Source organism: Streptomyces sp. NPDC057253, from assembly GCF_042669125.1.
GTDB lineage: Bacteria > Actinomycetota > Actinomycetes > Streptomycetales > Streptomycetaceae > Streptomyces.
On sequence record NZ_JBHUXV010000046.1, the window covers coordinates 1 to 56,801 of the forward strand.

Sequence of the window (56,801 nt, forward strand, 5' to 3'; positions counted from 1 at the left end):
ACGGGGGAGTGCTCGGCCGCCCGGGGAGGGTGAGCCGGGCCCGGGTTCAGGTCGGGCCCGGCCCTGCTCTGCGGGCCGCTCAGGCCTTGGCCAGCTCCTTCTCGCCGCCCTGCTCGGGGATCTCGGCCACGCTGTCGTCGTCGGCGTGGTCCAGGAGCGTCTTCTCGTCGAAGGGCAGGTGCCCCGCGAGCACCTGGTCGACCCGCTCGCGGTCGATCTCCTTGGTCCAGGTGCCGATCAGGACGGTGGCGACGGCGTTGCCCGCGAAGTTGGTCAGGGCGCGTGCCTCGCTCATGAAGCGGTCGATGCCGACGATCAGGCCGATGCCGTCCACCAGGGCGGGCTTGTGCGACTGGAGGCCGCCCGCCAGGGTCGCGAGACCGGCGCCGGTGACACCGGCGGCGCCCTTCGAGGCGACGAACAGGAACAGCAGCAGCGGGATCTGCTCGCTGACGGCCATCGGGGTGCCCATGGCGTCGGCGACGAACAGCGAGGCCATGGTCATGTAGATCATGGTGCCGTCGAGGTTGAAGGAGTAGCCGGTCGGGATGGTGATGCCGACCACCGGCTTGCTGACACCCAGGTGCTCCATCTTCGCGATGACCCGCGGCAGCGCGGACTCGGAGGAGGAGGTCGACAGGATCAGCAGGAACTCACGGCTGAGGTACTTGAACAGGGTGAGGATGTTCAGGCCGGCGACGATCCGCAGCAGCGTGCCGAGCACGATGAAGACGAACAGCAGACAGGTGACGTAGAAGCCGAGCATCAGCACGGCGAGGCTCTTCAGGGCGTCGACACCGGCGGAGCCGACGACGGCGGCCATCGCGCCGAAGGCGCCGATCGGGGCGGCCCACATCACCATGGCGAGGACCCGGAAGACGAGCCGCTGGATGTGCTCGACACCGCGCAGGATCGGCTGGCCCGCGGAGCCCATGGCCTGGAGCGCGAAGCCGCACAGGAGCGCGATGAGCAGGGTCTGGAGGACCTCGCCCTCGGTGAAGGCGGAGACGAAGGTCGTCGGGATGATGCCGAGCAGGAACTCGGTGGTGTCCTTGGCCTCGGCGTCGACCTGGGCGTGACCGGCGTCCTTGATGGCGTCGGTGACGGCGAGACCGGTGCCCGGCTCCAGGATGTTGCCGACCACCAGGCCGATGCCCAGCGCGACCAGCGACATGATCATGAAGTAGACGAGGGCGATACCGCCGACGGCACCGACCTTGGCGGCCTTCCGTACCGAGCCGATACCGAGCACGATCGTGCAGAAGATGATCGGCGAGATCATCATCTTGATCAGGTTCACGAACCCGGTGCCGATCGGCTTGAGCTCGACCGCGAAGTCGGGCGCGACCAGACCCACGGTGATACCGAGGGCGACCGCGACGATCACCGCGATGTACAGGTAGTGGGTGCGGTCCTTCTTGACTGCGGGTGCCGTATCGGGGGTGCTGGCGGCCACGGCTGCCCTCCTTGACGTCGTCGTCGGCATGACCGGCGTGCGGCTCACGTCCGGGCTTTTAGAGGAATGCCGTGACTATGTCGCGCCCTGTGAGGGCGGTCACCCTTCCGTTCATTTAGTTCACAATCAGCCAGGGAGGCAGACTGACGACATGCGTATCCCCGCCGTACCCAGACCCCGCAGCCTCGCCGCTCAGCTCTTCGCCATGCAGGCCGTGCTGATCGCCGTGCTCGTGGCGGGATACGCGCTGTTCACGTACGTCAGCGACCGGGGCCAGGCCGAGGACGCGGCACGGGATCAGGCCAGGGCGGTGGCGCGGGCGGTCGCGGACTCGCCGTCCGTGCGGGAGGCGATCGGGACGGCGAAACCGTCGGCCGAACTCCAGCCCTACGCGCTGCGGGTCATGGCCGACACCGAGGTCGACTTCGTCACGATCATGAGCCCGCAGGGCATCCGGTGGACCCACCCCGACAAGAACCAGATCGGCAAGCACTTCCTCGGCAACACCGAGCGCGCGCTCAACGGCGAGACCTTCACCGAGACCTACAAGGGCACCCTCGGCTACTCCGTGCGCGCCGTGACCCCGGTCAAGGACGACAAAGATCGGGTGATCGGCCTGGTCAGCGCCGGTATACAGGTCGAGAGGATCAGCAAGCGGGTGCAGGGCCAGCTGACCGCCCTGCTGGTCGTCGCGGGCGGCGCGCTCGCGCTCGGGGCCATCGGGACGTACGTCATCAACGCCCGGCTGCGCCGGCACACCCACGGCATGAACGCGGCCGAGCTCAGCCGTATGCACGACTACCACCAGGCCGCCCTGCACGCCGTGCGCGAGGGGCTGCTGATGCTGGACGGGCAGTACCGGGTGGCGCTGATCAACGACGGCGGTCGGGAGCTGCTCGACGTCGGTGACGTGGTGGGCCGTTCGGTGGCGGACCTCGGGCTGCCGGTGCCGCTGACGGGGGCGCTGCTGGCGTCGGAGCCGCGGGTGGACGAGGTGCATCTGACGGCGTCGCGGGTGCTGGTCGTCAACACCTCGCCGGTCTCCGGCGGGGAGCAGCGCGGGACCGTGGTCACCCTGCGCGATGTCACCGAACTCCAGTCACTGATGGGCGAGTTGGACTCGGAGCGCGGCTTCACGCAGGCGCTGCGCTCGCAGGCCCACGAGGCGGCGAACCGGCTGCACACCGTGGTCTCCCTGATCGAACTGGGCCGCTCCGAACAGGCGGTGGACTTCGCGACCGCCGAACTGGAGCTGGCGCAGACGCTGACGGACCAGGTGGTGGCGGCGGTGGGTGAACCCGTCCTCGCCGCCCTTCTGCTGGGCAAGACCGCGCAGGCGAACGAGCGGGGTGTGGAGCTGGTGGTGTCCGAGGACAGCCGGCTCGACGACGGCCTGCTGCCGGACTCGCTCCCGGCCCGGGACCTGGTGACGATCCTCGGCAACCTCATCGACAACGCGGTGGACGCCGCGCAGGGGAGCGTGCGGGCGCGGGTGACGGTGACGGCCTACACGGAAGGGCACGGGCTGGTCCTGCGGGTCTCCGACAGCGGGTCGGGCGTCGACCCCGCCCACGCCGAGGCGGTCTTCCAGCGCGGCTTCTCCACGAAGCCGGCGGGCCCGGGCGGCCGCGGCCTGGGCCTCGCCCTGGTCCGCCAGGCAGTCACCCGCCGCAAGGGCACGCTGACGGTGGCGGAGGCGGCGGAGGGCGGCGCCGAGTTCGAGGTCCGACTCCCCTTGGGCACCGACCCGGGGGACTCCGAACACGCTACGACCCCGGCCGACGCGCCCGTTTCCGACGGTGCGGCGGCCTCGGAGCACCCCGCGGTCCCCCGCACCTCCCCCACCCCCCAGGACCCCCCACCCCCCGACACCGCTACCGTCCCCGGCAGTTCCACGGTTTCCGGAGGTGATGTGTGACCGGTCAGCAGGCCATCCGTGTCCTGGTCGTCGAGGACGATCCGGTTGCCGCCGATGCGCATGTCATGTACGTCAACCGGGTCCCCGGCTTCGTGGCCGTCGGCAAGGCCCACACCGGCGCCGAGGCCCGGCGGCTCCTGGACCGTACCGCCGTCGACCTGCTGCTTCTCGATCTGCACCTGCCGGACGGGCACGGGTTGCAGCTGGCCCGGCAGTTGCGCGCGGCCGGGCATCAGGCGGACGTGATAGCGGTGACGTCGGCCCGGGACCTGACGGTCGTCAGGGAGGGCGTCTCGCTCGGTGTCGTGCAGTACGTGCTGAAGCCGTTCACCTTCGCGACCCTGCGCGACCGCCTCGTCCGCTACGCCGAGTTCCACGCGGCGGCCGGCGAGGCGAGCGGTCAGGACGAGGTCGACCGCGCGCTGGCCACGCTCCGCGCACCGGGCCCGGCCGCCCTGCCCAAGGGCCTCAGCGCGCCCACCCTGGAGCGCGTGACGCTCGCCCTGCGGGACCGCGCGGAGGGCCTGACGGCGACCGGCCTCGCCGAGGTGGTCGGCATCTCCCGGATCACCGCCCGCCGTTATCTGGAGCATCTGGTCGACGCGGGCCGGGCGGCCCGCAGTCCGCAGTACGGCACGGTCGGCCGGCCGGAGCTCCAGTACCGGTGGGTCAAGGGCCAGTGAGACCTGACCGTGCACGGCGTCCCGTTCATCCCGCTGCTCACCCCGGACCGGATGCCGGCCTCCGTCAGCATCAGTCGATGGTCCGGCGAGGCCCGGTGAAAGGGGCGACCCCCGACGCCCCGCCCCGGATCCCCGCCACCCCACCGCCAGGCCCGCTCACCCCTCCGGCAGCACCCCGGGACGGAACGGCTCCACGGCCCGCCCGCCCTGGCCGGCACATCACGGCGGCCCCTGCGCCCGCTCTCGGCCGTCGCACCCGATGGGATCGCGGACGCCCCTCCCCAGGAGCCCCGCCTCACACTCACTCCTCCGGCAGCACCCCAGGGCGGAACGGCTCCACTCCCACCACCCTCCGTACCCGCACCGGCTCGATCAGCAGCATTACCCGGCGTTCGCCCGGTAGGAGCCACGGGTACCGGTCCTCGCCGATGTACTTGCGGGTGAGGCGGTCCATGGAGTGGGCCGCCTCCTCGCCCTCCACGAAGCGGACCACCCGGCCCCGGATCTCGACGCGGTCGTAGGGGTTGTCGGGGTCGTGGTGGGAGAGGGAAACGTTCGGATTGCGCCGCAGGTTTTCCTCCTTCACCCGCCCGATCGCCGTGTTGACCATGACGTACTCACCTTCGAGATCCGCCCACATGGGCGAGACCTGCGGCGCCCCGTCCGGACCGACCGTCGCGAGATGCCAGAAGTTCGGCGCCAGCAACCGCTCGCGAATATGCCCCTCTACCTTGCCATTCACTTCGTACACGAAGATCACGCCTCTTTCCGGCCACCCGCACGGACCCCCGGCGCCATCCTCGCCACCACCCCCGCGCCACCGACAGACGATCTTCAGCCAGCCCGAACCCACGGTCGAAACCGTAGATTCCTACAATCCGTGTTCCTGGCCGAACAGACCGTAGTCACCGGCCGCGCACTTCCCTAGCTTGTGGGCCGTGCGCCGACCCCCAGCTCTCCCGAACCAGCCCGGACCCCCCTTCGACCACCTCACCGCCCGCAGACTCCGTGTCGCCCTCGACATGGGCCCCGAGCACGTGGCCTACGGGCTGCGCGTCTCGTACGGACTCCCCTACGTCACCCCGGATCTCGTCCTCGCCTGGGAGCGCGGGATCGTGTGCCCCACCAGTCCGGAACTCACCGCTCTCGCGGGCGTGTTGTGGTGCTCCCCCGGCGAACTCATCGGCCGCCCCCGCACCCTGCGCGAACACCGCGTCGCCCGCGGCATCGCCCCCGAGGACGTGGCCCGTGCCGTCGGCCTCGAACTGCTCGCCTACCTGAGCATGGAGGAGCACGACGAGTGGCGCGGCACCGACCGCCAGTCCACCGCACTCGCCGAGCTGCTGGAGCTGACCCTGCCGGACTTCGTCACCGTCACCGGACGGGAGAAGCGGCTCGCCGAATGTCTGCGCGGCGCAGTCAACACGCGCTGGCAGGCCTACGTCCGGCAGGTCGCCAAGATCGTGCCCCTGGACCGGCACCTGGTGGAGGACACCCTCCAGGAGCTGCACCGGCAGTACCAGGGGCAGATGGTGTCCACCCTGAGCTGGGGCGGCGGCGGGGAGCACTCCGGCGAGGCCGGCCAGGAGTTCCTGGACGAGATCGTGGAGCGCTTCTGGGAGGCGGTCGAGGGACGGCCGTAGAAGCCCCTCGACGGCCTCGATCCGAAGACCGGCAACCGGCAACCGGCAACCGGCAACCGGCGACCCACGACGCGGGACCGCCTAGAAGACCGACTCCGCCTCGTCCATCCGGTCCTTCGGGACCGTCTTCAGCTCGGTGACCGCCTGCGCGAGCGGCACCATCACGATGTCGGTGCCCTTGAGCGCGGTCATCCGCCCGAACTCGCCCCGGTGCGCGGCCTCCACCGCGTACCAGCCGAAGCGGGTGGCGAGGACACGGTCGTAGGCGGTCGGGACGCCACCGCGCTGCACATGGCCGAGGATGACCGGCTTGGCCTCCTTGCCGAGCCGGCGCTCCAGCTCGTACGCCAGCGCCGTGCCGATGCCCTGGAAGCGCTCGTGGCCGAACTTGTCGATCTCGCCCGTGCCGTAGTCCATGGTGCCCTCGGCGGGGTGGGCGCCCTCGGCGACGCAGACCACGGCGAACTTCTTGCCGCGGGCGAAGCGCTCCTCGACCATCTTGACCAGGTCGGCCGGATCGAAGGGGCGCTCGGGCAGGCAGATGCCGTGGGCGCCGGCGGCCATGCCGGACTCCAGGGCGATCCAGCCCGCGTGCCGGCCCATGACCTCGACGACCATCACGCGCTGGTGGGACTCGGCGGTGGTCTTGAGGCGGTCCATGGCCTCGGTGGCGACACCGACCGCGGTGTCGAAGCCGAAGGTGCGGTCGGTGGAGGAGATGTCGTTGTCGATCGTCTTCGGCACGCCGACGACCGGGAGCCCGGCGTCGAACAGCATGCGGGCGGCGGTGAGCGTGCCCTCGCCGCCGATCGGGATCAGCGCGTCGATGCCGAACTCGTGGATCATGTCGGAGGCGCTCTCGCAGGCCTCGCGCAGCCGGTTGCGCTCCAGGCGGGAGGAGCCGAGGATGGTGCCGCCCCGGGCCAGGATGCCGCTGACGCTGTCCAGGTCGAGGGCGCGGTAGCGGCCGTCGAGCAGGCCGGAGTAGCCGTCCTCGAAGCCGATCACCTCGTCGCCGTAGTGGTCGACCGCTCGGTGCACGACCGACCGGATCACTGCGTTCAGACCCGGGCAGTCGCCGCCTGCGGTGAGAACTCCGATGCGCATCGTGCTGTGTCTCCTGCTCGCTGTGGATACCGGTGAGCCAGGTCCGATTGTTTCACGTCCCCGAGAGCACCGTCGCATCCCGTACTGACGGGCGCCTTATCCATCGACCGGGGTACTGTCAAGAGGGTTTCCGCTCACCTCGGTGGGCGATTTTCATGTCCTGTTTTCCTGCCTGTGCGAGAGAGGGAGATCACGCGTGACCCGCAGCGTGTACGTGACCGGGATCGACCGCGGTGACGGCCGCCAGGTCGTCGAGCTGGGGGTCATGGAGCTGCTGACCCGCCAGGTCGACCGGGTGGGGGTGTTCCGGCCGCTGGTGCACCACAGCCCCGACCGGCTCTTCGAACTGCTGCGCGCCCGCTACCGGCTCTCCCAGGACCCGGCCACCGTCTACGGCCTCGACTACCACGAGGCCTCCGCGCTCCAGGCCGAGCGCGGCACCGACGAGCTGGTCTCCACCCTGGTCGAGCGCTTCCACCTGGTGGCCCGCGAGTACGACGTCGTCCTGGTCCTCGGCACCGACTTCGCCGACACCCAGCTCCCGGACGAGCTCTCCCTCAACGCCCGGCTCGCCAACGAGTTCGGCGCCTCGGTGATCCCGGTCGTGGGCGGCCGCAAGCAGCCCGCCGAGTCGGTGCTCGCGGAGACCCGCAACGCCTACCGGGCCTACGACGGCCTCGGCTGTGACGTGCTCGCCATGGTCACCAACCGGGTGGTCCGCGAGGACCGGGACGAGATCGCCGAGCGGCTTTCCGGCCGGCTACCGGTGCCCTGTTACGTCGTACCGGACGAACCCGCGCTCGCCGCGCCCACCGTCGCCCAGATCGGACAGGCCCTCGGCGCCAGGGTGATCCTGGGCGACGACTCCGGGCTCGCCCGGGACGCGCTGGACTTCGTCTTCGGCGGCGCGATGCTGCCGAACGTCCTGAACGCGCTGACCCCGGGCTGCCTGGTGGTCACCCCGGGCGACCGCGCGGACCTGGTGGTCGGCTCGCTCGCCGCGCACAGCGCCGGGACCCCGCCGATAGCCGGTGTGCTGCTCACCCTGAACGAGGTGCCGGGCGACGAGATCCTCACCCTCGCCGCGCGCCTGGCCCCCGGCACCCCGGTGCTCTCGGTGGCGGGCAACAGCTTCCCCACCGCCGCCGAACTCTCCGCGCTGGAGGGGAAGCTGAGCGCGGCCACCCCGCGCAAGGCGGAGACCGCGCTCGGGCTCTTCGAGCGGTACGCCGACACCGCCGAGCTCGCCCGCCGGGTCTCCGCGCCGAGCAGCGACCGCCTCACCCCGATGATGTTCGAGCACCAGCTCCTGGAGACGGCCCGCTCCGACAGGCGCAGGGTCGTGCTGCCCGAGGGCACCGAGCCGCGCGTCCTGCACGCCGCCGAGGTGCTGCTGCGCCGCGGGGTCTGCGACCTCACCCTGCTCGGCCCGGTCGACCAGATCCGCAAGAAGGCCGCCGACCTCGGCATCGACCTCGGCGACTGCCAACTGATCGACCCGGCGACCAGCGAGCTGCGCGACTCCTTCGCCGAGAAGTACGCGGCGCTTCGGGCCCACAAGGGCGTCACGGTCGAGCTGGCCTACGATGTCGTCTCGGACGTGAACTACTTCGGCACGCTGATGGTCCAGGAGGGGCTCGCCGACGGCATGGTGTCGGGTTCCGTGCACTCCACGGCGGCCACCATCCGTCCGGCCTTCGAGATCATCAAGACCAAGCCGGACGCCTCGATCGTGAGCAGCGTCTTCTTCATGTGCCTCGCCGACAAGGTGCTGGTCTACGGCGACTGCGCGGTCAACCCCGACCCGGACGCCGTGCAGCTCGCCGACATCGCCGTCCAGTCGGCGGCGACCGCCGAGCAGTTCGGGGTGGAGCCGCGGATCGCGATGCTGTCGTACTCCACCGGTACGTCGGGCTCCGGCGCCGACGTCGACAAGGTGCGCGAGGCCACCGAGCTGGTGCGCTCCCACCGGCCCGACCTCAAGATCGAGGGGCCGATCCAGTACGACGCCGCGGTCGAGCCGACCGTCGCGGAGACCAAGCTGCCGGAGTCGGACGTGGCCGGGCAGGCCACGGTGCTGATCTTCCCGGACCTCAACACCGGCAACAACACCTACAAGGCCGTGCAGCGTTCGGCCGGCGCGATCGCCGTCGGTCCGGTGCTCCAGGGCCTGCGCAAGCCCGTCAACGACCTGTCCCGGGGCGCCCTGGTCTCGGACATCGTCAACACCGTCGCCATCACGGCGATCCAGGCCCAGAACCCTACTGAGAAGGCATCCCGGCTGTGAGCGCCTCCCGCGTCCTCGTCCTCAACTCCGGCTCCTCGTCGGTGAAGTACCAGCTGCTCGACATGCGGGACAGTGGCAGGCTCGCGCAGGGGCTGGTCGAGCGGATCGGGGAGCAGTCCTCCCGGCTCAGGCACAGCCCCCGGGGCGGCGGGTCCCGGGAGTGGACCGGACCGATCCCGGATCACGACGCCGCGCTGAAGGCCGTGGCGGAGGAGCTGGCGAAGGACGGGCTGGGGCTGGACTCCCCCGAGCTGGCCGCCATCGGCCACCGCGTGGTGCACGGCGGGAAGTTCTTCACCGAGCCGACCGTGATCGACGAGACCGTGCTCGCCGAGATCGAGCGGCTCATCCCGGTCGCCCCGCTGCACAATCCGGCCAACCTCACCGGCATCCGCACCGCGCGGGCGCTGCGCCCGGACCTGCCCCAGGTCGCCGTGTTCGACACCGCGTTCCACACCACGATGCCGGAGTCGGCCGCGCGGTACGCGATCGACGTGGAGACCGCCGACGCCCACCGCATCCGGCGCTACGGCTTCCACGGCACCTCGCACGCGTACGTGTCCCGGGCGACGGCGAAGCTGCTCGGCAGAGCGCCCGAGGACGTGAACGTGATCGTGCTGCACCTCGGCAACGGCGCGTCCGCCTCGGCCGTGCGGGGTGGGCGGTGCGTGGACACCTCCATGGGACTGACCCCTTTGGAGGGGCTCGTGATGGGTACGCGCTCCGGTGACATGGACCCGGCCGTCATCTTCCATTTGATGCGTGTTGGCAAAATGTCCACGGACGAGATCGACACTCTTCTCAACAAGAAGAGCGGGTTGATCGGGTTGTGCGGGGACAACGACATGCGGGAGATCGGCCGCCGGATCGACGAGGGCGATGAACAGGCGAAGCTCGCTTTCGACATCTACATTCATCGCTTGAAGAAGTACATCGGCGCCTATTACGCGGTGCTCGGCCGGGTGGACGCGATCGCGTTCACGGCGGGCGTCGGGGAGAACGCGGCGCCGGTGCGGGAGGCCGCCGTGGCGGGCCTGGAGGAGCTGGGACTGCTTCTCGACCCGGAGCTGAACGCCGTACGCGCGGACGGACCGCGGGTGATCTCGCGGGCGAACTCGCGAGTAACCATCGCGGTGGTCCCGACCGACGAAGAATTGGAAATCGCGACTCAGACTTACGCACTGGTCGGAGACAACTGAGCACCCCTCCCCTCATATGCGTCTTCCGCAAGACGGAATATTCCGAGGCGAAACAAACCGATAGGATCGCCCCATGCGCCGTTCGAAAATCGTCTGTACTCTCGGCCCCGCGGTCGACTCCCACGAGATGCTGGTCTCGCTGATCGAAGCCGGCATGAACGTGGCCCGCTTCAACTTCAGCCACGGCTCGCACGCCGAGCACCAGGGGCGGTACGACCGCGTCCGTGCCGCCGCCAAGGAGACCGGCCGGGCCATCGGTGTCCTCGCCGACCTCCAGGGCCCGAAGATCCGCCTGGAGACCTTCGCCGAGGGGCCGGTCGAGCTGGAGCGCGGTGACGAGTTCGTCATCACCACCGAGGACGTCCCCGGTGACAAGCACATCTGCGGGACGACCTACAAGGGCCTGCCCGGTGACGTCGCCAAGGGCGACCCGATCCTCATCAACGACGGCAATGTCGAGCTGAAGGTCACCTCGGTCGAGGGCCCCAAGGTCAAGACGATCGTCATCGAGGGCGGTGTCGTCTCCGACCACAAGGGCATCAACCTCCCCGGCGCGGCGGTCAACGTCCCCGCGCTGAGCGAGAAGGACGTCGAGGACCTCCGCTTCGCGCTGCGCATGGGCTGCGACATGGTCGCGCTGTCCTTCGTGCGGGACGCCAAGGACGTCTACGACGTCCACAAGGTGATGGACGAGGAGGGCCGCCGGGTCCCCGTCATCGCCAAGGTGGAGAAGCCGCAGGCGGTGGACAACATGGAGGGTGTCGTGATGGCGTTCGACGCCGTCATGGTGGCCCGCGGCGACCTCGCCGTCGAGTACCCGCTCGAGAAGGTCCCGATGGTGCAGAAGCGCCTCATCGAACTGTGCCGCCGCAACGCCAAGCCGGTGATCGTGGCGACCCAGATGATGGAGTCGATGATCACCAACTCCCGTCCCACGCGCGCCGAGGCCTCCGACGTGGCCAACGCGATCCTGGACGGCGCGGACGCGGTGATGCTGTCCGCGGAGTCCTCGGTCGGCGCCTACCCGATCGAGACCGTCAAGACGATGTCGAAGATCGTCTCCGCGGCCGAGGAGGAGCTGCTCAGCAAGGGCCTCCAGCCCCTCGTGCCCGGCAAGAAGCCGCGTACGCAGGGTGGTTCGGTGGCCCGTGCGGCCTGCGAGATCGCCGACTTCCTCGGCGGCCGCGGCCTGGTGGCCTTCACCCAGTCCGGCGACACCGCCCGCCGGCTGTCGCGCTACCGCGCGCAGCAGCCGATCATCGCCTTCACCACGGACGAGAACACCCGCAACCAACTGGCGCTCAGCTGGGGCGTGGAGTCCCACGTGGTGCCGTTCGTGAACACCACGGACGAGATGGTCGACATGGTCGACCAGGAGATCGCCAAGATCAACCGCTTCAACCCGGGCGAGATCGTCATCATCACCGCGGGCTCGCCCCCCGGCGTCCCGGGCACGACGAACATGCTGCGGGTGCACCACATCGGCGGCGCGACGCAGTAGCACCTTCCCGCCTTTCCCGTACGGCACCGAGGGCGCCCCCTGTGGCAGGGGGCGCCCTCAGCCTGTGCGGCTCCCGGACGGGTCGTGGGAGTGTCGGTCAGCCGTCGGTGTACTGGTGCATCCCGGGGACGTGCAGGGTGCCGCCGTACTGCCCGGCCTGCTGGACCGTCACGTTGGTGAAGTAGATCAGGGGGATGTTCAGCGGGGGCGGGTTGTCCGGGCTGAACGTGATCGGGATCAGCCCGAGCAGGTTGCCGGAGATGCTCTCGGTGTACATCGTCGTCTTGCCGTCGGTGATCGTGGACGTCGTGCCCTTGCCGGCCTGCACGTGGTACGTCTTGCCGTGCTCGGTGACGATCTGGTGGAGGTCACCGATGTCGGTGCCGCCGGAGATGACGTACTTCAGGACCTTCTTGGTCTTGCCGCTCGCGGTCTTGACCTTGACGATGCCCTGGTAGTCGGCGCCCTTGAGGAGCAGCGAACTGGCCTTCAGGGTCCAGGCGTTGTCCGCCACGGTCACACCGGGCTCGGTGTCGCCCACCTCGTCCGTGGCGACCGGGCAGTCCTCGGGGTCGGTGGAGGAGCTCGCCGAGGGGCTCGGGGAAGCCGTCGCGTCGGCCGCCGCCTTGGTGGTGTCCTCGACGGCCTTGCCGGTGTCCTCAGCCGCCTTGGACGCCGTGTCGGTGGTGTCCTTCACGGTGTCCTCGACCGTGTCGGTGACCTTGTCGGTGGTCTCCTTGACGGGGTCCGAGGCGCCCTGCGAGGCGGATGCGGACGGGGTCGGCGTCGGGGTGGCGCTCGGCTCCCCGGTGGCCGCGTCCGACGAGGTCTTGCCGCCGGTGAAGATCCCGGTGATCGCGTCGCCGATGTCCGTCAGGAGGTTGCCGTCGTCGCTCGCGGAGGCGGAGGGGGACGGCGTCGCGGTGGCGGAGCCCGAGTCCGTGCCGGCGGAGCCGCTCTCCTCCTTGCTCGTCTCCTTGCTCGCGGAGGCGGAGGGGGACGGCGTCGGCGTGGCCTTGTCGTCGGAACCTGAATCCGACGAAGAGGACCCGCCCGAGCCGGAGCCCGATCCCGAGTCGGCGGAGGCCGAGGGGGACGGAGTCGCGGTGGAGTCGTCCGAGGGGCTCGCCGACGCGGACGGGGAGGCGCTGTCGTCCAGGGCCGCGATGCAGTCCTTGTACTCGTCCGCCGTCAGGCTCTTGGCGGTCGGCGTGTCGTCGGCCAGGGCGAGCGTCGGCGTGAACCCGATGCCCATGAGTACGGCGGTGGGCATGGCCGCCATGGCTATCGCCTTGCCGGCCGGCATGTGGAACCTGTTGAACAGCGGCTTCTTGGGCGCCGCGTGCCGAGGCCCGGTTCTGACCTCCGCGGCGGCCGCGGAGCCCTCGCCCTGAAGGTTCTCAGCCGACACGGGACCCCCCGCTCGCGTCCTCGCCACCGGCCCAGGCGTTCTCGGGCGTACGCTCCGCCGACGCGTCACGGTCGGACTCCGGCGCCTCGTAGGGCGCGGGCTCGTCCGTCACCGGCCGGAGGAGGGCGGTGTCGGAGTCGGCGGCCTGGGGGGCGTCGCCCTGCGTCCCGTGCTCGTCCAGCGGCTGCCGCCGGGGCGGCTCTCCGGGCGCCCAGGAGACCGCCAGCGCGCCACCGATCAGGGCGAACAGGAAGCCGAGGATGAAGCCGCCGATGTTGGAGACCACGAGGGACACCAGGGCGAGGACGATGGCGGCGACACCGGCGAAGACGCGGGTGGCCTGCTGGAACCACATCGTCAGGCCCAGCGTGACCAGGAGTACGCCGATGATGAGGGAGCCGGCACCCGCCGTCGTCGCCATGGCGATCGACATGGTGCCCAACTTGAGTGTGGCGTAAGGGAAGTAGGCGATCGGCACCCCGCCGAGCAGGGTGAACAGACCTGCCCAGAACGGCCGGCGGCCCCGCCAGTCACGGAAGCGCAGACGCAGCCGGGTGAAGGTCCCGACGCTCTGGTCCGGAGTCTCGGCACTCATGGAAAAAGCTCCCTGGGTCCGGTGGAAGTTCGTACCGGCTCGGCCGTAGGCGGGTGAAGCCGGAAGTTCTGAGTCTGTACGGGTGCCCGTGGCACCGTCGGCCCGGGCGGGGGCGGAGGAGCGAACGCTCCACCGCCCCCTGAGGACGGCTCAGCCGCCCTCAGGACACCCCGGTGACCGGAGCCGTCAGTAGCACTCCATGTCGGCGTCCGTGCCGAGCTTCATCGACAGACCGCTCAGCTTGAACGTGCCGGCCGTGGTCGCCCAGGCCGTCTGCTTGACGTCGTAGAGGTCGGCCTTCTCCGCCTGCTGGGCGAAGCCGCCCGGCAGCACGTTCTCGCCGGCCTTCACGTCGGGACCGCGGGTCTTGTCCTTGACCGCGACGCCGATGTCGATGTTCGTGAACTCCGCATTGGCCTGGAGGTCAGCGACGTCGATGTAGAGGTTGTGGGCCGAGACCGGCGTCTTGCCACCACCCGCGTCAAGACGCAGGTAGAACGTCTTGTTGATGAGGGGGATGGTGGTCTTGACCGACTGGCACATCTTGCTGATGGTCGCGTCGTCGAACGACGAGATCGCGACCGGCACCTGGGTCTTTTCCTTGCCGTCGACCTGCTTGTAGACGGTGTCTATACCGCCGTACTGAGCGAAGCCCGTGCCGTGCAGCTCAGCCGCCGACACCTTGAACTGCTGGCCGGAGACGCTGAACGACGCGGCGAGCGCACCCTGCGCAAGCCCGACGCCCACCGCCGCGGCCGCGGCGACGCTGGGCACCATGACCACAGCGAACCGCTTCCATCTGGTCCCGCCACGCACCTGGGACTCCATATTTCCTCCTTCTCGGACGTACATCTCCTGGCCCTGACTGCCCTCTCGAAAGGACGGCTCAGCCGGGCAGGGATGGGAGAAGTGCTACGTCCTCGGGAAGGAGAGCGCCTGCCTTCGGAGGCGCGAACCGCGCACCGATCACCGGCGATCACCCCCGAGCGACAACCACTGGTCGCGCCTGACACGCATCACGCACAACCTTGCTGGACAGGCTCCGCCCGGTTGGGCGAAGACCCCCCTGTCCAAGAACCGGCGCACCTGCCGCCGGTTCTGCTCGGTGGGGACCCAGGGAACCCCTGCGCCCGACCGGCTGTCGGGGTACGGGAAAGGACCGAGCGTCGCCGATCGTGGTGCATTCTCGCCGCCCGCACAAGGGGCTTCGTTACTCGGTAGTAACGGCCGGATAACCGAACAACGACCCACTGGTCTCGGTCGGCGACGCTGGGTGGCAGAGAAGGGGAGGACAAAGCAGTTGATCGATGGACAGAATCCGACAGATCAACGGCCCTGACTTACTGGAAGTAACAGCGGCCGCGATTACCAAGTTTTGGTAAAGCGCGGCCGCAGTGACCATCTGGCGGCAAATCTTTCACTCCGGCATCACATGCCGGGGTGTTTAGCGACTGGTCAGAACCGGGCTCGCGCCCCGCTCGGACCGGCCCTCAGAACAGCGCGCGGGACAGGGCCCGGCGGGCCGCCGACACCCGCGGGTCGTCGGCGCCGACGACCTCGAAGAGCTCAAGTAGCCGAATTCGTACGGTGTCCCGCTCGTCACCCGCGGTGCGCCGCACGGTGTCGATGAGCCGCCCGAACGCGTCCTCGACATGACCGCCCACCAGATCCAGGTCGGCGGCGGCGATCTGCGCCGGCACGTCGCCCGGCTTCTCGGCCGCGTCCTTGCGGGTCTGCTGCGGGTCCAGGCTCTGCACCCGCTGGAGCAACTCGGCCTGCGCGAGCCCCAGTTTGGCCTCCGAGTTGCCCGGGTCGTCGCTCAGCACGTTCTTGTAGGCCTGGACGGCACCGCCGAAGTCCCCTGCGTCCAGGGCGCGTACGGCGGCTTCGAGGAGCGCGTCGTACGGCCCGGCCGGCACCGCGGCGGCCGGCTGGGCCCCGGCGCCGCCGCCCGGCACGGCGTCCGGGTCGACCGTGAGACCGGTGAGCCCGAAGCGCTGTTCGGCGACCTGCACCAGCTGGTCCAGGGTCTGCTGGATCTGCTCCTTGCCGGCCGCGCCCTGGAAGAGCGGCAGGGCCTGCCCGGCGACGACGGCGAAGACGGCCGGGATGCCCTGCACCCCGAACTGCTGCATCAGCATCTGGTTGGCGTCGACGTCGATCTTGGCGAGGAGCAGGCGGCCGCCGTACTCGACGACGAGCTGCTCGAGGACCGGGCTCAGCTGCTTGCAGGGCTCGCACCACTCGGCCCAGAAGTCGATGACGACCGGGACCTCGGTGGACCGCTGGAGGACATCGCGCTCGAACCCGGCCTCGTCGACGTCGATGACGAGATCGGCCGGGGAGACGGCCCCCGTACCGCCGCCCTGCCGGGCGGCTTCGGCGCGCGCCTGCTCCGCCTTCGCCTTGGCCTCCTGGGCCGCCTTCACCGCGGCGAGGTCGACGACTCCGCTCATGGACATGTTCCGTGGCTGCATGCGCCTATCCTCCCCCGTACACGCGCGTGTGTGAAAAGCGAAGTGAAAGCCGGTCGTGCAGCGCGGCCCGAGCGCCGGGTCCCCACCCCACGCCGTGCGTGCCGTCACTCGCGTACGTCCGCCGCGAGCTTTCGCTACGAGTCGTAGCGTAATGGCACTGGGTGCCTACCCGGTACCCCATCCCGGTGATCTCCCTCACTGCGACACAGGAACCGCCCGTTATGGTCGGGGGATGCAGAGCCGCACCCCCGCCCCCCGCGCCACAGGACGCCCGCGCAGCGCCGCCGCGGACACCGCGATCCTCGACGCGACGCGCGACGCGCTGGTGGAGCTGGGCTGGTCGAAGCTGACGCTGGGAGACGTGGCTACCCGTGCCGGCGTCGCCAAAACCACCCTCTACCGCCGCTGGGCCGGCAAGAACGAACTCGTCGTCGACGCGGTGGCCGAACTCTTCGACGAACTGGAACTCCCCGACTGCGGCACCCTGGCCGACGACATCGAGGGCGTGGTCCTCCAGTTCGCGGCGATCCTGGCGCGCCCCGAGGCCAAGAACGGGCTGATGGCGGTGGTCGCGGAGTCCTGCCGCGACGACGCGCTGCGCGAGCGCATCCGCTCGTCGATCGTCGACCGCCAGAAACGACTGGTCCTGGAGGGCCGCGAACGCGCCCAGGCCCGCGGTGAGCTGCCGCCGGAGAAGGACCCCGGGGAGGCGGCCCGCACGGTCGACCTGATCTTCGACATGGTCGCGGGTGCGGTGGTCCACCGCACCCTGGTCAGCGCGGAACCGGCGGACCAGGCATGGGTGCACGGCTTCACCCAGGTGCTGCTGACGGGCCTGGCGGGGGCGTCCTCGGAGTAGGTCCGGCGCCGTCGCCCTCAGAACCCCGGCGGCTCCGTGTACCCGCCCCACTCCTCCCGCAGCGCCCCGCAGATCTCCCCCAGGGTGGCCTCCGCGCGGACGGCGGTCAGCATCGGCTCGATCATGTTGGACCCGTCACGGGCGGCGACGAGCATGCCGTCCAGGGCCGTTCGTACGGCGGTCTCGTCCCGCTCCGCCCGCCGCCCGGTGAGCACCCGCACCTGCTCGCGCTCCACCTCGTGGCTCACCCGCAGGATCTCCAGGTCGCCGGTGACCGAACCGTGGTGGACGTTGACACCGACGACCCTCTTCTCGCCCTTCTCCAGGGCCTGTTGATAGCGGAAGGCCGCCTCAGCGATCTCGCCGGTGAACCAGCCGTCCTCGATGCCCCGCAGGATCCCGGACGTGACGGGTCCGACCGGGTGCCGGCCGTCGGGGTGCGCCCTCAGGCCCCGCTCCTTGATCTGCTCGAAGATCTTCTCGGCGTCCGCCTCGATCCGGTCCGTCAGCTGCTCGACGAGCCAGGAACCGCCCAGCGGATCCGCCACGTTGGCCACCCCGGTCTCCTCCATGAGCACCTGCTGGGTGCGCAGCGCGATCTCCGCGGCCTGCTCGGAGGGGAGCGCGAGGGTCTCGTCCAGGGCGTTGGTGTGCAGGGAGTTGGTGCCGCCCAGGACGGCCGCCAGCGCCTCGACGGCCGTACGGACGACGTTGTTGTACGGCTGCTGCGCGGTCAGCGAGACCCCGGCGGTCTGGGTGTGGAAGCGCAGCCACTGGGCCTTCTCGGAGCGGGCCCCGTACACGTCCCGCATCCAGCGGGCCCAAATGCGCCGCGCCGCGCGGAACTTGGCGATCTCCTCGAAGAAGTCGACGTGGGCGTCGAAGAAGAAGGAGAGGCCGGGGGCGAAGACGTCCACGTCCAGGCCGCGCGAGAGCCCCAGCTCCACGTAGGCGAAGCCGTCCGCGAGCGTGTACGCCAGCTCCTGCGCCGCCGTCGAACCGGCCTCGCGGATGTGGTACCCGGAGACGGACAGGGGTTTGTAGGCGGGGATGCCCGCCGCGCAGTACTCCATCAGGTCGCCGATGAGGCGCAGGTGCGGCTCCGGCTGGAAGAGCCACTCCTTCTGCGCGATGTACTCCTTGAAGATGTCCGTCTGGAGCGTGCCGTTGAGGACGGCGGGGTCGACGCCCTGGCGTTCGGCGGCGACGAGGTACATGCAGAAGACGGGGACGGCGGGCCCGCTGATGGTCATGGACGTCGTCACGTCACCGAGCGGGATGTCCCGGAACAGGACCTCCATGTCGGCGGCCGAGTCGATCGCGACCCCGCAGTGGCCGACCTCGCCGAGTGAGCGGGGGTCGTCGGAGTCGCGGCCCATGAGGGTCGGCATGTCGAAGGCGACGGAGAGCCCGCCGCCGCCCGCGGCCAGGATCTTCCGGTACCGCTCGTTGGTCTGCCGGGCGTTCCCGAACCCGGCGAACTGCCGGATGGTCCAGGTCCGCCCGCGGTAGCCGGTCGCGTACAGCCCCCGCGTGAACGGAAACTCCCCCGGCCACCCGATCCGCTCGAACCCCTCGTAGACGTCCCCCGGCCGAGGCCCGTACACCGCGTCCAAGGCCTCCCCGGACAGCGTGCCGAAGTCCCCCTCCCGCTTCCGCGAGGAGTCGTACCGAGCCTGCCAGCGCCGGCGGCCGTCTTCGATGGCGTCAGGGTTCATACCCTCGCAGTTTACTAGGACGTCCAAGTAAATACCGAAGGGCAACCGCCGCACGCATGCCGTACGACGGTGAGGGTTACGCCTTGACGGGCGCCGGAGCCCCGTCCGTGACACGGGCCTCCAGCTCGCGGCTGACCTTGCGCTCCACGAAGAAGGCGGCCGTGGGGATCGTCCCGGCGAGCAGGACCCACAGCTGCTTGGCGACCGGCCACTTGGCCTTGGAGCCCAGGTCGAAGGCGAAGACCAGGTAGACCACGTACAGCCAGCCGTGTGCGATACCCACGGCCGTCGTGAAGCTGTCGGCGCCGTCGATCTTGAGCAGGTACTTCGCGATCACGCCGAGGGTCAGCAGGACCAGCAGCACACCGGTGACGTAGGCCATGACGCGGTAGCGGGTCAGCACGCTCTTTTTCATGCCTATGAGCGTAACCACGCGTTCCGGGCGATCTTCCTTCGGGTCACTCCTCGTCGAAGTCCCGCGCCGCCACCCTCAGCGGGCGCAGCATCGCGAAGATCTCCGCGCACTCCTCCGCGTCGTAGACGCCGAGGCCGAAGTCCATCGCCATGAGGTCGCGGGTGGCGGCCTCGACGACCTCGCGGCCCTTGTCCGTGATGGAGGCGAGGGTGCCGCGGCCGTCGTTGGGGTTGGGGCGCTTGTCGACCAGGCCGGACCTGACCAGGCGGTCCACGGTGTTGGTGACCGACGTGGGGTGGACCATGAGCCGCTCGCCGATCTTCGACATCGGCAGCTCGCCCGCCTTGGCGAAGTTGAGCAGCACCAGCGCCTCGTACCGCGCGAACGTCAGCCCGTACGGCTTGACCACCGCGTCGACCTCGCCGAGCAGGATCTGCTGTGCGCGCATGATCGAGGTGATCGCGGCCATGGACGGCACGTTTCCCCAGCGCTGCTTCCAGAGTTCGTCGGCGCGGGCGATGGGGTCGAAGGGAAGACTGAGCGGCTTCGGCACGGCATCGACCTTACCGGCCGGTCACATCGTGGTCAGCACCGTCTCGCCTTTCGGGCGGGCGCGGGTGCGGGTTCGGTGGGGGCGGGCGTTTTTGCGCAGTTCCCCGCGCCCCTGAGATGCCTGCGGCGGCCCGTTGCGGTCCGGTGGGGGCGGGGTAGCGCGGTGGCGCGGTTTGGGGTCGGTGCCGGGGTGGGGGGTATCCGTCCTCGGTCCGGCGGCTCGGTCCATCGAGTGGTGCTCGGTTCCGGACGCCGGCCGCTGCGGGCGGACACCCCCCACCCCGTCCCCTTCACGCCGTCCGCGGCCAACGGTCCGGTGGGGGCGGGCGCGCGCGGCTGACGGGTTCGTTGTGGCGCGCGTGACTGCAACCCCCTAGGGGCGCGGGGAACTGCGCGACCAGCCCCCAGTCACCCGCACCCGCCCCACAACCGCACCCGGCACCCCCCTAGGCGCCCGGGACGGAGTCAGCGGCGGCCGGTCCTTCTGAGGTGGTGCCGTACTGCTCGCTGGGCAACCGGACCCAGGTCCTCCAGCGCAGCGACCAGCGTGCCGAGTTGTTCCAGGGCGTCCAGGGCCGCCGTGGCGCCGATTGCGTCGACCCCTTCGTACAGCTCGATGCCCACGAAGGACGCGGCCACGGCCCGCGCCAGCCCCGCCGGGTCGGCGAACTCGCCGAAGGGCGTGGCCGCGAGGACCCTGGTGAGGACCTGCTCGATCTCGGCGATCCACAGTTCCAGGCCGGCCGCGGTGGCCGGGCCGAGGGTGGGGTGGGTCTGGGCGCCGGCCAGGAGCTGGCCGAGGAGGGCCACATGTCCTCCGGCCCGTTCCTCCTCGTGCACCTGTCGTCCCACCGCGAGGAGTTCGGACAGCGAGGTCACCGCGGCGAGACGGGCGCGGTAGCGGGCCACCGCGCGTTCGGCGCCGTAGCGGCAGGCGGCCGCGAGGAGTTCGTCCACCGAGCCGAAGTGGTAGAAGACCAGGGCCTGGTTGACCCCGGCGGCCGCGGCCACCGTACGGGCGGACGTCTTGGCGATGCCCTGCTCGGTGAGGGTCCGCAGGGCGCCGTCGAGGAGCTTGGTCTTCGTCTCCAGGGCCTTGGCGCTCTCCGGGCTCACGCGCGGGCCTCCTCACGCACGGGGCGCAGGCCGGGGCGGACCCCGCAGGCCGCGATGTCGGTGTACGTCGCCTCGAAGGAGCCCTCGTAGCCGAAGAGCGGGCCGAAGTGGCGGTTGACGACCTGGACCCGGATGCGGAAACGGCCCGCCTCGTCGTCGTACGACTCCCTCACCTCCGCCGTCGCGCCGATCAGCTCGGGCACCCGCACGTCCACCACGCCCTCCCGGAACCGGTGTTCCCCGGAACGGATCAGCAGCGAGCCGTCGGGCTCGGCGTGGAAGTGGAGCTCGCTGGCGAGGTGCTGGTGGGTGCCGAGGTAGTCGAGGATGCGGTCGCCCTTGGGGCTGAGCACCATCTGGGCGTCGAAGCGGCGGGGGCGTCCGGGCAGGTGGAAGGTGCGCACGAAGCTCACCGTCTCACGGCCGTAGGTGTCCACGTAGGGCACGTTCTCGATCACGAAGGGCACGTTCCGGCCCGGTCGCGGCACGAGGATGTTGCGGGTCGCGCCAAGGGCGAGGAAGGGCTTCACGAAGGCCCCGCCGTGCCAGACACGGTCCATCACGCCATGGCCAGTACAGGCCTCACCACTCGTCAGACCCACCGAGAAGCGGCGCTGGAGCCGGGGGTGGAGACGGTCGAAGTCGGCGCCCATCACCGTGCGGAAGATCGAGGTCATCGCGGGGTCTCCAGGGTGCGCAGGACACGCGGGGCACGCACGCGTGCGGGCGGCTGACGCAGACAGCGGCGGGCCGCGGGGGTGCCCGGCAGGGGCGCCATGAACAGGGCCAGCGAGATCACGACGGCGAGCAGCAGCGGCCACACGTACGCCATGGACGCGGCCAGCGGGCCGAAGAGCCGCAGGAACCGTTCCTGGCCGAGGCCGGTGCAGCCGAGGGTGACGACGAGGGCGCGCACCAGCAGTTCGGCCAGCCAGTTGCGGAGCGCCCGCTCGGGGGTGATGCCGCGTTCGAGCCACAGGCGCAGACGGTCGAAGGACCAGGCCGTCGCCCAGCCCATCAGGGGGCGGAAGAGCAGCCGGTCGGCGACCGCGCCGAGGCGTCCCCAGCGGGGGCGGTAGTCGTAGCCGGTGAGGAAGGTGACGCCCTCGGCGTCCGGGAGGTAGCGCCAGTAGCCGCTGCCCTCCGCGAGGAGCGAGAGCGGGTGCGGGGAGGAGAAGCGCAGGGCGGAGGTGCGGGTGCCGTCGGGGCGTTCGCGCTCGCCCGCGGAGACGCCGGTGCCGGCGACGGTGAGACCGGGCAGCACGCGCGTGGCGTACCGGAAGCGCTGCGGTTCGCCCTCCGCGCGCGGGAGGTAGTGGATCCGGGTGAAGCGGAGGTCCCAGCGCTGGTGCTGGGACGGGTCCTGTGTCCGGGTCCAGAGGTCGTCGAGATCGGCACGGATGCGTGCCTCGATATAGAGCCCCATTTCATTCCCCCAGGTGAGCCCGGTGTTTGAGCGACTGCTCAAATCCTCGGAACAGGAACGTACACCCTTTTGAGCGATCGCTCAATCACGAGGCACGAGAAAACCCCGGCCCGCGCGGGCCGGGGTTCACGTGTGCGGCACGTCAATCGGCGAGATGCCGCTCCACCGTCTCGACCTTGGACGTCAGACCGTCCGTCACGCCGGGACGGATGTCCGCCTTGAGGACGAGGGACACCCGCGGCGCCCGTGCCTCCACGGCGGCGACGGCACGCCTGACGACGTCCATGACCTCGTCCCAGTCCCCCTCGATCGAGGTGAACATGGCGTCGGTCCGGTTCGGCAGACCCGACTCACGGACGACCCGCACCGCGTCGGCGACGTACTCCCCCACGTCCTCGCCGACCCCCAACGGAGTCACGGAGAAGGCGACGATCATGCGTTCACGATTCCTTCCTGGCGGGCACGGGAGGCGATGACCGCGTCCTCGGACTCGCGCTTGAGCTTGCGCTCGGCGAAGAAGCCGCCCGTGGGCAGCACGGAGAGGACGAAGTACCAGATACCGGTCTTCGCGGACCACTTGGTGCGGAACCAGGCATCGAGCCAGAAGATGAGATAGATGATGAACAGGACGCCGTGGACCATGCCCATCACCGGCACGGCGTTGAAGTCCGTGGTCCGCTTCAGCACCGAGCAGACGAGCAGGAGCAGGAACGAGATCGCCTCGGGAGCGGAGACCAGGCGGAGGCGTCGGATGGCGGAAGCTGTCTTGAGGTCCACGGGTCACCTTCGGTGGGAGTACGTCGACGGTCTGGCCGTTTGTGAACGAACGCACAAGCGTCCCGCCATTGTGACAAACGGTTCGGCACGGGCAGGGTGGGGGGTCGATGGTCCACACCCCCGGGGAGCGCCTGTGCAGTTCGTTTTCTTCATGACCCTGCCGGGTCTGGTGGTGCTTCTCACACTCCTGGCCTTCCTCGACCAACTCCTCCTGCGCGCGGGCCGGGCCGGCGTACTCCCCTGGCGCAACGCGGCCCGCGGAGGCCAGATCTCCTCGACCGGCTTCGAAGAGCTCCACGCGGCCCTGTCCCCCGGCAAGCAGAACGAACTCAAGGAACGCCAGAGCGCGCTGGTGCTCCGCGACGACGAGGAGGACGGAGCGCCTCCCAGGTCCACGGTGGACCTGACCTCCGGCAAGGCGGTCATCCGCATACCGGGGCGGGGAGCCGGCGAGCGTGCGGATCGATGACGCGCGGCGCAAGCTGATCGTGGGGGCAGAGCGCCGACGCATCGAGGCAGACGAGGACGGACCGGAGGGTGAACGCGCGCAAAGGCCGCCGAAGCGACCCGGACCACGACGTGGAGCACGACGTGGAAGCCGTCCTCGACGAGCTGTACGTCACGCCGCCGACCGATTTCGTCGCCCGACGGGAGACGCTGGCCGCGGCCGCGAGGACGGCCGGCCGAGCGGATGACGCCCGCCGGATCCACGCGGCCCGCCGCCCGACGCTCGCGGCCTGGGCCGCCAATCTCCTGCTGCGTTCCCAGCCGGAGGAGAGCAGACAGTTCCTGGAACTGGGACAGACACTGCGCGAGGCCTTCCAGGCCTTGGACGCCGACGGACTCAAAGACCTCTCCGCGCAACGCCGCCGTGTCGTCTCCGCGCTGTCCCGCCAGGCCGCCCAGCTCGCCCGCGACGCCGGGCACGGGCTCTCGGAGCCGGCCCAGCAGGGCGTCGAGGAGACCCTGCGTGCCGTACTCGCCGATCCGGACGCGGCCGATCAGTGGGCGGGCGGCCGCCTGGTCACCGTCCTCACCCCACCGACGGACTTCGGCCCCGGCACCGCACCGCCGGCCAGGACGCCGAGCACGCGCGCTCCCGCACGCAGGTCCAAGGACGAGCTGGCCGAGCGTCGCCGCGCCCGCCAGGAGGAGCTGACCCGGGCGCAGGAGGAAGCCGAGGCGGCCGAGCGGCGGCTGCGGGAAGAACGCGCACGGCAGGCGGAGGCCGAGGCCGAACACCAGAGGGCGCGCGAGCACACCGAACAGGCCCGCCTCCGAATGTCCGCCATCGAGGAGGAGCTGCGACAGGCGAGCGAGGAGTACCAACGAGCCGAGCGCGCACAGCAGGAAGCCGAGACCCACAGCCGCTCCGTCTCCAAGGCCCTCGCCGAGGCGGAGCGCGCGGCCCGCGAGACCACCCGGAAGGTAAGCCGCCTGACAGCCCGCACGACTTAGCTGCGCTGGGCTTGGGCCGGGCGCCTAGGGGGGTGTCGGGTCCTGTCATCGGGCGGGTGCGGGTCCGTTGTGGCTGGTCGCGCAGTTCCCCGCGCCCCCGCTGCGCTGGGCTTGGCCGGGCGCCTACTCGGGTGCCGGGTCCTGTTGCCGGGCGGGTGCGGGTGTGTGGGGGCTGGTCGCGCAGTTCCCCGCGCCCCTGGGTGGGTCATCTGGACGCTCGTGCAGACGCGTACGGCGTTAAGGGGACGGGGTGGGGGGTGTCCGCCCGCAGCGGCCGGCGTCCGGAACCGGGCCCCTATAGATCGGCCGAGCCGCCGGACCGAGGACGGATACCCCCCACCCCGGCCCCGACCCACCCACCGAACCGCACGCGCTACACAAGCCCCCACCGAGGACGAGCGGGCCGCCGCAGGCCTCCAGGGGCGCGGGGAACTGCGCAAAAACGCCCGCCCCCACCACGCCGCGGACAAACAACCACCCCTGGCCAGCCCCCCACACCCCCTGGCAGGATCACCGCCATGCCCCAGCCGCTCCCCCGTCTCCGTCCCCGTCTCCGCCTCCCCCTCCACCTCAGCCGCCGCCAAGCGCTCCAGACGGCGGCCGCCACCCTCGTGGCGCTCGCCCTGATCCTCTGGTGGCTGCTCCCCCTCGGCGAGACCCCCCCGAGCGGCACGATCACCTTCAGCACCGGCACCCGCGCCGGCGTCTACCAGAAGTACGGCAACCTCCTCCGCAAGGAGATCCACAAGGACATGCCCGACCTGAAGGTGAAACTGGAGGACAGCGCCGGCTCCCAGGAGAACGTCAAGCTCGTGGCCATGGGAAAGTCCGACTTCGCCATCGCCGCGGCCGACGCGGTCGAGACGTACCAGCAGAACCACGACACCGGCGCCGACCAGCTCCGCGGACTGGCCCGCCTCTACGACGACTACGTACAGCTCGTCGTCCCGCCCGACTCGGACATCCGGACCGTGCAGGACCTCAAGGGCAAGCGCGTCTCCATCGGCGTCCCCGACTCCGGCGTACGACTGATAGCGAACCGCGTGCTCGAAGCCGCCGGCATCAACCCCGCCAAGGACATCCGAGCGAGGGCCTACGGCATCGACACCGGCCCCAGACTCCTCGGCCACGGCCTCGACGCGTTCTTCTGGTCCGGCGGCCTCCCCACCGACGGCCTGAAGCGCCTGGCAGAACGCTCGGCGTTCCGGTTCGTCCCGATCGAACCGTCCCTCGTGGAGCAGCTGCACGCGGAGGGCGAACCCACCCGCTACTACCGCGCCACCAACATGCCGGCCTCGGCGTACCCGTCCGTCCAGAACAACGCGACGGTACCGACGATGGCCGTCTCCAACCTGCTGATCACCCGCAAGGACATGGACCCCGAGCTCACCGAGTGGCTCACCCGGACCGTGATCAAGAGCAGGGACGGCATCGGCCACGACGTCCACTCCGCCCAGCTGGTCGACGTACGCACAGCGATCTACACGGACCCGGTCCCCCTCCACGAGGGCGCCCGCCGCTACTACCGCTCGGTGAAGCCGTAGAACACCTCAAACCGCACAACGCACCCAAGCCCGCAGAGCCCCCTCGGCCGAACAGAGCCCTCAGCCGCCCGCCCCCCTCAAACCGCAGGCCGACTACGCGGCACAGCCACCGTCACCACCAGCCCGTGCGGTTCATGGTGCCGGTACGAGATCGCCCCGCCCCCCGCCGCCAGCAGCGCCCGCGAGATGGACAGCCCCAGCCCGGACCCCTTGACGTTCTGATGCCGCCCGCTGCGCCAGAACCGGTCACCCACCCGCGAGAGCTCCTCGTCGGTGAGCCCGGGCCCGTGGTCGGCGACGACGACCGTCGACGTGTCTCCGTCCGCGGCGACGGTGACCGTCACGGTCTCGTCCTCGGGCGTGAACTTGAGCGCGTTGTCGATGACCGCGTCGAGGGCGCTGGACAGGGTCACGGGGTCGGCCCACGCGGTGGTGGGCGGACAACTCCCCACCAGCCGTACCCCCTTGGCCTCGGCGGTCGGCGTCCACGCGGCCACCCGCTCGGCCGTGAGCTCCCCGATGTCGGTGATCCTCAGATCCGCCTCGGTGTGCTCGGCGAGCGCGAGGTCGAGGAGGTCGTCGAGGACCTGCGCCAGCCGCTTGCCCTCGGCCTGGACGGAGGCGATCTCCTTGTTGCCCGGGGGGAGTTCGAACGCGAGCAGTTCGATGCGCAGCAGCAGGGCCGCGAGCGGGTTCCGCAACTGGTGGGACGCGTCGGCGACGAAGGCCCGCTGCTGCTCCAGCACGTCCTCGACGTTGTCCGCCATCTCGTTGAACGACCGTGCCAGCCGCTGGAGTTCGGGCGGACCGCCCGCCGCCGCCACCCGCGATTTGAGCCGCCCCGTGGCGATGTCGTGGGTGGTGGCGTCGAGCACCCGTACGGGCCGGAGCACCCAGCCGGTCAGCCGCAGCGCGGCGCCGACGGCCAGCAGCATCGCGGCGAGTTCGCCGGCGAAGATGACGAGCCAGCCGTGCAGGATCCGCGATCGCATCGGGCCGGTGGGCGAGTCGGTGACGACGACCGCGATGACGTCCCCGTCCCGGATCACCGGCGAGGCGACGACCAGCCGGCCCCGCTGCCAGGGCCACACCTGCTTCGGGTCCTGGCTGCGGCGGCTGAGCAGTGCCTCGCGGAACGCGTCGCGCACCTCGCCCTCCTGGGGGAGGAGCCAGCCGTGGGGAGCCGCGGCCATGGGTACGTCACCGTCGTAGAAGACCCCGACGCGAATGCCGTACACGCTGTAGTAGCTGGCGAGTTCGCTCTCCAGGGTCTCCAGACGCTCGTCGGAGGCGTCGGTGACGAACTGGGCGAGCGCGGCGAAGTGGGCGGTGTCGTCGATCCGGTCGACGACGACCTTCTGCTGCTGAGCGGAGGCCACGCCGATGGCGAGCGGCACGCCCAGCGCCAGCAGCACGGCGGCCATGAGGACGATGAGCAGCGGAAGAAGACGTGTACGCACAGTCCCGCCTACACCCCACCCGCCGACAGACACCGCAGCCACGGCCCCCGGCACACGCCGGCCTCGAGCCACCGCCCCAGGCGCACCTCCGCACGAAGCCCCGCCCCGGCGCCGACGCGCGACAACACACCGCACCCGCGGGCACCCCTGCCGCCCCGCTCACCCGCGCCCACAGCCACCGTCCCTCTTCCGGCCCGAAAACCTCACCCCGAGCCTCGCACAGCTCCCCGCCTCACACCTTCACACAGCCCCCCGAACGCCGGCCCGAGCACCGAGCACCGCACCAACCCCGTGCCCGCCTCCCCCTCACCGGCCCGCCCGCAACGCCTCACACCCCCGGCGCCACCAACCGGTACCCCACCCCCCGTACCGTCTCGATCAGCGCCGGCATCCGCAGCTTCGCGCGCAGGGACGCCACATGGACCTCCAGGGTCCGCCCGGTCCCCTCCCAACTCGTGCGCCAGACCTCGCTGATGATCTGTTCGCGTCGGAAGACCACACCGGGGCGCTGGGCGAGCAGCGCGAGGAGGTCGAACTCCTTGCGGGTGAGCTGGACGACCGCGCCGTCGACGCTGACCTGCCGGGTCGGCAGTTCGATGCGCACGGGGCCGAGGACGAGCGCGGTGTCACCGGCGCCGGGGGCGTCCTCGTGGGCGGTGCGCCGGCTGACGGCGTGGATGCGGGCGAGCAGCTCGCCCGTGTCGTAGGGCTTCACCACATAGTCGTCGGCGCCGAGGTTCAGCCCGTGGATACGGGACCGCACGTCGGAGCGCGCCGTCACCATGATCACCGGCGTGCTGGTGCGCTTGCGGATCTTGCCGCACACCTCGTAGCCGTCCTGGTCGGGCAGGCCGAGGTCGAGCAGCACGACCCCGAAGCCGTCGCCCTCCGGGACGAGCGCCCTGAGCGCCTCCTCGCCGCTGCGCGCGTGCGTGACGTCGAACCCGTGCCGCGCGAGCACCGCGGACAGCGCGGCGGCCACGTGGTTGTCGTCCTCGACGAGGAGAAGTCTCACCCCGGCCCCCTTTGGTTCATCGGACGTACCATCTCAATCTGTGGTGAACAGGTGCATATGGGCATGCTCACGCGCGCATGTGCACCGTGCAGTCATGCTGATGGATGGGGACGACGTCAAGAGGGTTCCGGTTGCGCCGCGGTTTAGTTACCCGGCCGAAACGCGCCCCGGATGCGCACTGGTCACAACTGCTACGACACGTGTCCGATTGCTATCGGATCGTGATGCTCAGATTCCCCTCAAGACTAATGACGCTGGTCGCGTGGGGTCACTACTGTCCTCCGAAACCGAGGAGGACGGAGCCAGAGAGCGATGACCGAAGTATCGGCGGCCAAGGAAGACGCGGTCGCGACCGGCGAACTGGTCGTCCTGAAGGGCGTCAACAAGCACTTCGGTGCGCTGCACGTACTCCAGGACATCGACCTGACGATCGCCCGCGGCGAGGTCGTCGTGGTCATCGGACCCTCCGGGTCCGGGAAGTCCACCCTGTGCCGCACCATCAACCGCCTGGAGACGATCGACACGGGTGCGATCGCCATCGACGGCAAGCCGCTGCCCCAGGAGGGCAAGGAGCTGGCCCGGCTGCGCGCCGATGTCGGCATGGTCTTCCAGTCCTTCAACCTCTTCGCGCACAAGACCGTGCTCGAGAACGTGATGCTGGGCCAGATCAAGGTCCGCAAGGCCGACAAGAAGAAGGCCGAGGAGAAGGCGCGCGCCCTCCTCGACCGGGTCGGCGTCGCCACGCAGGCGGACAAGTACCCCGCCCAGCTCTCCGGCGGCCAGCAGCAGCGGGTCGCGATCGCGCGTGCCCTGGCCATGGATCCCAAGGTCATGCTCTTCGACGAGCCCACGTCGGCGCTCGACCCTGAGATGATCAACGAGGTGCTGGAGGTCATGCAGCAGCTCGCCCGCGACGGGATGACCATGATCGTCGTGACCCACGAGATGGGTTTCGCACGATCGGCCGCAAACCGCGTGGTCTTCATGGCGGACGGAAGGATCGTCGAGGAGGCTGCGCCCGACCAGTTCTTCAGCAACCCGCGCAGCGACCGCGCCAAGGACTTCCTGTCGAAGATCCTGCACCACTGACGTGCCACCCGGATCGACCACCGACGGCCCTCATCTCTTCATCACCCAAAGGATGTTCACCATGAAGCTCCGCAAGGTCACCGCCGCCTCGGCTGCCGTTCTCGCTCTCGCCCTGTCCGCGACCGCGTGCGGTGGGGACAGCAAGGACGAGGGCTCCGGCTCGGGTTCCGGCGGCGGCGGCAAGATCAAGGTCGGCATCAAGTACGACCAGCCGGGTCTCGGTCTGAAGAAGCCCGACGGGTCCTTCTCCGGCTTCGACGTGGATGTGGCCACCTATGTGGCCAAGGAACTCGGCTACAAGCCGGACCAGATCGAGTTCGTCGAGACCAAGAGCGCCGACCGTGAGAACGCGCTCGCCCGCGGCGACGTGAAGTTCATCGCGGCCACCTACTCGATCAACGACGAGCGCAAGAAGAAGGTCGACTTCGCCGGCCCGTACCTGCTGGCCCACCAGGACCTGCTGGTCAAGAAGGACTCCAAGATCAGCGAGGCCACGGACCTCAACGGCGAGAAGCTGTGTTCCGTGACCGGCTCCACCTCGGCGCAGAACGTCAAGGACGACTTCGCCCCGAAGGCCCAGCTGCGTGAGTACTCCGGCTACTCGGAGTGCATCGCCGGTCTCCAGAGCGGCGCCGTCGACGCGCTGACCACGGACGACTCGATCCTCGCGGGCTTCGCGTCCCAGGACAAGTACAAGGGTCAGTTCAAGCTCGCCGGCCTCAAGCTGAGCAACGAGAACTACGGCATCGGCGTCAAGAAGGGCGACACCGCCACCCTCAACAAGATCAACACCGCCCTGGAGAAGATGGTCAGCGACGGCTCCTGGCAGAAGGCGGTCGACGCCAACTTCGGCCCGGCCGGCTACAAGAACGAGCCCGCCCCGAAGATCGGCGTCATCGTCAAGTAATGCAGGGATCCGTCGGCGCAGCGTTGCGACCGCGGTCGGGCCGCGCCCCGGAAGGGGCGCGGGGAACCGCGCCCCTCAAGGGGCTCGGGAACCGCGCGACGAGCCACCGCGAGCCCGCGGCCGACCACCGGCAGGCGCCGGCCGTCCAGAGCAGCGCCCGCCCAGGGATCCACCGGTGCGCCGCCGCCCGCCACGATCAGGGCGGCGGCGCGTCGCGCCCCTCATACCTCCGCCACACACCCGGAAGCGCGGGAGATCGTGTTCGACTTTATTTCAGACTATGACGACCCGAGTCTGTGGGGCGCCTTCTGGATGACGGTGAAGCTGACCTTCTTCTCCGGCATCGGCTCCCTCGTCTGGGGCACCCTGCTGGCCGCGATGCGGGTCAGCCCCGTCCCGCTGATGCGCGGGTTCGGCACTGCCTACGTCAACATCGTCCGGAACATCCCCCTGACGGTCATCATCGTCTTCACCTCTCTCGGCCTCGCCGACATCTTCCGCATCACGCTGGGTGCGGGCGACGACGTGAAGGTCATGAGCTTCCGGCTGGCCATCCTCGGCTTCATCCTCTACACCGCCGCGTTCGTGTGCGAGGCGATCCGCTCCGGCATCAACACGGTGCCGCTCGGCCAGGCCGAGGCGGCCCGCGCGATCGGACTGAACTTCAGCCAGACCCTGCGCCTGATCGTGCTGCCGCAGGCCTTCCGCTCGGTCATCGGCCCGCTGGCCAACGTCCTGATCGCGCTGACGAAGAACACCACGGTGGCGGCGGCGATCGGCGTGGCCGAGGCGGCGTACCTGATGAAGGAAATGATCGAGAACGAGGCTCAGACGCTGCTCATCGGCGGGGTCTTCGCCCTCGGTTTCGTGGTACTGACCCTGCCCACCGGCCTCTTCCTGGGCTGGCTGAGCAAGCGACTGGCGGTGAAGCGATGAGCTCGGTCCTCTACGACACTCCGGGACCCCGCGCCAAACGGCGCAACGTCCTCCTGTCGATCGTCTTCACCCTCCTGCTCGCCCTCCTGCTGTGGTGGGTGTGGCGGACGATGGACGACAACAACCAGCTGGAGTGGGACCTCTGGGAGCCCTTTACCACCGGTGAGGCCTGGACGACGTACCTGCTGCCCGGTCTCGGCAACACCCTCAAGGCCGCGGCGATCTCCATGGTGATCGCCCTGCCCCTGGGCGCGGTCTTCGGCATCGCCCGGCTGTCCGACCACGCGTGGGTGCGGGGCGTGGCCGGCACGGTGGTCGAGTTCTTCCGGGCGATCCCGGTCCTGCTGCTGATGCTGTTCGCCAACGAGCTCTACGTCCGCTCCTCCCTGAACATCAGCAGCGAGGACCGACCCCTGTACGCGGTCGTCACCGGCCTGGTGCTCTACAACGCCTCGGTGCTCGCCGAGGTCGTGCGGGCCGGCATCCTCTCGCTGCCCCGGGGCCAGACGGAGGCGGCCTACGCGGTCGGTCTGCGCAAGGGCCAGACGATGACCAGCATCCTGCTCCCGCAGGCGGTCACCGCGATGCTGCCGGCCATCGTCAGCCAGCTGGTCGTCATCGTGAAGGACACCGCGCTGGGCGGCGTGATGCTCGGCTTCACCGAGCTGCTCAACGCACGCCAGACACTGGCGGCCAACTACGCCAACGTCATCCCCAGCTTCATCGTCGTGGCGATCATCTACATCATCGTGAACTTCATCCTCACCAGCTTCGCGAGCTGGCTGGAACAGCGGCTGCGGCGCAGCAAGAAGAGCACGGGGGCGGTGCTCGGCGAGGACACGGAGGTCAACCCGGCGGCGGTGGGCGGCACGTACGGAACCGGTGAGAACACCGGTGGCGGGGGATTCTGATGATCAGTCAAGTGGCTTGACCCGTCCGCCCGGACGACACGGAGGCAGTGGCATGATCGCCACTGCCTCCGTCACTTGACGCAAGCACCGGCAATAGGTTGCATACGTTCTGTGATCGTGCACCCTGCTCCAACCTCCTGTTCACATACGTCTCTCGGGACTCCGCCGCGGTCAGGGGGCGCCGCGCCGTGGACCCGGTGATCATCGTCGGAGCGGGGCCCGTCGGGCTCACGCTCGCCCTGGCGCTGGCGCGTCAGGAGGTCCCCTCCGTGGTCCTCGACGAGGGCCCCGGCAAGGACGAACCCCGTCTGGCCCGCACCGCCGTCCTCCACGAGGACACCGCCGCCCTCATGTCCCGCCTGACCGGCGTCCCGGTCACCGCACTGGGCGCGCACTGGGCCGGATGGCGCTCGATGCGCCGCAAGCAGGTGATGCGCGAGGTCGACTTCGAGGAGACCGGGGACGCCCCCCTGCACCTCGCCCAGCACGTCCTGACGAACGCCCTGCGCGCCGCCCTCGCCGAGGAGCGGCTGGTGAGGATCGCCACGGACAGCAGGCTCGACACCATCGAGCAGGAGCCCTCGGGCGTCACCGCCCACACCCGCGGCCCCAAGGGCACGTGGTGGCGCGGCAGTTACCTGGTCGGCTGCGACGGCCCGCGCTCCACCGTCCGCAAGCTGGAGGACATCCGCTTCCCGGGCCGTACGGCGGTGGAACGCCACGCGGTCGCCGCCCTGCGCACCGAACTCCCCTTCGAGGACCGGGCGTTGCTGCACCGGATGCCCCCGTGGCGGACGTCCGGACCGACGGCCGGGGAGATCACCGCCCGCCCGCTCCCCGAGGGCGTGTGGCGCCTGGACTGGCTCCTGCCGCCGGGCAAGGATCTGGTCACGCCCGAACTCCTGCTGACCCGCGTCCGGGAGACCCTCGCGGGCTGGACGGGCGGCCCGACACCGCCGTACGAACTCCTCGACACCGGTGTCCACACCGTGCACCACCGGCTGGCCCGCCGCTGGCGCGCCGGCCGGGTCTTCCTCGCCGGGGACTCGGCGCACTGCCTCGGCGCGCTCGGCACGCAGGGGCTCGACGAGAGCCTCCGGGACGCCGACAACCTCGCCTGGAAGCTGGCTCTGGCCTGGCACCACGGCCCGCACGAGGCGCTTCTGGACAGCTACCAGACCGAGCGGCGCGCGATCGTCGCCGCTCGGCTGCGTGCCGCCGACCAGGCGCTGCCGCTGGTGCGCGGCGGCGGAGGCCTGCGCTCGGTCGTCCCCGGCACGGCCCGCGGCCACGACACGCTGCTCACGGACGGTCACCTGGGGCGCGGCATCCTCGGTGCGCCGGGGGCGTACGCCGACTCGCCCCTCGCACCCCGGCACCTCGAAGGAGAGGTGCCCGTCGACACCCCGCCGGGCGCGTCGGTCGTGGATGTCCGGGTCACCGCGGAGGACGGCTCGTTCGTACAGCTGCACGAGCGCCTGGGCCGGGGCGCGCTGCTGGTCGTCCTGGTCGCGCCGGGCACCGGGGTGTGGGAGCGCAAGCACTGGGTGACCGCCGGCATCATGCCCCGCCTGGCCGCGGCGGTGACCGCGCTTCCGCACTCCGCCGAGCTCCTGGTGGCCGAGGAGTACCCGGGCGCCGCCCCGCACACGGTCCTTCTCGTACGGCCCGACGGCCACCTCGTCACCGCCCTGAGCGGAGTCCGCCCGGCCGACCTGTACTCGGCGGCCGAGACGGCGCTCGGCGGCCCACCGACGAAGGCGGAGGCGAGCGCGGGGGCCGGCCCCCGTTGACGTGCTCACTGTCACTGTGCGTCCACATAGTGACAGTGAGTTGAAAGGTCCCTGGGCGGCATGGTGTACTCCGGATCGTGACCGACACCTGTGTGCGCCTGTGGCGGAGGGTCCATATGGACCTCGTCCGCTATGCGGGCTGCGTGTGTCGCCCGTCCTGCTGAATTCGCCTCTCTCTTTCCTCGCGCGCCGCTGCTGAGCGGCGCCGCGGTCCCGCGAACTCTTCTCAGGACGGTACCTGTGTCTGCGCTCCCCTCTGTCTCCACCGTCGCGCCGCCCACCCAGGCCGAACTCCTCGACTTCGTACGGCGTACGGCCGCCGACGCCGAGCTGATCGACTCGCTCCCGCTCGACCCCGAAGGCCGCACCTGGGTGCGGCTGGAGGGTCCCGGCGGCAGCGAGGCCTGGCTGATCGGCTGGCCGCCCGGCACCGGCACCGGCTGGCACGACCACGCCGAGTCGGTCGGCGCGTTCATCACCGCGGCCGGCGAGCTCAAGGAGAACTCCCTCACCGCCCGGCTGCCCGCCGACGGCTGGAAGACCCTCGAACTCTCCGACGACATCGACCGCGAGCGGCGCCTGCCGGCCGGCAAGGGCCGCTCCTTCGGACAGCACCACGTCCACGAGGTCCTCAACGAGTCCACCGAGGTCCACGCGATCTCCGTCCACGCCTACTACCCGCCCCTCCCCCAGATCCGCCGCTACAGCCGCACGGGCCAGGTCCTGCGTCTGGAGCACGTGGAGCGCCCGGAGGACTGGCAGTGAGCACCCCGACTTTCGGCCGTACGACCGAACAGCCGCCCGGTGTCGACGAGTTGCTGGAGCGGGTGCGCGCGGGCTACGAGCGGATCCGGCCCCGGGAGGCGTACGACACCGCGCGGGCCGGCGAGGCACTGCTGGTGGACATCCGGTACGCGGCCCTGCGCGAGCGGGACGGTCTGATCCCCGGTGCCGTGGTCGTCGAGCGCAACGAGCTGGAATGGCGCCTCGACCCACACGGCAGCCACCGCCTCCCCGAGGCCACCGGCCACGACCTGCGGATCGTGGTGGTCTGCAACGAGGGCTACGCCTCCAGCCTCGCCGCGGAGTCCCTGCACCGACTGGGACTGCGGCGGGCGACGGATCTGGTGGGCGGCTTCCAGGCGTGGCGGGCAGCGGGACTGCCGGTCGCCGGGTAGCCGCCGACCGCCCGGTCCGTCGGACCGCGCCCCGCCTAAGAATCCCTGGTCAGAACGCCTGGTCAGAACCCCTGGTCAGAACCCGTCGTCGCCGAGGAACTCCGTCTCCTCGCCCTCCTCCTCCAGCGCCTGCCGGACCACTCTCAGGGCCAGGCCCTCGGAGTAGCCCTTGCGGGCCAGCATCCCGGCGAGGCGGCGCAGTCGCTTGTCGCGGTCGAGGCCACGGGTCGCCCGGAGCTTGCGGTCGACCAGCTCGCGTGCCGTCGCCTCCTCCTGCTCGGAGTCGAGCTGGGAGACAGCCTCGTCGATCACGGTGGAGTCGACGCCCTTGGTCCGCAGCTCCTGGGCGAGCGCCCGACGGGCGAGCCCCCGGCCATGGTGCCGGGACTCCACCCAGGCGTCCGCGAACGCGCTGTCGTTGATCAGTCCGACCTCCTCGAACCGCGACAGCACCTCCTCGGCGGCGTCGTCCGGGATCTCCCGCTTGCGCAGGGCGTCGGCGAGCTGCTTGCGCGTACGCGGGGTCCCGGTGAGCAGGCGCAGACAGATCGCCCGCGCCCGCTCCACCGGGTCCGCCGGAGGCTCCCCCTTCTCGGCCCTCGACGAGGAAGGACCGCCTCCGTCCTCACCGGACGAGTCCCCGAAGCCGCGCCGACGCTGCCGACGCCCACGGGGCCCGCCCGTGCCAGAAGCGCCGCCCTCACCGCGACGCGAACCCCGTCCGACCGCCCCGAACCCACGCGCGGCCCCTTCACGGCCGTACGAGGCAAGGCCATCGCCGTGCGACGGACCGTCACCGTACGACGCACCGCCGCCATATGACGGGCCGTCACCGTACGCGTCACCGCCGCTCGACTCACCGCCATGCGATGCGTCACCGTCGGAGCGGCCGACCACATAGGGCCGACCGTCGCCGTACCTCAGTACGTGGCCGAATCCCCCGTCGGTGCCGCCCCCCGACGGCCCGTCGCCGGAGGGCCGGCCCGGGCCGGACGACACCGAGCGGCCGTGTCCCCCGTCCGCCCCGTGCCCCGTGCCGCCCCCGTGCTCGTCGCCGCCCGGCCCGGCAGAACCCCCGTCGCCCTTACCGCCCCGCCCTCGCGGAGCGTCCTCGTACTCGGCCCAGTCGGTTCGCCGTGTCACAGGATCAGCTCTTGGCGGCCGGGGCCTTGGCCTTCGTCGCCTTCGCGGCCGCCGGAGCCGGCACCTTCGCGGCGTCGTCCGCGGCGGCGGACACCGCGGCGTCCGCACCCGGCTCGGCGGCCGGCTCCTGGGGACGCACGCCGACGCCCAGCTTCTCCTTGATCTTCTTCTCGATCTCGTTGGCCAGGTCGGGGTTGTCCTTGAGGAAGTTGCGCGCGTTCTCCTTGCCCTGGCCGAGCTGGTCGCCCTCGTACGTGTACCAGGCGCCGGCCTTGCGCACGAAGCCGTGCTCCACGCCCATGTCGATCAGACCGCCCTCGCGGCTGATGCCCTGGCCGTAGAGGATGTCGAACTCGGCCTGCTTGAAGGGCGGCGCGACCTTGTTCTTGACGACCTTGACACGGGTGCGGTTGCCGACCGCGTCGGTGCCGTCCTTCAGGGTCTCGATGCGGCGGATGTCCATGCGCACCGAGGCGTAGAACTTCAGCGCCCGGCCACCGGTCGTGGTCTCCGGCGAGCCGAACATCACGCCGATCTTCTCGCGGAGCTGGTTGATGAAGATCGCGGTGGTCTTGGACTGGTTGAGCGCGCTGGTGATCTTCCGCAGGGCCTGGCTCATCAGACGGGCCTGGAGACCGACGTGGCTGTCGCCCATCTCGCCCTCGATCTCCGCGCGCGGGACGAGCGCGGCGACGGAGTCGATGACGATCAGGTCGAGGGCGCCGGAGCGGACCAGCATGTCCACGATCTCCAGGGCCTGCTCGCCGTTGTCCGGCTGGGAGAGGATCAGGTTGTCGACGTCGACGCCGAGCTTGCGCGCGTACTCGGGGTCGAGGGCGTGCTCCGCGTCCACGAAGGCCACCTGGCCGCCGGCCCGCTGAGCGTTGGCCACCGCGTGCAGGGTGAGGGTCGTCTTGCCGGAGGACTCCGGGCCGTACACCTCCACCACACGGCCACGCGGGATGCCGCCGACGCCGAGCGCGACGTCGAGCGCGGTCGACCCGGTGGGGATGACCTCGATGGGCTCGTTCGGCCGCTCGCCCATGCGCATGACCGCGCCCTTGCCGAACTGCCGTTCAATCTGTGCGAGCGCGGCGTCGAGCGCCTTCTCGCGGTCGGTTCCTGCCATGGGTTCCACCCGATTTGCTTGAGTCGATCGCTTCACGTCAAAGACGCTAACGCCTGCCACTGACAATGCGCCCTGACGCCCGTCCGGCCTGTGGATAACTCGGGTACTTCTCCAGGCAAATCATCCCGAAACACCTGCCGTCGGCTGGGCCGGAGCCTCCATAAGAATGGATGTTCGATTTTCGTGTCAAGCGCACCACGCGGCACCCGAGCGACTTCCCCCACCCTCTTCCGAGCGCCCTCCGGTTACTTCCCGCGGCGTACTTCAAGTGCCTTCGGGCGTACGACGACCCCAGGGGCCGTCCTCGCCAGTCTTGAGCCATGGAGACGAAGAGGCACACCCCGGTACCGCCCCGGAAAGCCGACACGACACCCCACGCCCCTGCCGGCCTCGTGGAGCGGCTCTGCCACGCCACCGGTCTCCTCCTCGTCCTCTCCGGGCTCACGCACCTGGTGGTGTTCGCCGTGGACGGCGGGCCCTGGGAGGGGCCGGTCTCCTGGCGCAAGCCGGTGACGTTCGGGCTGTCCTTCGGGGTGACGCTGATCGCGGTCACCTGGGTCACGTCGTACCTGCGCGTCGGCACACGCACGCGTGCCGCGCTGCTCGCGGTCTTCGCGGCCGACTGCGTGGTGGAGGTCGGCGGCATCACCCTCCAGGCGTGGCGCAAGGTGCCCTCGCACCTCGACATGGAGACGCCCTTCGACACGGCGGTGTCCATGACGCTCGCGGTGGGCGGTGGCGTCCTGGTGCTGCTGCTGACGGTGTTCGCGGTCGCCTCCTTCCGCCACCGGCCCTCGGGCCCGGCGGGGATGGACCTCGCGGTGCGGTCCGGGTTCGGGATCCTGCTCGTCGCACTCGCCTCGGGTGCCGCGATGATCGCGCGCGGGGTGGTCCTCACCCGTACCGGGCACCAGGAGGCGGCGTACCACTCGACCGCCCCGCTCAAGCCGCTGCACGGCGTGAGCCTGCACGCGGTCCTGGTCCTGCCCGCACTGGCCTGGCTGCTGTCCCGCACCCGGTGGAGCGAGACGCCACGACGACGGATCCTGTACGCGGCGGTCGGCTGCTACGTCACGGCCGTCGCCGGCGCCGCGGTCTGGGCCGCCCTCACCTACTGAACCCCGGTGCCCTCAGGGCGACTCGTCACCGTCGGTGGAGTCCCGTGCCCCCTGCCGTCGCCGCTCCCACAGCGCACGCGCACGCGTGACCGGCGACGGCGCGTCCCCCCGGTTCCGGTGCCCCTGGACCCGGGGATCGTCGGTGACGGCGTAGCGCTTCACGTACGCCCCCAGGAACGCCTGGAGCGTGGCGACCGCCGGGATGGCGATCAGGGCGCCCACGGCACCGAGCAGGGCGGTGCCCGCGATGACCGAGCCGAAGGCGACCGCGGGGTGGATGTCGACGGTCCTGGAGGTCAGCTTGGGCTGGAGCACGTAGTTCTCGAACTGCTGGTAGATCACCACGAAGACCAGCACCCACAGCGCGTACCAGGGATCGACGGTGAAGGCGATCAGCATGGGCAGGGCGCCCGCGAGATAGGTGCCGATGGTCGGGATGAACTGCGAGACCAGGCCCACCCACACGGCCAGCACGGGCGCGTACGGCACATCCAGGGCCTGGAGCAGCACGAAGTGCGCGACGCCGGAGACGAGCGCCATCAGACCGCGCGAGTAGATGTAACCGCCGGTCTTGTCGACGGCGATCTCCCAGGCGCGCAGCACCTCGGCCTGCCGGGCGGGCGGCAGGACGGAGCAGATCGCGCGGCGCAGCCGGGGCCCGTCGGCGGCGAAGTAGAAAGAGAACAGCGCGATCGTCAGCAGTTGGAAGAGACCGCCGAGCACCTGGGCGGACACGTCCAGGACGCCGGTGGCGCTGTTCTGCACGTAGTTGCGCAGCCAGTCGGAGCGCAGCAGGCCCTCCTGGACGTCCACCCGCTTCAGATCGGTGTGGAAGTGCCCGTTGATCCAGCTGATGACGGAGTCGAGGTAGTCCGGGAAGTCCTCGACGATCTTGATGATCTGGCCCGCGAGCATCGAGCCGAGCAGCACGACGAAGCCGGCGGACGCGATCAGCACCGCGAAGAAGACGAGGAAGGTGGCGAGCCCCCTGCGCATGCCCCGCGCGGCCATCTTGCTGACCGCGGGTTCTATGGCCAGGGCCAGGAAGAACGCGATGAGGACGTTGATCAGCAGCCCTATGAGCTGGTGGAAGGCCCAACTGCCGAGCTGGAACACGGCGATGAGGGCCAGCGCGAGCACCATGGCGCGCGGCAGCCAACGCGGCATGCGGGCGTTCGGCCCGGCGCCGGCGGCCGGGGGCCCTGAAGGCGGCGTCGTGCCGAACGGAGATGCCTGCGGGGCTGCCTGCCCGGACTCGTCAGTGGGTGCCACGGAGCAAGTCTCACCCACGTGACTGACAATCGGCTGCCGTCCTGCGATCTTCGTGACCGGTCAGTGCCTCTTTCGTGAGATGTTCACGGCCGCTCGGCACTCCCGCCAGGAAACATCCACAGCCGACAGCGCCTTGAGAACCGCTCGGCGCCTGTCAGCGGCTCTCAGTGCCTCTCCGCCGGAACGTTCATCACGGTGCACACCACGCGCCACACGTCCTTGGCGTCCCAGCCGGAGTCCAGCGCCTCATGCACCGTGCGTCCGCCGAGCTCCGCCATCACATGATCGCGCGCGAAGGTGTCGGCGTACCCCGGACCGAAGTGTTCCGCCATCCGCTGCCAGAAGACCGTCAACCGCATGACTCCAGTATCCCGCCCCTGAGGGTGGGCCTCGGCCGGGACCGCTTGCCGAGACCGCTTTCCGCCCTACGGTCTGTCGCATGCCCGAAACAGGAGCTTCCCCACTCCCCCAGACGTCACCGGCGCACTCCCCGCTCTTCCGCGCGGAGCACTTCGTCTGGCTCACCGCGCGCGTGCTGGAACAGCGGCTGTTCGCGTACCACTTCCTGAACGGCGGCCCCGACCCGGTGGAGACGGCTCTGGACGCCTACCGCAATGCGGACGGCGGTTACGGCCACGCCCTGGAGCCCGATCTGCGCGGCCCGGTCAGCCAGCCCCTGCACACCGCCCACGCCCTGCGGATCCTGGACGCCGTCGGACGCTGCGGCGGACAGCGCGTGGAGCGCGTGTGCCGCTATCTCACGTCCGTCTCCACCTCGGACGGCGCCCTGCCCGCCGTCACTCCCGCGCAGCGCGGCTATCCGACGGCCCCCTTCCTGCCGGTGGTGGACGCCCCGCCGAGCGAGCTGCTCACCACCGGTCCCGTGGTCGGTCTGCTGCACCGCAACGAGGTGTGGCACGCCTGGCTGTTCCGGGCCACGGACTTCTGCTGGCAGGCGGTGGAGTCCCTGGAGGTGTCCCATCCGTACGAGATCCAGGCCGCCCTGACCTTCCTGGACTCCGTGCCCGACCGCCCGCGCGCAGAGGCCACCGCCGACCGCCTGGGCCGCCTGGTGCGCGAGCAACGACTGGCCGTGCCGGACCCGGCCGACCTCGCCGCGTTCCCCGTCTCCCCCGGCTACGCCCCGGACGAGCACCACTTCCCGCACGACTACGCGAAGACCCCGGACTCGCTCGCGCGCGCGTGGTTCACGGACGCCGAGATGGCCCGTTCGCTGGACTTCCTGGCCGCAGAGCAGGAGGAGGACGGCGGCTGGCCGATCCGTTGGCGCCCATGGGCACCGACCACCGCCCTTGAAGCGCGCCCCATGGTGACGATCGAGGCACTGCGCACCCTGCGCGCCTACGGCCGCACCGTCGGCTGACCGGCGGGAGCGCGACTGACCGGCGGGAGGGGCGGCTGACCGGCAGGAGCAGGCGGCTGACCGGCGGAGGGCCGCACACACGCGTGCCGGTCACGCATCCGCGTGCTGGCCACGCACCCGCGTGCCGCCCGCACCCGAGCGTCGGCCGCGCTCACGCCCCCAGGGCCCGCACCCCAGCAGTCACGAGCACCGCGGCGGCCACCACGAGCAGAAACGGAGCCCGCAGGAGCAGTGCCACGGCGGCCGCGGCCAGTCCCGCGGCCCGCGCGTCGACCACCGGCACCCGCCCGTCGGCGAAGGTCTGCTGAGCGGTGAGCGCAGCCAGGAGAGCCACCGGCAGCAGCGCGGCAAGGCGCTTCACCAGGGGCCGGTCGAGAACGCCCGCGGGCACCAGCAGCCCGAGCAGCTTGACGACATAACAACCGAGGGCGGTGACGCCGATCGCGACCCAGGTGTTCACCGCCCCTCCTCCCGCGCCCGCTCCCGACGCCCGCGCACCCACAGGACGAGAGGCGCCGCGAGAGCGGCCGCCAACACCGGCACCCCGGCGGGCAGCACAGGAAGCAGCCCGAGCCCCAGCAGCACGGCGAGCCCGGCCACGGCCCGCTCGGTGCCGCTCTTGACCATGGGCGCGAGCAACGCGAGGAACACGGCGGGCCCGGCCGCGTCCAGCCCCCACGCGCGTGTGTCCCCGATCGCGTCGGCGCCCAGGGCACCCAGCAGGGTGGTGAGGTTCCACAGCACATACAGGCTCAGCCCCGTGACGGCGAACCCGATCCGGCCGGCCCGCCGCGTCGGCTGCGCCAGCGAGACCGCGGCCGTCTCGTCGATGACCCACTGAGCGGCGAACGGGCGGAGCATGCGCGGCAGGGCCAGCAACTGCGACAGCCGCAGCCCGTAGAACGCGTTGCGCACCCCCAGGAAGAAGGCTCCGGCGGCCGCAGTGAAAGGACTCCCGCCGGCCGCGAGCGCCCCCACCAGAGCGAACTGGGACGCGCCGGTGAACACCAGAAGGCTGAGCGCACAGGTCTGCGGCAGCGTGAGCCCACTGCCGGCCGAGGTCACCCCGAAGGCGAACCCGGAGAGTCCGACGGCCACCCCGACTCCGAGGGCGTCTCGTACGACGGCGGCGTCCGGCCTTCCTCCACCGTCGGGGTGCGTATCTGCGAGAGCGGTCTGTTCTGCCACACGTCGGACGCTAGAAGCAGCGGCGCCGAAGAGTCTTGTACGTTCTTGCGCTCCCGCTGATAGGCCCCGGGCGGCACACCGACGATCCGGGTGAAGTGCCGGTTCAGATGAGGCTGGTCCGTGAACCCCACCTCGACGGCGGCGGCGGCCGGACTGGCCCCCGCGTCCAGCAACCGCTGAGCCCGCCGCACCCGGGCATCGGTCAGCCAGGTGTGCGGCGGCATCCCGTAAACCCCCCGGAAGGCACGCAGCAGCGCGAACGGACTGGTCCCGAGATCAGCCGCCAGTCCCTCCAGAGAGGGCGGCTCAGCCATCCGCTCCTCCAGCACGGCACGCGCGCGCACCGCCGCCCGCGCTCCGGCGGACCGCACGTCCCGCTCGGGCAGAACCCCACCGTTCACCCGCAGCAACCGCGTCACGGCCACGCGCAACAAGGTGTCGGCGGCCAGCGCGTTCCCCTCCTCGGCTGCCCGCAGCACCTGATGCACCAACCGCACGGCGTACGGATCATCGAGCACGGGCCGCACGAACCCCGGCGCACCCCGCAGCGAACTGGTCTCGGCGGCGATCCCGGCAACAACCTCGGGCGACGGATAGACGGCCCCGTACCGCCACCCCTCCGGCACCCCGGCCCGCCCCGTATGAGCCGTATCAGGATTGACCAGAGCCAGCGCCCCGGCCCCCGCGTACTGATCGACCCCCCGATGCTGAAAGACCTCGACTCCGTCGGCGATGGCAGCGATCACAAAGTTCTCATGCGTATGCCGCACAAACGTCTTCCGCACATACCGGGCCCACAGCAGATCAACCCCGGGCAACGCGGCATACCGCCAATGCCTGGCCCGCTCCTTGGAACCCGCCATAGACCCATTCTGCCGGGTGCGGGTGCGTCGTGGCTGGTCGCGCAGTTCCCCGCGCCCCTGGGGCGGGCCATCTGGACGCTCGTGCAGACGCGCCCGGCCCCGACCCGAAACCGAACCGAAGGCGCTACAGACGCCCCCACCGGACCGCAACGGGCCGCCGCAGTCCTCCAGGGGCGCGGGGAACTGCGCAAAACGCCCGCCCCCACCGAACCCGCACAAGACCACGAACCCCCAGGCCAGCCCCGCTGTCAGCCCCCGTTGTCAGACCCAAGGTGCACGATGGACCCATGGCCAGCCCAACACCCCCACCCCTGAACCACTTCTCCCCCGCAACCCGCGCCTGGTTCACGCATGCCTTCGACGCCCCCACCACCGCCCAGTCAGGCGCCTGGCAGGCCATCGCAGAGGGCTCCGACGTGCTGGTCGTAGCCCCCACCGGCTCCGGCAAAACCCTCGCCGCCTTCCTCGCCGCCCTGGACCAGCTCACCTCCACACCCCCACCCGCCGACCCCAAGAAGCGCTGCCGAGTCCTCTACGTCTCCCCCCTGAAGGCCCTCGCCGTCGACGTGGAGCGCAACCTCCGCAGCCCCCTCACCGGCATCCGCCAGGAATCCGTCCGCCTGGGCCTGCCCGAACCCGAGGTCAAGGTGGGCATCCGCTCGGGCGACACCCCCGCCGCCGAGCGCCGAGCCCTGTCCACCCGCCCCCCGGACATCCTGATCACCACGCCGGAATCCCTGTTCCTGATGCTGACGTCGGCGACCCGCGACGCGCTCACCGGCATCGAGACAGTGATCCTCGACGAGGTCCACGCCGTGGCCGGCACCAAGCGCGGCGCCCACCTGGCCCTCTCCCTGGAGCGCCTGGACGAACTCCTCCCGAAGCCGGCCCGCCGCATCGGCCTGTCCGCCACGGTCCGCCCGGTGGACGAGATCGCCCGCTATCTCTCCCCGCACCGCAAGGTGGAGATCGTCCAGCCGAAGTCGGGCAAGGAGTTCGACCTCTCGGTCGTGGTCCCGGTGGAGGACCTCGGCGAACTCGGCGGCTCCCCGGTCGCCGACGCCAACGACGGCGGCGGCAACGCGGAACGCCCCTCGATCTGGCCCCACGTCGAGGAGCGCATCGCCGACCTCGTCCAGTCCCACCGCTCCACGATCGTCTTCGCGAACTCCCGCCGCCTCGCGGAGCGCCTCTGCAACCGCCTCAACGAGATCGCCTACGAGCGGGCCACCGGCGAACCCCTGGAGGAACACCACGCCCCCGCGGAGCTCATGGGCGGTTCGGGCGCGGCCCAGGGCGCACCCCAGGTCATCGCCAGGGCCCACCACGGCTCGGTCTCCAAGGAACAGCGCGCCCTGGTCGAAGAGGACCTGAAGGCAGGCCGCCTCCCCGCGGTGGTGGCCACCTCCAGCCTCGAACTCGGCATCGACATGGGCGCCGTCGACCTCGTGGTACAGGTCGAATCACCCCCCTCGGTGGCCTCCGGTCTGCAACGCGTCGGCCGCGCCGGCCACCAGGTCGGCGCCGTCTCCACCGGCGTGGTCTTCCCGAAGTACCGCGGCGACCTGGTCCAGGCGGCGGTCGTCACCGAGCGGATGCGCACCGGCTCCATCGAGTCCCTCAAGGTCCCGGCGAACCCCCTGGACGTCCTCGCCCAGCAGCTGGTCGCGATGACCGCCATGGACACCTGGCAGTTCGACGACCTCCTCGCCAGCGTCCGCAGGGCGGCCCCCTTCGCCGCCCTCCCCGAGTCCGCGTTCACCGCGGTCCTGGACATGCTCGCCGGCCGCTACCCCTCCGACGCCTTCGCCGAGCTGCGCCCGCGCGTGGTCTGGGACCGCATCGCCGGCACCGTCACCGGCCGCCCCGGCGCCCAGCGCCTCGCCGTCACCTCCGGCGGCACCATCCCCGACCGCGGCCTCTTCGGCGTCTTCCTCGCCGGTTCCGACCCCAAGAAGGGCGGCGGACGGGTCGGCGAGCTGGACGAGGAGATGGTCTACGAGTCGCGCGTGGGGGACGTCTTCACGCTCGGCACCAGCTCCTGGCGCATCGAGGACATCACCCGCGACCGCGTCCTGGTCTCCCCCGCCCCCGGCGTCCCCGGCAGGCTCCCCTTCTGGAAGGGCGACCAGCTGGGGCGCCCCCTCGAACTGGGCCGCGCGGTGGGCGCCTTCCTCCGCGAGGTCGGTTCGCTCCCCAAGGAAGACGCCCGCCTGCGCCTCCTCGCGGCGGGCCTGGACGCCTGGGCGGCCGACAATGTCCTGTCCTACCTCGACGAGCAGCGCGAGGCCTGCGGTCACATCCCGGATGACCGCACCATCGTCGTGGAGCGCTTCCGCGACGAGCTCGGCGACTGGCGGGTCGTCGTCCACTCCCCCTTCGGTGCCCAGGTCCACGCCCCCTGGGCCCTGGCCCTCGGCGCCAAGCTCTCCGAGCGCTACGGCATGGACGCCCAGGTCATGCACGCCGACGACGGGATCGTGCTCCGGCTGCCGGACGCGGACCTGATGAGCCTGGACCTCCTCGACCGGGAGCCGACCGGGATCGGCACGGAGTACGACGCGGAGCAGGCCCCCGTCGGCGCCGCGGACGTCGTCTTCGACAAGGGCGAGGTCGACCAGATGGTCACCGACCAGGTCGGCGGCTCGGCCCTGTTCGCCTCCCGCTTCCGCGAGTGCGCCGCCCGCGCGCTCCTGCTCCCCCGCCGCAACCCCGGCAAGCGCACCCCCCTGTGGCAGCAGCGCCAGCGCGCCTCCCAACTGCTCCAGGTGGCGAGCGAGTTCGGCTCGTTCCCGATCGTCCTGGAGGCGGTCCGCGAATGCCTCCAGGACGTCTTCGACGTCCCGGGCCTCGTGGAGCTGATGGGCGACCTGGAGTCCCGCAAGGTCCGCCTGGTCGAGGTCACCACCCCCGAGCCCTCCCCCTTCGCCCGCTCCCTCCTCTTCGGTTACGTCGCCCAGTTCCTCTACGAGGGCGACTCACCCCTCGCCGAGCGCCGCGCGGCGGCCCTCTCACTGGACTCCCGGCTGCTGGCTGAGCTCCTCGGCCAGGCGGAGCTCAGGGAGCTGCTCGACGCAGAGGTGCTGACCGAGCTGGAGCGGGAGCTCCAGTGGCTCACCGAGGACCGCCGCGTCAAGGACGCCGAGGGAGTCGCGGACCTCCTGCGCGTCCTCGGCCCGCTCACCGACGCGGAGCTGGCCGAGCGGGGCGCCGAACCGCAGTGGGCGCAGGACCTCGCCCGAGCCCGCCGCGCGATCAGGGTCCGTGTCGCCGGCGCCGACCACTGGGCGGCGATCGAGGACGCGGGCCGCCTGCGCGACGCCCTCGGCACCGCCTTGCCGGTCGGTGTCCCGGAGGCCTTCACCGAGCCGGTCAAGGACCCCCTCGGTGACCTTCTCGCCCGTTATGCCCGCACCCACGGCCCGTTCACCTCGGCAACGGTCGCGGCCCGCTTCGGCCTGGGCACGGCGGTCACCGAGGGCGCGTTGCAGCGGCTCGCCGCGAGCGGGCGGGTCGTACAGGGAGAGTTCCATCCGGCGGGCATCGGCCAGGAGTGGTGCGACGCGACCGTGCTCCGCCGTCTGCGCCGCCGCTCCCTGGCCGCCCTGCGCCACGAACTCGAACCGGTGCCGCCGCCGGCCCTCGCCCAGTTCCTCCCGCAGTGGCAGCACATCGGCAAGGGGCACTCCCTGCGGGGCATCGACGGCCTGGTGCGGGCGGTCGAGCAGTTGCAGGGCGCGTCCGTGCCCGCCTCCGCCCTGGAGAAGCTCGTCCTGCCGTCGCGCGTCACCAACTACACCCCGGCCATGCTCGACGAGCTCACCGCCGCCGGAGAGATCGTGTGGGCCGGGGCGGGCGCGCTCCCCGGCAAGGACGGCTGGGTCTCCCTCTACCTCGCGGACGCGGCCCCGCTGCTCCTGCCGTCACCCCACCCCCTGGAGCTGACGGCACTCCACCAGTCCGTCCTGGACGCCCTCGCCGGCGGCTACGGCCTGTTCTTCCGCCAGATCGCCGACCAGGTCCGCGCCACCACCCACCCCGACGCCACCGACCCCCAACTGGCCGACGCCGTATGGGACCTGGCCTGGTCCGGCCGCCTGACCAACGACACCCTCACCCCCATGCGCGCGCTGCTGGGCTCGGGCCGCACCGCGGGCTCCACCGCCCACCGCGCCAAACGCAGCATCCCGCGCGGCCGCTACGGCTCCCTCACCGCCGCGGCCCGCACCGCCTCACGCACCGGCCCGCCGACGGTGGCCGGCCGCTGGTCCCTCCTGCCCGCCCACGAGTCCGACCCGACGGTCCGCGCCCACGCCCTCGCCCGCACCCTCCTCGACCGCCATGGAGTGGTCACCCGCGGAGCGGTCGCGGCGGAGGGCGTGGAGGGCGGCTTCTCGGCGATATACCGCGTCCTGTCCGCCTTCGAGGACAGCGGCCAGGCCCGCCGCGGCTACGTGGTGGAGGGCCTGGGCGCCGCCCAGTTCGCCATGGACGGAGCGGTGGACCGCCTACGAGCGGTCGCCAACGCCCGCGACCGAGGCGAACCCCTCCCGCCCACCACCCCGGAAACCCCCGACACCCTCACCGACCCGGGCACCACCCCCGCCCCCGAGGACTTCGACTGGGCAGACGCCTTCGGCCCCTTCGACCCTGACCACACCCCGGCTTCCCCGGCCTCCCGCGACGAGTACATCTCCCCGCGGGACTACCCCCCGCCCGCCTCGCCGGACCAGTACTCCCACCTCACGCCCGGCTCAGGCTTCGGCAACCGCAGGCACCACACCGCCGACGCGTCCCGAGCCGTAGTCCTGGCCGCCGCCGACCCCGCCAACGCCTACGGCGCCGCCCTCCCCTGGCCCGATCCCCCGACCGAGGCCCGCCACAAGCCGGGCCGCAAGGCCGGCTCCCTGGTCGTCCTGGTGGACGGCGAGCTGACGCTCTATATGGAGCGAGGCGGCAAAACCCTCCTGGCCTGGCCCTCCACGCCCGACACGAACCCCACCGACGACCCCCGCCTGCGCACGGCAGCCGAGTCCCTGGCGGCAGCAGCCAAGGCCGGCTCCCTGGGCACGGTGACAGTGGAACGCATCAACGGCACCCCAGCCCTGACCTCCCCCACAGGCACCCTCCTGGAATCAGCGGGCTTCATCGCCACCCCCCGAGGCCTCCGCCTCCGCGCCTGAGCTCAAGAGAACACGCCCGCCAGCCCTCCGCTCCAGGAAGACCCGCACCCCGACGCCCTCCCCACCTCGCAGCGCCCAGGACGACCCGGCGCCGCCTGCCCTACGCCCCCGAAACGACCACGCACCCGCACCCGCCAACGGCGACAACCCCCACAAGGGCCACCCGCACCCGACCACGAAACCCGCACGGGTGGTGCGGGTGGGAACCCCCAAAGGCCGAAGGCGAAGCCGAGGCCGACCCCCACCCCACCCCGCATGCCACCCTTGACCCATGCCCGAAGGAGACACCGTCTGGCAAGCCGCGAGACGCCTGCACGAAGCCCTCGCCGGCAAACCCCTCACCCGCAGCGACCTGAGAGTCCCGAAATACGCCACCGCGGACCTCACAGGCCGCCACGTCCTGGACGTCACCCCCCGCGGCAAACACCTCCTCACCCGCATGGAAGGCGGCCTAACCCTCCACTCCCACCTCCGCATGGACGGCGCCTGGAAGGTGTACGCCAACAACCAACGCTGGACCGGCGGCCCCACCCACCAGATCCGGGCGATCCTGGGCACGGCCGACCGCACAGCCGTCGGCTACCGCCTCCCCGTCCTGCAACTCCTCCGCACCACCGACGAACACAAGGCCGTCGGCCACCTCGGCCCCGACCTCCTGGGCCCGGACTGGAACCCCGAGCGCGCCTTGGCGAACCTCCTCCAGGACCCCGCCCGCCCCCTCGGCGAGGCCCTCCTCGACCAGCACAACCTCGCCGGCATCGGCAATGTCTACAAGTGCGAGCTCTGCTTCCTGCTAGGCGCCACCCCCTGGCTCCCGATCGGCGCCCTCCCCGCCGACCGCACCGCCCACCTCCCCACGCTCGCGAAGAAGCTCCTGGAGGCCAACCGCGACCGCCTGATCCGCACCACGACGGGCCGCCGCGGCCAGGACCTCTTCGTCTACGGCCGCGCCCCGCGCCCCTGCCTGCGCTGCCACACCTCCATCCGGGTCGCCGACCAGGGCGACGGCTCCCGCGACCGCCCCACCTACTGGTGCCCCCACTGCCAGACCGGCCCGGCCCCGGGCCCCCACCGAGGAGCACCGAGCGGACACCCCGGAACCTCACGCCGTACGACCAATTGACGCTCCGTCAGAAACCCTCGTACGGTCGCTCCATGGCCGTCAGCGCGTACGACCTCACCGGACGCACCGCGTTCGTCACCGGCGCGGCGAGTGGTATCGGCCGCGCGTCCGCCGTCCTGCTCGCCGAGGCGGGCGCCACCGTGCACTGCGCGGACCGCGACGAGAAGGGCCTGCACAAAACGGCGACCCTCATCAAGGACGCCGGCGGCACCGCGCACACGCATCCGCTGGACGTCACCGACCGCGAGCAGCTCCGGCGGGCCATCACCTCCTGCGAGCGCCTGGATGTCCTGGCCGCGATCGCCGGGATCATGCACAGCAGCCCGGTTCTGGAGACGAGGGACGAAGACCTCGACCGCGTCCTGAACGTCAACTTCAAGGGAGTGCTGTACGCCTGCCAGGAGGCGGCCCGCCTGATGATCGCGCAGGGAACCAAGGGCAGCATCGTCACGATGGCCTCGGGAGCCGTGGACACCGGAGGCCCCGGCCTGCTCTGCTACGGCGCGGCCAAGGCGGCGGTGGTCCAGCTGACGAAGACCCTGGCCACGGAGGTGGGCCGCTACGGCATCCGGGTCAACGCGGTCGCCCCGGGCTGGATCCGCACCCCCATGACCGACCGCCACGACGAGGATGCCCAGGCCCACACCGAGGCCCTCATGTCCCGCATGTCACCCCTCAGGCGAGTAGGCGAACCGGAGGACATCGCCCACGCAGTCCTCCACCTGGCCTCCAACGCCGCATCCTTCACCACGGGCCAGATCCTCCGCCCGAACGGCGGAGTAGCAATGCCCTGGTAACGGCAACGAGGCTCCCCGACCCGATCCACACCATGCGACCCACATCCGCCCCCAGCGCCCTCTCCATCAATCCCCCAAGCTCCCCGGCCAGGCCCCACACCCATCCGATCCGGATCCGCCCCCTGCGCCCCCTTCACCACCCCCCGGCCCCCTCGTCCGACCGGCCCCGGCCGACTCCGACGGCAGCCGCGAAGAGCCGCCGGCCCTCATCCCGGTCACCCGTCCGCCCACCCCGTTCAGGGTGGACCCCGGCGAAGGCGGCAACCTACACGGCCGTCAGCGCCCCGGCCGCCTTCCTCCTACCGACCCCCGCCCTCGCTGGTCGTCGGATCCCCCTCCCGCCCGACCGCGTCGCTCCTCGCCACCCCGACCACGTCAGCACTCCGACCGCCCTACCCCGCGCTCAACCACCGCCCCCGCCCCTACCGGCCTCCCTCCCCGCCCCCCAAGCCCGACGCCACCGCCCCGCCCCCAGCGCCCCCAAAGCCCGCCCCTTAGGCACACAGTGCACCGGCAACAGACTCAGCCCCCACCCCCCGGCCGCCACCGCCCCTTCAAGCACCCCGGCGTCCGGCGCCAGCACCAGCCGTGCCACGGCCCACCACCACAGCACCCCGAGCCCGAGAGCCACCCCCCGGCACACTGTCGGCCCCGCCATGCAGCCACCTCCAGCCCGGACGCTAGACCTCCGCTTCACCCACGGGGGAGGGCGCACCCCAGGCACACAGACGCACCGAAACGCCCACCGTCACCAACACACGACACCGCCCGGCACACACGCCCGGAGCCCGACACAGCACCGCCCGGCACACGCACCCGGAGCCCGACACAGCACCGCCCCGACACACCGACCCGAAGCCCGGCACCCAGCACAGCGCACGCGCCACCGCTCCAACATGCACGAAAACCCCGACCGGCGCCTCTCCAGATCAACCGGAGAAGCCCGTCCGGGGCCTCGCACACTTCTTCTCAGCGCGCTGTCAGCACATGCTCACACCAGCCGTGAGCGTCACGCCGCGACGACGTCCACCGCTTCGCTGGGCGCCTTGATGGTCACCCGTTCCGGTGGCACACCCTTGACCGAGACGGAACCCAGCATCGGGCGCACCGGCGCCGGTACGGGCTCGCTGGGGGTGGCCGCAGCAGACTGGGCCAGCTCGGCGAGGGCGAGCTCGTCGCTCACTTCCCGCATGAGCTCGGACATCCGTACGTCCAGCGCGTCGCAGATCGCGGAGAGCAGCTCGGAGGAAGCCTCCTTCTGCCCCCGCTCCACCTCGGAAAGATAGCCGAGTGAGACTCGGGCGGACGAGGAGACTTCGCGCAGAGTACGGCCCTGGCGTTGGCGCTGCCGACGCAGCACGTCACCCAGCAGGCGACGGAGCAGAATCATCGGTGGCTCCCTCCTCGGACCGCGTAGCCGCATCCTTCACGCCCCACCGTACCGCCTTGCGCCGCGGCCGTGCGGGGAGCGATGTCGTGTTCACTCAGGGCTGCAAACATCAAAACCCCCCGTTCCGTTCCGTATCCTGTGCCCGCTCATTCCCGGTCTGTTCGCCCGTAAGCTCTTCCAGGAGCAAAGCGAGTACGCTCCGTACACTCTCCATACGAATTTCCGCGCGGTCGCCGTTCAACCGCAGTGCGGTCACTTTCCCGCCACCGATTGCCGCGGAAGCGCCCGCGGAGGGACCGTCGACAGCCACGAAAACCGTTCCGACGGGCTTGCCGTCCTGTGGCTCCGGGCCCGCGACCCCGGTGGTCGCGATGCCCCAGTCGGCGCCGAGCGCCTTGCGCACTCCGGCCGCCATCTGGGCCGCGACCTGCGGATCCACCGCACCTCGCTGGTCCAGCAGGGTGGCGTCGACACCCAGCAGCTCATGCTTCAGTTCGGTGGCGTAGGCCGTCACCGAACCCCGGAACGCTTGGGACGCCCCGGGAGCCGCTGTGATTTCCGCCGCAACCAGCCCGCCGGTGAGCGACTCGGCGACCGCGAGCGTCTGACCCTTCACGGTGAGTAGTCGCACCACTTGGGCGGCCGGGGAATTCACGCTTCCGTCTCCTCCAACGCCGCCTCGCGCTCGGCGATTCCCTGCCTGCGCAGCACAATGGCCTGTCTCACATAGTCGAGCCCGGTCGCGACGGTCAGCACGACCGCCACCGCCATCACCCAGAACCGCGCGGTGGCCAGCCACCCCGTCAGCATCAGGATGTACATCCCCACGGCGATCCCCTGGCTGAGCGTCTTGAGCTTGCCGCCGCGGCTCGCCGGGATCACGCCGTACCGGATGACGAGGAAACGCAGCAGGGTGATGCCGAGTTCCCTGCCGAGGATGACGATCGTCACCCACCAGGGCAGGTCGCCGAGCCCGGAGAGACAGATCAGCGCCGCTCCCATGATCGCCTTGTCGGCGATGGGGTCGGCGATCTTCCCGAAGTCGGTGACGAGGTTGTAGGTGCGGGCCAGGTGACCGTCGAACAGGTCGGTGATCATGGCGATCGAGAAGGCGGCCCAGGCGAAGGAGCGCCATGCGGGGTCGTGCCCGCCGTCGGCCAGCATCAGGGCGACGAAGCCGGGCACGAGGACCAGCCGGAGCATGGTCAGCAGATTGGCGATGTTCCAGACGCTGGCCTGGTTGACGGCCGCGGCCGCGATCTTCTTGCCGCGCGGGGGCCTCGCGCCGGAGCCGCCGTCGGTGTCCTCCGCGTCCGGGGCCACCCCGGGCACCACGGTCGCCCCGGGGAGGACGGCCGCAGCGGCCACCGCACTCGCCGACGCCTCAGCGGCCGTACCGGAGACCGCGTCCGAAGGAGTGCCGGGGCCCGCTCCGGAAGCGGTACCGGGGACATCGCCCACCGGCCCGCCCTTCGCGGCGGAGGGGCCACCCGCGGCGGACGCCGGAACTCCGGTCATCTGCCCGCCTCCTCACTACACGCGAGCGAGCCGTCGAGCGGCTCGGCCACCAGGTCGACACCTTCCGTACCGACCACCTTCGCCTCGACCATACGACCGACGCTCAGACCTTCGCCGCTCGTGAGCAGCACCTGGCCGTCGGTCTCGGGCGCCTGGTGCGCGCCACGGCCGTACACGCCGTCCTCGTCCACCGACTCGACCAGCACGTGCACGGTCTCGCCGACACGCTCCTCGGCGCGCTGCGAGACGAGTTCCTCGGCGAGCCTGGAGACCCGCGCCATCCGCTCGGCGACGACGTCCTCGTCCAGCTTGTTCTCGTACGTCGCCGCTTCGGTGCCCTCCTCGTCGGAGTACCCGAAGACGCCGATGGCGTCCAGTCGCGCGCCGTTCAGGAACCGCTCCAGCTCGGCGAGGTCGGCCTCGGTCTCGCCGGGGAAGCCCACGATGAAGTTGGAGCGCACGCCGGCCTCGGGAGCCTTGCCGCGGATGGTGTCGAGGAGCTCCAGGAAGCGGTCGGTGTCGCCGAAGCGGCGCATCGCGCGCAGCACGTCGGGGGCGGAGTGCTGGAAGGAGAGGTCGAAGTAGGGCACGACCTTGGGCGTGGAGGTCAGCACGTCGATCAGGCCGGGGCGCATCTCGGCGGGCTGGAGGTAGCTCACGCGGACGCGTTCGAGGCCGTCCACCTCGGCCAGCTCGGGCAGCAGGGACTCGAGCAGACGGATGTCGCCGAGGTCCTTGCCGTAGGACGTGTTGTTCTCGGAGACCAGCATGATCTCCTTGACGCCCTGCTCGGCCAGCCAGCGGGTCTCGTTCAGCACGTCCGAGGGGCGGCGCGAGATGAAGGAGCCGCGGAAGGACGGGATGGCGCAGAAGGAGCAGCGCCGGTCGCAGCCGGAGGCGAGCTTCACCGAGGCGACCGGGGAGCCGTCCAGACGGCGGCGCAGGGGCGCACGGGGGCCGGAGGCCGGCGCGAGCCCCTCCGGCAGGTCGGCGGGGGCAGGAGTCTCCGCCACGGCCGGACCGTGGCCCGGCAGGGCGACGGACGCCGCCGACTCCTGACGCTGGGCCGGGCTGATCGGCAGCAGCTTGCGCCGGTCGCGAGGGGTGTGCGCGGCGTGGATGCCGCCGCTGAGGATCGTCTGCAGGCGGTCGGAGATGTCGGCGTAGTCGTCGAAGCCGAGCACGCCGTCGGCCTCGGGGAGGGCCTCGGCGAGGTCCTTGCCGTACCGCTCGGCCATGCAGCCCACCGCCACGACGGCCTGGGTTCTGCCGTGTCCCTTGAGGTCGTTGGCCTCCAGGAGGGCGTCGACGGAGTCCTTCTTGGCGGCCTCGACGAAGCCACAGGTGTTGACGACGGCGACGTCCGCGTCGGCGGCGTCCTCCACGAGATCCCAGCCGTCCGCCTCCAAACGGCCTGCGAGCTCCTCCGAGTCCACCTCGTTACGGGCGCAGCCAAGGGTGACGAGTGCGACGGTACGGCGTTCAGGCATGGGCTCAAGACTACTTCGTCCCACTGACACCCCACGTCGAAGGGGTTGGCCGATCTTGGCCAACCCCTTCGCGGTGAAACCGAACGCGGCGAAACCGAACAGATCCTCAGCCGACCTGCGGGTCGCCCTTCGTGTAGGTCAGGCGCTCCACGGCGCCGGGCTGCCAGTCCTCGTCGATCTTCTTGCCGTTCACGTACAGCTGGATGGCCCCGGCGTCGCCGAGGACGAGGTTGATCTTCTCGCTGTCCTGGAAGGTCTTGGAGTCGCCCTGCTGGAGCAGTCCGTCGAAGAGCTTGCGGCCGTTGTGGTCCTTGGCGAGGATCCAGCTCTTGCCGTCGGCGGCGCTGATCTGCACGGTCACCTTGTCCTGGGGCGCCGCGGCGATGGCGCTGTCGGACGGCGTCGGCTTCGGGTCCTTGGCGGGCTTCTCGGACTTGGGCGTCGGGGCCTTGGTGGTGGCGGGCGTGGTGCCGTCGGCCACCTGCGTCGTCCCGCCGTCGTCGCCGCCCTTGAAGGCGGTGAACCCGACGAAGCCGACCACGGCGACGATCGCGGCGACCATGGCCGCGGTCCAGTTGGGTCCCCGGCGCTCGGGACGGATGCGTTCCGCCTCGAACAGCGGGGCGGCCGGGGTGGGGGCCGGACGTCCGCCGCCGTGATCGGCGGCGTACTGGTCCAGCAGCGGAGCCGGATCCAGATGGACGGCCTTGGCCAGGGTCCGGATGTGGCCCCGGGCGTACACGTCGCCACCACAGGGGGCGAAGTCGTCCGCCTCGATGGCGTGCACGATGGCGATGCGGACCCTGGTGGCGTTGCTGACGTCGTCGACGGTCAGCCCGGCCGCGATCCGCGCCTGTTTCAGGGCGTGGCCGACGGAGAGGCGGGCTTCCTGCCGGTCGTCTTCGAACGGACGCTCGTCTTCAGGGGAGTTGCCGATGGACACGGGGGCGCCTTTCGAGCGTTTGAGCCACCTGTGCTGAGGGTTCAGTCTAGGGGGGGTACGAAAGGGTGGGGCAACCGGGCGGTAGGACTTTGTACGCCATCGGTATGGCCGGACACGCCGATGGTGGGGCAGCAGCTTTTCGCTTCCCTCAACTTGACGTGCGGCGAAGGGAAACGGTTGCTCAATGATCCCTTACGGGTGAGTCACGATCGAACATCGGTGGCCGCACCCGTTTCGGGCTCCCCTCAAGCCTCCCCGCGGATCACCGCGAGCACTCCGTCCAGCTCGTCAGCCTTCACAAGAACATCACGAGCCTTGGAGCCCTCGCTCGGTCCGACGATCCCCCGGGACTCCATCAGGTCCATCAGCCGCCCGGCCTTCGCGAACCCGACCCGCAGCTTGCGCTGGAGCATGGACGTCGATCCGAACTGCGTGGAGACGACCAGCTCGGCCGCCTGGCACAGCAGATCGAGGTCGTCGCCGATCTCCTCGTCGATCTCCTTCTTCTGCTTCGTCCCTACGACGACGTCGTCCCGGAAGACCGGCGCCATCTGGTCCTTGCAGTGCTGGACGATCGCCGCGACCTCGTCCTCGGTCACGAAGGCGCCCTGCATACGGGTGGGCTTGTTGGCGCCCATCGGCAGGAAGAGCCCGTCGCCCTTGCCGATCAGCTTCTCGGCGCCCGGCTGGTCGAGGATGACCCGGGAGTCGGCGAGCGAGGAGGTGGCGAAGGCGAGCCGCGAGGGCACGTTCGCCTTGATCAGACCGGTGACGACGTCCACCGACGGCCGCTGGGTGGCGAGCACCAGATGGATGCCGGCCGCGCGCG

The 56,801-nt window shown here is 70.8% G+C and carries 54 protein-coding genes (1 of these 54 running past the window's edge); 23 read left to right on the forward strand and 31 right to left on the reverse strand.

The genetic code is table 11. The features are described 5' to 3' along the window. Window positions 1–79 precede the first annotated feature (79 nt). On the reverse strand, window positions 80–1,486 hold the full coding sequence (locus ACFULQ_RS24485; protein ID WP_383547258.1) for a cation:dicarboxylate symporter family transporter: 1,407 nt from the start codon (window positions 1,484–1,486) through the stop codon (window positions 80–82). A gap of 121 nt (window positions 1,487–1,607) precedes the next feature. On the opposite strand from ACFULQ_RS24485, the gene ACFULQ_RS24490 reads away from it, so the two are divergent. Together ACFULQ_RS24490 and ACFULQ_RS24495 are read left to right on the forward strand one after the other, a co-directional pair. Next, window positions 1,608–3,374 carry an ATP-binding protein gene (locus tag ACFULQ_RS24490; RefSeq protein ID WP_383547170.1) on the forward strand — a complete coding sequence of 589 codons (1,767 nt, stop codon included), beginning with the start codon at window positions 1,608–1,610 and terminating at the stop codon, window positions 3,372–3,374. After that, the gene (locus ACFULQ_RS24495; protein WP_383547172.1) at window positions 3,371–4,057 is read left to right on the forward strand and encodes a response regulator; all 687 of its coding nucleotides are present in this window, start codon (window positions 3,371–3,373) and stop codon (window positions 4,055–4,057) included. The genes ACFULQ_RS24490 and ACFULQ_RS24495 overlap by 4 nt, the downstream gene beginning before the upstream one ends. A gap of 301 nt (window positions 4,058–4,358) precedes the next feature. Here ACFULQ_RS24495 and ACFULQ_RS24500 read toward each other — a convergent pair whose 3' ends face one another. Beyond that, complete coding sequence (locus ACFULQ_RS24500) at window positions 4,359–4,817, reverse strand: PPOX class F420-dependent oxidoreductase (RefSeq protein WP_383547174.1); 459 nt, start codon at window positions 4,815–4,817, stop codon at window positions 4,359–4,361. 178 nt (window positions 4,818–4,995) lie between these two features. Here ACFULQ_RS24500 and ACFULQ_RS24505 point away from each other — a divergent pair, with 178 nt between their 5' ends. Then, window positions 4,996–5,700 carry a helix-turn-helix domain-containing protein gene (locus tag ACFULQ_RS24505; protein WP_383547175.1) on the forward strand — a complete coding sequence of 235 codons (705 nt, stop codon included), beginning with the start codon at window positions 4,996–4,998 and terminating at the stop codon, window positions 5,698–5,700. A gap of 81 nt (window positions 5,701–5,781) precedes the next feature. Here ACFULQ_RS24505 and ACFULQ_RS24510 read toward each other — a convergent pair whose 3' ends face one another. After that, entirely contained in the window at window positions 5,782–6,807 is a 1,026-nt protein-coding gene (locus tag ACFULQ_RS24510) for an ATP-dependent 6-phosphofructokinase (RefSeq protein ID WP_383547177.1), read from the reverse strand. Window positions 6,808–7,003: 196 nt separating this feature from the next. On the opposite strand from ACFULQ_RS24510, the gene pta reads away from it, so the two are divergent. The 3 genes from pta (at window position 7,004) to pyk (ending at window position 11,794) form a co-directional block, all read left to right on the forward strand. Then, window positions 7,004–9,094, forward strand: a complete 2,091-nt coding sequence (gene pta / locus ACFULQ_RS24515; protein WP_383547179.1) for a phosphate acetyltransferase — start codon at window positions 7,004–7,006, stop codon at window positions 9,092–9,094. Further along, window positions 9,091–10,293, forward strand: a complete 1,203-nt coding sequence (locus ACFULQ_RS24520) for an acetate kinase (protein WP_383547180.1) — start codon at window positions 9,091–9,093, stop codon at window positions 10,291–10,293. The genes pta and ACFULQ_RS24520 overlap by 4 nt, the downstream gene beginning before the upstream one ends. Window positions 10,294–10,366: 73 nt before the next feature. Further along, window positions 10,367–11,794, forward strand: coding sequence for a pyruvate kinase (gene pyk / locus ACFULQ_RS24525; RefSeq protein WP_383547181.1), 1,428 nt, complete (start codon window positions 10,367–10,369; stop codon window positions 11,792–11,794). A 97-nt stretch (window positions 11,795–11,891) separates the two neighbouring features. Here the strand turns inward: pyk and ACFULQ_RS24530 are convergent, their stop codons facing one another. The 4 genes from ACFULQ_RS24530 to ACFULQ_RS24545 all read right to left on the reverse strand — a co-directional run bounded on the left by ACFULQ_RS24530 (window position 11,892) and on the right by ACFULQ_RS24545 (window position 16,277). After that, window positions 11,892–13,205 carry a hypothetical protein gene (locus tag ACFULQ_RS24530; protein WP_383547183.1) on the reverse strand — a complete coding sequence of 438 codons (1,314 nt, stop codon included), beginning with the start codon at window positions 13,203–13,205 and terminating at the stop codon, window positions 11,892–11,894. Next, window positions 13,195–13,800, reverse strand: a complete 606-nt coding sequence (locus tag ACFULQ_RS24535; protein ID WP_383547184.1) for a DUF6114 domain-containing protein — start codon at window positions 13,798–13,800, stop codon at window positions 13,195–13,197. The genes ACFULQ_RS24530 and ACFULQ_RS24535 overlap by 11 nt, the downstream gene beginning before the upstream one ends. 186 nt (window positions 13,801–13,986) lie before the next feature. Further along, window positions 13,987–14,628 carry a DUF6230 family protein gene (locus tag ACFULQ_RS24540; RefSeq protein ID WP_330264403.1) on the reverse strand — a complete coding sequence of 214 codons (642 nt, stop codon included), beginning with the start codon at window positions 14,626–14,628 and terminating at the stop codon, window positions 13,987–13,989. A gap of 662 nt (window positions 14,629–15,290) precedes the next feature. Beyond that, window positions 15,291–16,277, reverse strand: a complete 987-nt coding sequence (locus ACFULQ_RS24545) for a tetratricopeptide repeat protein (protein ID WP_383547186.1) — start codon at window positions 16,275–16,277, stop codon at window positions 15,291–15,293. A 232-nt stretch (window positions 16,278–16,509) separates the two neighbouring features. Between ACFULQ_RS24545 and ACFULQ_RS24550 the strand changes: the two genes are divergently transcribed. Then, window positions 16,510–17,136: a TetR/AcrR family transcriptional regulator gene (locus tag ACFULQ_RS24550; protein ID WP_383547188.1), complete on the forward strand. Its 627-nt coding sequence runs from the start codon at window positions 16,510–16,512 to the stop codon at window positions 17,134–17,136. 17 nt (window positions 17,137–17,153) lie between these two features. On the opposite strand, the gene ACFULQ_RS24555 is transcribed toward ACFULQ_RS24550, so the two are convergent. From ACFULQ_RS24555 to ACFULQ_RS24590, 8 genes are all read right to left on the reverse strand, one after another. Then, window positions 17,154–18,854, reverse strand: coding sequence for a methylmalonyl-CoA mutase (locus tag ACFULQ_RS24555; protein ID WP_383547190.1), 1,701 nt, complete (start codon window positions 18,852–18,854; stop codon window positions 17,154–17,156). Window positions 18,855–18,930: 76 nt separating this feature from the next. After that, window positions 18,931–19,269 (reverse strand): DUF3817 domain-containing protein, encoded by a 339-nt coding sequence (locus tag ACFULQ_RS24560; RefSeq protein ID WP_383547192.1) that lies wholly within the window; start codon window positions 19,267–19,269, stop codon window positions 18,931–18,933. Between the two features lie 43 nt (window positions 19,270–19,312). Then, window positions 19,313–19,822 (reverse strand): MarR family transcriptional regulator, encoded by a 510-nt coding sequence (locus tag ACFULQ_RS24565; protein ID WP_123763121.1) that lies wholly within the window; start codon window positions 19,820–19,822, stop codon window positions 19,313–19,315. Between the two features lie 464 nt (window positions 19,823–20,286). Further along, window positions 20,287–20,937, reverse strand: a complete 651-nt coding sequence (locus tag ACFULQ_RS24570; RefSeq protein ID WP_383547194.1) for a TetR/AcrR family transcriptional regulator — start codon at window positions 20,935–20,937, stop codon at window positions 20,287–20,289. Next, on the reverse strand, window positions 20,934–21,614 hold the full coding sequence (locus ACFULQ_RS24575; RefSeq protein ID WP_383547196.1) for a DUF4166 domain-containing protein: 681 nt from the start codon (window positions 21,612–21,614) through the stop codon (window positions 20,934–20,936). Before ACFULQ_RS24575 ends, ACFULQ_RS24570 begins: the two co-directional genes overlap by 4 nt. Continuing rightward, window positions 21,611–22,363 carry a hypothetical protein gene (locus tag ACFULQ_RS24580; protein ID WP_383547197.1) on the reverse strand — a complete coding sequence of 251 codons (753 nt, stop codon included), beginning with the start codon at window positions 22,361–22,363 and terminating at the stop codon, window positions 21,611–21,613. The genes ACFULQ_RS24575 and ACFULQ_RS24580 overlap by 4 nt, the downstream gene beginning before the upstream one ends. 142 nt (window positions 22,364–22,505) lie before the next feature. Next, window positions 22,506–22,799, reverse strand: a complete 294-nt coding sequence (locus tag ACFULQ_RS24585) for an MTH1187 family thiamine-binding protein (protein ID WP_383547199.1) — start codon at window positions 22,797–22,799, stop codon at window positions 22,506–22,508. After that, on the reverse strand, window positions 22,796–23,140 hold the full coding sequence (locus ACFULQ_RS24590) for a DUF3817 domain-containing protein (RefSeq protein ID WP_383547201.1): 345 nt from the start codon (window positions 23,138–23,140) through the stop codon (window positions 22,796–22,798). Before ACFULQ_RS24590 ends, ACFULQ_RS24585 begins: the two co-directional genes overlap by 4 nt. Window positions 23,141–23,273: 133 nt before the next feature. On the opposite strand from ACFULQ_RS24590, the gene ACFULQ_RS24595 reads away from it, so the two are divergent. From ACFULQ_RS24595 to ACFULQ_RS24605, 3 genes are all read left to right on the forward strand, one after another. Then, entirely contained in the window at window positions 23,274–23,609 is a 336-nt protein-coding gene (locus tag ACFULQ_RS24595; protein WP_383547203.1) for a DUF6191 domain-containing protein, read from the forward strand. Between the two features lie 68 nt (window positions 23,610–23,677). Then, the gene (locus ACFULQ_RS24600) at window positions 23,678–24,598 is read left to right on the forward strand and encodes a hypothetical protein (protein WP_383547205.1); all 921 of its coding nucleotides are present in this window, start codon (window positions 23,678–23,680) and stop codon (window positions 24,596–24,598) included. 518 nt (window positions 24,599–25,116) lie between these two features. Next, complete coding sequence (locus ACFULQ_RS24605) at window positions 25,117–26,142, forward strand: TAXI family TRAP transporter solute-binding subunit (protein ID WP_383547206.1); 1,026 nt, start codon at window positions 25,117–25,119, stop codon at window positions 26,140–26,142. 77 nt (window positions 26,143–26,219) lie between these two features. Here ACFULQ_RS24605 and ACFULQ_RS24610 read toward each other — a convergent pair whose 3' ends face one another. Together ACFULQ_RS24610 and ACFULQ_RS24615 are read right to left on the reverse strand one after the other, a co-directional pair. After that, the gene (locus ACFULQ_RS24610) at window positions 26,220–27,602 is read right to left on the reverse strand and encodes an ATP-binding protein (protein ID WP_383547208.1); all 1,383 of its coding nucleotides are present in this window, start codon (window positions 27,600–27,602) and stop codon (window positions 26,220–26,222) included. A gap of 328 nt (window positions 27,603–27,930) precedes the next feature. Then, window positions 27,931–28,617: a response regulator transcription factor gene (locus ACFULQ_RS24615; protein ID WP_383547210.1), complete on the reverse strand. Its 687-nt coding sequence runs from the start codon at window positions 28,615–28,617 to the stop codon at window positions 27,931–27,933. 312 nt (window positions 28,618–28,929) lie between these two features. On the opposite strand from ACFULQ_RS24615, the gene ACFULQ_RS24620 reads away from it, so the two are divergent. From ACFULQ_RS24620 to ACFULQ_RS24655, 8 genes are all read left to right on the forward strand, one after another. Continuing rightward, window positions 28,930–29,706: an amino acid ABC transporter ATP-binding protein gene (locus ACFULQ_RS24620; protein ID WP_383547212.1), complete on the forward strand. Its 777-nt coding sequence runs from the start codon at window positions 28,930–28,932 to the stop codon at window positions 29,704–29,706. A gap of 61 nt (window positions 29,707–29,767) precedes the next feature. After that, window positions 29,768–30,613 (forward strand): glutamate ABC transporter substrate-binding protein, encoded by an 846-nt coding sequence (locus tag ACFULQ_RS24625; protein WP_383547214.1) that lies wholly within the window; start codon window positions 29,768–29,770, stop codon window positions 30,611–30,613. Between the two features lie 258 nt (window positions 30,614–30,871). Next, the gene (locus ACFULQ_RS24630) at window positions 30,872–31,549 is read left to right on the forward strand and encodes an amino acid ABC transporter permease (protein ID WP_383547216.1); all 678 of its coding nucleotides are present in this window, start codon (window positions 30,872–30,874) and stop codon (window positions 31,547–31,549) included. Then, window positions 31,546–32,460 (forward strand): amino acid ABC transporter permease, encoded by a 915-nt coding sequence (locus tag ACFULQ_RS24635; RefSeq protein ID WP_383547217.1) that lies wholly within the window; start codon window positions 31,546–31,548, stop codon window positions 32,458–32,460. Before ACFULQ_RS24630 ends, ACFULQ_RS24635 begins: the two co-directional genes overlap by 4 nt. Before the next feature lie 188 nt (window positions 32,461–32,648). Further along, window positions 32,649–34,253: an FAD-dependent monooxygenase gene (locus ACFULQ_RS24640; RefSeq protein ID WP_383547219.1), complete on the forward strand. Its 1,605-nt coding sequence runs from the start codon at window positions 32,649–32,651 to the stop codon at window positions 34,251–34,253. 116 nt (window positions 34,254–34,369) lie between these two features. After that, a complete protein-coding gene (locus ACFULQ_RS24645) occupies window positions 34,370–34,417 on the forward strand; it encodes a hypothetical protein (RefSeq protein ID WP_309506048.1) in 48 nt (15 codons plus the stop codon). Between the two features lie 76 nt (window positions 34,418–34,493). Continuing rightward, window positions 34,494–35,018, forward strand: coding sequence for a cysteine dioxygenase (locus tag ACFULQ_RS24650; protein ID WP_383547221.1), 525 nt, complete (start codon window positions 34,494–34,496; stop codon window positions 35,016–35,018). Further along, entirely contained in the window at window positions 35,015–35,431 is a 417-nt protein-coding gene (locus tag ACFULQ_RS24655; RefSeq protein ID WP_383547223.1) for a rhodanese-like domain-containing protein, read from the forward strand. Before ACFULQ_RS24650 ends, ACFULQ_RS24655 begins: the two co-directional genes overlap by 4 nt. Before the next feature lie 75 nt (window positions 35,432–35,506). On the opposite strand, the gene recX is transcribed toward ACFULQ_RS24655, so the two are convergent. Both recX and recA read right to left on the reverse strand, forming a co-directional pair. Continuing rightward, complete coding sequence (recX, locus tag ACFULQ_RS24660) at window positions 35,507–36,574, reverse strand: recombination regulator RecX (protein WP_383547225.1); 1,068 nt, start codon at window positions 36,572–36,574, stop codon at window positions 35,507–35,509. 4 nt (window positions 36,575–36,578) lie between these two features. Then, window positions 36,579–37,703 (reverse strand): recombinase RecA, encoded by a 1,125-nt coding sequence (gene recA / locus ACFULQ_RS24665; RefSeq protein ID WP_020139108.1) that lies wholly within the window; start codon window positions 37,701–37,703, stop codon window positions 36,579–36,581. A gap of 320 nt (window positions 37,704–38,023) precedes the next feature. On the opposite strand from recA, the gene ACFULQ_RS24670 reads away from it, so the two are divergent. Further along, window positions 38,024–38,821, forward strand: coding sequence for a hypothetical protein (locus tag ACFULQ_RS24670; protein WP_383547226.1), 798 nt, complete (start codon window positions 38,024–38,026; stop codon window positions 38,819–38,821). A 12-nt stretch (window positions 38,822–38,833) separates the two neighbouring features. Here the strand turns inward: ACFULQ_RS24670 and ACFULQ_RS24675 are convergent, their stop codons facing one another. Together ACFULQ_RS24675 and ACFULQ_RS24680 are read right to left on the reverse strand one after the other, a co-directional pair. Beyond that, window positions 38,834–40,093 carry an AI-2E family transporter gene (locus ACFULQ_RS24675; RefSeq protein WP_383547228.1) on the reverse strand — a complete coding sequence of 420 codons (1,260 nt, stop codon included), beginning with the start codon at window positions 40,091–40,093 and terminating at the stop codon, window positions 38,834–38,836. Window positions 40,094–40,257: 164 nt separating this feature from the next. Next, window positions 40,258–40,452 carry a DUF3046 domain-containing protein gene (locus tag ACFULQ_RS24680; RefSeq protein ID WP_030326905.1) on the reverse strand — a complete coding sequence of 65 codons (195 nt, stop codon included), beginning with the start codon at window positions 40,450–40,452 and terminating at the stop codon, window positions 40,258–40,260. Between the two features lie 80 nt (window positions 40,453–40,532). Here ACFULQ_RS24680 and ACFULQ_RS24685 point away from each other — a divergent pair, with 80 nt between their 5' ends. After that, entirely contained in the window at window positions 40,533–41,477 is a 945-nt protein-coding gene (locus tag ACFULQ_RS24685; protein ID WP_383547229.1) for a hypothetical protein, read from the forward strand. Between the two features lie 151 nt (window positions 41,478–41,628). On the opposite strand, the gene ACFULQ_RS24690 is transcribed toward ACFULQ_RS24685, so the two are convergent. From ACFULQ_RS24690 to ACFULQ_RS24700, 3 genes are read right to left on the reverse strand one after another with little or no spacing between them, the layout of a single operon-like run. Further along, window positions 41,629–41,937, reverse strand: coding sequence for an AzlD domain-containing protein (locus ACFULQ_RS24690; protein ID WP_383547231.1), 309 nt, complete (start codon window positions 41,935–41,937; stop codon window positions 41,629–41,631). Continuing rightward, the gene (locus ACFULQ_RS24695) at window positions 41,934–42,575 is read right to left on the reverse strand and encodes an AzlC family ABC transporter permease (RefSeq protein ID WP_383547233.1); all 642 of its coding nucleotides are present in this window, start codon (window positions 42,573–42,575) and stop codon (window positions 41,934–41,936) included. The genes ACFULQ_RS24690 and ACFULQ_RS24695 overlap by 4 nt, the downstream gene beginning before the upstream one ends. Next, on the reverse strand, window positions 42,539–43,528 hold the full coding sequence (locus ACFULQ_RS24700; protein WP_383547235.1) for an AraC family transcriptional regulator: 990 nt from the start codon (window positions 43,526–43,528) through the stop codon (window positions 42,539–42,541). Before ACFULQ_RS24700 ends, ACFULQ_RS24695 begins: the two co-directional genes overlap by 37 nt. 287 nt (window positions 43,529–43,815) lie before the next feature. Here ACFULQ_RS24700 and ACFULQ_RS24705 point away from each other — a divergent pair, with 287 nt between their 5' ends. The 3 genes from ACFULQ_RS24705 (at window position 43,816) to ACFULQ_RS24715 (ending at window position 50,631) form a co-directional block, all read left to right on the forward strand. Continuing rightward, window positions 43,816–48,711, forward strand: a complete 4,896-nt coding sequence (locus tag ACFULQ_RS24705; protein WP_383547237.1) for an ATP-dependent helicase — start codon at window positions 43,816–43,818, stop codon at window positions 48,709–48,711. Between the two features lie 271 nt (window positions 48,712–48,982). Further along, the gene (locus ACFULQ_RS24710; protein ID WP_383547239.1) at window positions 48,983–49,834 is read left to right on the forward strand and encodes an Fpg/Nei family DNA glycosylase; all 852 of its coding nucleotides are present in this window, start codon (window positions 48,983–48,985) and stop codon (window positions 49,832–49,834) included. Between the two features lie 32 nt (window positions 49,835–49,866). Continuing rightward, a complete protein-coding gene (locus ACFULQ_RS24715) occupies window positions 49,867–50,631 on the forward strand; it encodes an SDR family NAD(P)-dependent oxidoreductase (protein ID WP_383547241.1) in 765 nt (254 codons plus the stop codon). Window positions 50,632–51,034: 403 nt separating this feature from the next. On the opposite strand, the gene ACFULQ_RS24720 is transcribed toward ACFULQ_RS24715, so the two are convergent. From ACFULQ_RS24720 to ACFULQ_RS24750, 7 genes are all read right to left on the reverse strand, one after another. Further along, on the reverse strand, window positions 51,035–51,289 hold the full coding sequence (locus ACFULQ_RS24720; protein ID WP_383547243.1) for a hypothetical protein: 255 nt from the start codon (window positions 51,287–51,289) through the stop codon (window positions 51,035–51,037). Window positions 51,290–51,640: 351 nt separating this feature from the next. Continuing rightward, a complete protein-coding gene (locus ACFULQ_RS24725) occupies window positions 51,641–52,021 on the reverse strand; it encodes a helix-turn-helix domain-containing protein (protein ID WP_007385114.1) in 381 nt (126 codons plus the stop codon). Between the two features lie 109 nt (window positions 52,022–52,130). Next, complete coding sequence (locus ACFULQ_RS24730) at window positions 52,131–52,676, reverse strand: CinA family protein (RefSeq protein WP_383547245.1); 546 nt, start codon at window positions 52,674–52,676, stop codon at window positions 52,131–52,133. Beyond that, on the reverse strand, window positions 52,673–53,539 hold the full coding sequence (gene pgsA, locus ACFULQ_RS24735; protein WP_383547247.1) for a CDP-diacylglycerol--glycerol-3-phosphate 3-phosphatidyltransferase: 867 nt from the start codon (window positions 53,537–53,539) through the stop codon (window positions 52,673–52,675). The genes ACFULQ_RS24730 and pgsA overlap by 4 nt, the downstream gene beginning before the upstream one ends. Next, complete coding sequence (gene rimO / locus ACFULQ_RS24740) at window positions 53,536–55,029, reverse strand: 30S ribosomal protein S12 methylthiotransferase RimO (RefSeq protein ID WP_383547248.1); 1,494 nt, start codon at window positions 55,027–55,029, stop codon at window positions 53,536–53,538. Before rimO ends, pgsA begins: the two co-directional genes overlap by 4 nt. A 106-nt stretch (window positions 55,030–55,135) precedes the next feature. Beyond that, window positions 55,136–55,972, reverse strand: coding sequence for a helix-turn-helix domain-containing protein (locus tag ACFULQ_RS24745; protein ID WP_383547250.1), 837 nt, complete (start codon window positions 55,970–55,972; stop codon window positions 55,136–55,138). Window positions 55,973–56,217: 245 nt separating this feature from the next. Beyond that, window positions 56,218–56,801 carry the 3' portion of a DNA translocase FtsK gene (locus tag ACFULQ_RS24750; protein WP_383547251.1) on the reverse strand. The gene runs 2,137 nt beyond the window's last position, so the window shows 584 of its 2,721 coding nt (coding positions 2,138–2,721); its start codon lies beyond the right edge, outside the window; its stop codon occupies window positions 56,218–56,220.

Excerpts from the sequence above, each read along its gene's own strand:
- ACFULQ_RS24485 (WP_383547258.1), bottom strand. The coding sequence starts at position 1,486 with ATGCCGACGACGACGTCAAGGAGGGCAGCCGTGGCCGCCAGCACCCCC.
- ACFULQ_RS24490 (WP_383547170.1), top strand. The coding sequence starts at position 1,608 with ATGCGTATCCCCGCCGTACCCAGACCCCGCAGCCTCGCCGCTCAGCTC.
- ACFULQ_RS24510 (WP_383547177.1), bottom strand. The coding sequence starts at position 6,807 with ATGCGCATCGGAGTTCTCACCGCAGGCGGCGACTGCCCGGGTCTGAAC.
- pyk (WP_383547181.1), top strand. The coding sequence starts at position 10,367 with ATGCGCCGTTCGAAAATCGTCTGTACTCTCGGCCCCGCGGTCGACTCC.
- ACFULQ_RS24535 (WP_383547184.1), bottom strand. The coding sequence starts at position 13,800 with ATGAGTGCCGAGACTCCGGACCAGAGCGTCGGGACCTTCACCCGGCTG.
- ACFULQ_RS24540 (WP_330264403.1), bottom strand. The coding sequence starts at position 14,628 with ATGGAGTCCCAGGTGCGTGGCGGGACCAGATGGAAGCGGTTCGCTGTG.
- ACFULQ_RS24545 (WP_383547186.1), bottom strand. The coding sequence starts at position 16,277 with ATGCAGCCACGGAACATGTCCATGAGCGGAGTCGTCGACCTCGCCGCG.
- ACFULQ_RS24550 (WP_383547188.1), top strand. The coding sequence starts at position 16,510 with ATGCAGAGCCGCACCCCCGCCCCCCGCGCCACAGGACGCCCGCGCAGC.
- ACFULQ_RS24555 (WP_383547190.1), bottom strand. The coding sequence starts at position 18,854 with ATGAACCCTGACGCCATCGAAGACGGCCGCCGGCGCTGGCAGGCTCGG.
- ACFULQ_RS24560 (WP_383547192.1), bottom strand. The coding sequence starts at position 19,269 with ATGAAAAAGAGCGTGCTGACCCGCTACCGCGTCATGGCCTACGTCACC.
- ACFULQ_RS24575 (WP_383547196.1), bottom strand. The coding sequence starts at position 21,614 with ATGACCTCGATCTTCCGCACGGTGATGGGCGCCGACTTCGACCGTCTC.
- ACFULQ_RS24580 (WP_383547197.1), bottom strand. The coding sequence starts at position 22,363 with ATGGGGCTCTATATCGAGGCACGCATCCGTGCCGATCTCGACGACCTC.
- ACFULQ_RS24585 (WP_383547199.1), bottom strand. The coding sequence starts at position 22,799 with ATGATCGTCGCCTTCTCCGTGACTCCGTTGGGGGTCGGCGAGGACGTG.
- ACFULQ_RS24605 (WP_383547206.1), top strand. The coding sequence starts at position 25,117 with ATGCCCCAGCCGCTCCCCCGTCTCCGTCCCCGTCTCCGCCTCCCCCTC.
- ACFULQ_RS24620 (WP_383547212.1), top strand. The coding sequence starts at position 28,930 with ATGACCGAAGTATCGGCGGCCAAGGAAGACGCGGTCGCGACCGGCGAA.
- ACFULQ_RS24625 (WP_383547214.1), top strand. The coding sequence starts at position 29,768 with ATGAAGCTCCGCAAGGTCACCGCCGCCTCGGCTGCCGTTCTCGCTCTC.
- ACFULQ_RS24635 (WP_383547217.1), top strand. The coding sequence starts at position 31,546 with ATGAGCTCGGTCCTCTACGACACTCCGGGACCCCGCGCCAAACGGCGC.
- recA (WP_020139108.1), bottom strand. The coding sequence starts at position 37,703 with ATGGCAGGAACCGACCGCGAGAAGGCGCTCGACGCCGCGCTCGCACAG.
- ACFULQ_RS24670 (WP_383547226.1), top strand. The coding sequence starts at position 38,024 with ATGGAGACGAAGAGGCACACCCCGGTACCGCCCCGGAAAGCCGACACG.
- ACFULQ_RS24680 (WP_030326905.1), bottom strand. The coding sequence starts at position 40,452 with ATGCGGTTGACGGTCTTCTGGCAGCGGATGGCGGAACACTTCGGTCCG.
- ACFULQ_RS24685 (WP_383547229.1), top strand. The coding sequence starts at position 40,533 with ATGCCCGAAACAGGAGCTTCCCCACTCCCCCAGACGTCACCGGCGCAC.
- ACFULQ_RS24700 (WP_383547235.1), bottom strand. The coding sequence starts at position 43,528 with ATGGCGGGTTCCAAGGAGCGGGCCAGGCATTGGCGGTATGCCGCGTTG.
- ACFULQ_RS24705 (WP_383547237.1), top strand. The coding sequence starts at position 43,816 with ATGGCCAGCCCAACACCCCCACCCCTGAACCACTTCTCCCCCGCAACC.
- ACFULQ_RS24710 (WP_383547239.1), top strand. The coding sequence starts at position 48,983 with ATGCCCGAAGGAGACACCGTCTGGCAAGCCGCGAGACGCCTGCACGAA.
- ACFULQ_RS24715 (WP_383547241.1), top strand. The coding sequence starts at position 49,867 with ATGGCCGTCAGCGCGTACGACCTCACCGGACGCACCGCGTTCGTCACC.
- ACFULQ_RS24720 (WP_383547243.1), bottom strand. The coding sequence starts at position 51,289 with ATGGCGGGGCCGACAGTGTGCCGGGGGGTGGCTCTCGGGCTCGGGGTG.
- ACFULQ_RS24725 (WP_007385114.1), bottom strand. The coding sequence starts at position 52,021 with ATGATTCTGCTCCGTCGCCTGCTGGGTGACGTGCTGCGTCGGCAGCGC.
- pgsA (WP_383547247.1), bottom strand. The coding sequence starts at position 53,539 with ATGACCGGAGTTCCGGCGTCCGCCGCGGGTGGCCCCTCCGCCGCGAAG.
- rimO (WP_383547248.1), bottom strand. The coding sequence starts at position 55,029 with ATGCCTGAACGCCGTACCGTCGCACTCGTCACCCTTGGCTGCGCCCGT.